This is a genomic window from Mesorhizobium ventifaucium (assembly GCF_935822925.1).
GTDB lineage: Bacteria > Pseudomonadota > Alphaproteobacteria > Rhizobiales > Rhizobiaceae > Mesorhizobium > Mesorhizobium ventifaucium.
In genome coordinates, this window is record NZ_CAKXZS010000044.1 from 1 (window position 1) to 50,780 (window position 50,780).

Below are 50,780 nucleotides of genomic sequence, written 5' to 3' on the forward strand. Positions count from 1 at the left end.
AAAACGTGAAACGCTCTAGAGCAATTCCCGGAAAAGTGCGTAGCGGTTTTCCGTCCGGAATTGCGTAAAAACAAATACTTAGAGCGGCTTGGCGGTTCTATCAAAAGCTGAACCGCTCTAGGCGGCGCGAGTTCGGCTTCCGGCGCTTTGATGTCGGCGCATTTGCCGGCGCCGTAGGTGTCGCCGGCGATCCTGACTTCCACGGCCTTCGCCATTGCCTGAAGGTCGACGTCCCTGCCGGCGACCTTTTCGATTGCGCCGACAACGAGATCGGGTGCTATCCAGTCCGGCTTGTGGCCGAGATTGCGGACCCAGACCAGTTCGGCCCCGGCGATATCGCGGACAAGGCCGACCGAATGGATCGTTGCATAGACCACCTTGTCGCGGTCGCCCGAGATGACCACAGTCGGCGCCTTGATATCGCGGTAGTGCGGTGCGGCATCGAGCGTGTAGCGATAAAGCCCGGCGACGTCGGTGGCGTTGGCACGAAAGGCGTTCGGCCGAAGCACCAGCGGGATCGCGACCTCGGCGACATAGAAGTCCGGCACCTTGTTGGGGGCAAAGACGCAGGCGGTGGCGGTATTCATCTGCAGCGTTCCCGACGGATAGGTCAGCGTTTCGGAAAAAAGCCGGCCGACGATCGGAATGGTCGTCAAATTGTAGTACCAGGCGGTCGCGCCGCCCGGCCAGGGATGGGTGGCAGGCGCCAGGAACACCAGGCCGAGCGTCTTGTCGGGATGCTCGCGGCCGAAGGCGGTGGTCACCGAGCCGCCGAAGGAATGGCCGGCAATGATAGCTTTCCTGATGCCGAGATGGTCCATCAGCGCTGCGATGGTGCTGGCCTGTGCCGATGGGGTCTCGTTGTTGCCGGGGCCGCGCCCCGACCAGCCTGCACCCGGGCGGTCGAAAAACAACATCTCGGCACGGCCTTCCAGCAACGGCCTCAACGGCAGCATCTGATCCCTGAGATTGGCGCTGGCGCCGTGGATAAAGACGATCGGCGGCAGTTCGGCGTTTTCCCGCGCCGGAACGTGAACGTAGTGGACGCGGGCACCGTTTATATCCGCGAAGTCGCCAATCGGTGGATTGCGGCGCTCGATCAGCCATGAACCGGCGCGGGTGACACCTGCAAGGGTGAACACAAGCGCCATGAGGAGGGCGAGCGCGGCGTAGATCAGGTTCATGCGGAGAGGTACGGACCGGAGCGAAATTAGTTCACAGTCTAACTAAAAAAACTTTCGCTCAAGTGGAATTGTCCGCAACCGGCAATTCAGATCCCTTCGCCGGCAAGTTCTTCCGAAATCGTGCCGACCTGATCCTGGGCACTGCGCATCATCGGATAGATGCTGAGCACGCGCTGCCAGGCTTCCAGCGCCGATTGCTTGTGGCCGGTTACCGCCATGATCCGCGCCAGGCCGGACAGTGCGCCAAAATGGCGCGGCTCGAGCTGCAGCGTGCGGTCGATGTCGGCCATCGATTTCCCAAAGTTATTCATCATGAAATGTACGGTGGCGCGCCGGTTCCAGCCTTCGGCATAGGCCGGTTGCAACGTCACCACCTGATCGAGGAAGTCGAGCGCCACGTCGAACTTCTTGTCTTCGGCCGCTTTTTGCGACCATTGCATCATCAGGTCGATCGAGGCGCTGCCGGATTGCGACCACTCGTGCGAGATGCGCGCGGCGATGCGCTCGGCGGCTTTTTCATTGCGCTCGCGCTTCAGGTCGACAAACAGCTGGTCGAGCCTTGCCTCCCTGGTCGTGGCAACCGGAGGGGCGACCGCATCGTCCGCTTGGGCCGGAAGCGAGGCGGAACCGAAAAGAAAAAGCGCCGCGAAGAATGCAAAAAGAATCCGCATGGCCGGGAATCTAACCCCGGACAGCGGATCGTCAAACTGAATTTAGCGTGAAAGGGCCGGCAGGCCGGTATTAGAGCGCCACGCGTCCTTTTGGACGCGTAAAGCACGCTCTAACATTTTGAATTCCTCGCATCGTACTTTCCGAAAATCGATTCCGATTTTTGGCTCGATGCAGTACATCATGCAGGCGCGGAGGCAGCCGCCCCAACGCGAAAAGACTCAGCCCTGGCGTGCCTTGTAGCGCGGAGCGGTCTTGTTGATGATGTACACGCGGCCCTTGCGGCGAACCAGCTGGTTGTCGCGGTGACGCGCCTTGAGCGCCTTGAGCGAATTCTTGATCTTCATGGTCTTGCCCGTCGGTCTGGGCCCGCTTGGGCCGAATTATTAAGGCGCGCTCGGAAAGCGCGCCTCTCAACTTGTGCGTGGCTCATAAACGAGGAGCCTTGCCCATGTCAACCGCAGCATGCTTCATGGATGAAGCTAGTGCGGCGGATTTTGAGTTCCTGCTCTACCAACGGCGTTAGAACGGTGCCGTCCAATAGCCTCAACGGTGGCGGCTCATTCGCGTAAAATGGCCCATCTTGCGGCCGGGGCGTGCCTCGGCCTTGCCATAGAGATGCAGCATCAGATCGGGCTCGGCGAGCAGAGCCGGGATGCGCAGGACGTCGTCGCCGATCAGGTTTTCCATGACGCAGTCAAAATGGCGGCCGGGATTTCCCAGCGGCAGGCCGGCGACGGCGCGAATGTGCTGCTCGAACTGCGAGACGATGCAGGCGGCTTCCGTCCAGTGGCCGGAATTGTGAACGCGCGGCGCGATCTCATTGGCCAGCAACGCGCCGTCAGCAAGGATAAAGAACTCGATGCCGATGACGCCGACATAGTCGAGCGCGGCAAGTATCTTTGCCGCCGCCGCCTGCGCTGCAGCGGCGGTTTCGGACCCTATCCTGGCCGGCAGGGTCGAGCTGTGCAGGATGCCGTTGCGGTGGACGTTTTCTGCCGGATCGTAGGCGGCGAGCGAACCGTCCATGCCGCGCACCGCGATCACCGAAATCTCGCGTTCGAAGGCGACGAAGGATTCGAGGATCAGCGGCACGTTGCCCATTGCCTCGCAGGTGCCGCCAAAGCCCCCTGTTTCCATGTTGCGGAACACGCGCTGGCCCTTGCCGTCATAGCCCATGCGCCGCGTCTTCAATATGCCGCTGCCGTCGAACTTTTTCAGCGCCGCCGTCAATTCGTCGTCATTGTCGACGGGGCAGAAATCTGCGGTGGGAATGCCGATGCCGTTGAGGAATTTCTTCTCCGCCACCCGGTCCTGCGCTACTTCCAGCGCGCTCGCCGGCGGATAGACCGGGACCGTGACGGCAAGCGCGCTGGCGGCCATGACCGGCACGTTCTCGAACTCGTAGGTGACGACGGCGCTGACTGCAGCCAGTTCGGCGAGCGCGGCCGTGTCGTCATAAGCGGCAGCGATCTGCCGGTTGGCGACTTGTGCCGCCGGACAATCCGGCTGTGGCTCCAGCACGACCGTGCGGTAGCCGAGACGGGCCGCGGCCATGGCCAGCATGCGGCCGAGCTGGCCGCCGCCGATGATGCCGATGGTCGATCCGGCAGGCAGGCTCATGGCGTGTCCGTGGGCTCTGCGGCGACCCTGGCGGTCTGGGCGGCGCGCCAGGCATCGAGCCGGGCGGCGAGCTTTTCGTCGGTCAGCGCCAGCACGGCCGCAGCCAGAAGGGCGGCATTGGTGGCGCCCGCCTTGCCGATGGCCAGCGTGCCGACCGGAATGCCGGCCGGCATCTGCACTATGGAAAGCAGCGAGTCCTTTCCGGAAAGCGCCTTCGATTCTACCGGCACGCCAAAAACCGGGATCGGCGTCATCGCCGCCGTCATGCCGGGCAGGTGCGCCGCACCGCCGGCGCCGGCGATGATCACCCGAAAACCGGCCGCTTTGGCGCCCTTGGCGAAGTCATACAGCCGGTCGGGGGTGCGATGAGCCGAGACGATCAGCCGCTTGTGCTCGATGCCTAGCGCCTCCAGCGTTTCCGCGGCGTGGCGCATCGTCGCCCAGTCGGACTGGCTGCCCATGATGATGGCGACGTCGGCGCGGTGATCGTCCAAGCTTCTGCTCCTGGCGGCAAAGGCGCGCCTTAAAGCGCGTCGCGTCTGAAGGGATTCATCCGACGCGCTTTAAGTTCTTGTTTTTATGCATGTCGTTGTCCCAAAACCGCTGCGCACTTTTGGGCGACATGCATTAGCGGAATTCGGGATCGACGGCAAGGATGCGATGCCCCTGCGCAGCATTCGGGCGCATGGCGCCATCGGTACCTAATCCGGCCAGCGCGAGGTGCTAGCGCTATCCTTGCGGGCCGACTTCATCGCATCCGCCGGACGCTCGGCCGCGCTCAGCACGGCACGCAGGCGTTCGGCGACGATCTCCGCCTCGCCAGGATGAAGATTGCACGGGTCGAGGAAGAAGTGACCACGCTCGACCTCGTGGTTGCGCACGATAATGGGAGGCGAACCAGCCGCCAGCGCCAACGCAAGGCCGGCGGCGGTGAACCTGCTTTCAGGTGTAACAAACACCTGCAGCCGGTCGAGCGGATTGCCGGTCGGATCGGGGATGAGATGCGCGGCGATGCCGGGCAGCCCTTGCAATGCGTCGTGCCACAGATGCAAAGCCGCTTCTTCCCGCTTGCGGATGCGGGCGTGATCGCGCCGCTCCCAGGCCTCCAGTGCGGCCATGGTGCCGGCGATGCTTTCCTTGCCAACCTTCATCGCCCGCGCAACGCCACGATTCTGCAGATAGGCGGCCCGCACCAGATCCTTGCGCCCGGTGACGATGCCGCTTGTCGGTCCTGAGAGAAATTTGTGTCCGCTGTAGACGACGATGTCGGCGCCGCGCGCGAGAAAGCTGCGCAAATCATATTCGGAGGCGGCGTCAACGATCACCGGGACGCCCTTGGCGTGGCAGATCTCGCAGAATTCCTCGAGCGAAAGCATGCCGTATTGCACCGTGTGATGCGCAACGACATAGAGACCTGCCGCAGTGCGGTCGCGGATCGCCTCGCGCACATGGTAGTCCTGCGTCACGCTGACAGTGCCGGCAGGTACGGTCCTCGCCCCGGCCAGCCGGATCGACTGGTCGATCGGCGCGCCATAATTGACGATGTGGCCGAGTTGGACGATGACCTCCGACTTGAGGCCCTCGGTGTCGTCCGGCAGCCGCTCGACCGCCAGAAGGTTGGTGCCGGTCATTGTGCCGGCAATGGCCATGGTGATGCCGCTGGCGCAGCAAGCGGTGATGAAGCCGGCCTCGCCGCCGGTGAGGCGCGCGACGACCGTGCTTGCGGCGCGCTGCAGGTCGTCCATCTCCACCCACTGCGAGGCGATTTCCGACATCGCGGCGATCGCTTCCGGGACGATGATCGAGGCGCCAAGCGCCGTCATCGTGCCAGAGACATTGATGATCGGGCGAAGGCCGAGCCGTTCGCGGATTGTCGTGTTGGAGCCGTTTGCGGAATAGGTTTTCATCTCTAGAGGTCCCATTGGTAGACTTCAGGCGGCGATCTCGACGACCGCCTCGATTTCCACGGTGATGTTGCCCGGCAGGGAGCCGACACCGATCGCCGAACGGGCGTGCCCGCCGATACTATCAAAGACAGCGGCGAAAAGATCGGAACAGCCATTCACCACCTTCGGATGGTCGCTGAAGGTCGGGATCGCGTTGACGAAGCCAAGCAGCTTGACGACGCGCACGATGCGGCCGAGGTCGCCTGCCGCAGCGTGCATGACGGCGAGCAGGTTCAGGCCGGTGAGACGGGCATGCTTATAAGCCTCTTCAACCGTGACGTCCTCGCCCACCTTGCCGGTGCAAAGCGTTCCGTCGGCGCGCAGCGGCCCTTGGCCGGAGAGGAAGATCAGCCGTCCGCTCTCGGCGTGGGTGACGAAATTGGCGATCGGCGTCGGCGGCTCGGGCAGCGTCAGACCCAATTCGGCGAGCCGGATGTAAGGCGTCATGAAAAAGGCTCCCTGCGACAGCTTTCGCCGTCCGATGTCAGAAATGCGAGGCTCGAAACCGCGCCAGGAAACTGCGGAGACGCTCATTATCGATCTCGGTGCCCAGAATCTCGGCAGGCGGGCCTGCGGCGCTGACGCCGCCATCCGCCATGAAGACGATGCGGCTCGAGGCGTCGCGCGCAAAGGCCATCTCGTGCGTGACCATCACCATCGTCATGCCGTCCTCGGCCAGGCTGCGCACGACCTCGAGCACCTCGCCGACGAGTTCCGGGTCGAGCGCGGATGTTATCTCGTCGAGAAGCAGGATTTTCGGCTCCATCGCCACCGCCCGGGCGATGCCGACACGCTGCTGCTGGCCGCCCGAAAGCTCGGCGGGCAGGCTGTCGGCCTTGTGAGCGAGGCCGACCCGGCCGAGCCAGTGCTCGGCAATGGCACGCGCTTCGGTACTGCTCTTGCCGCGCACCTTGCGCAGGCCAAGCATGATGTTGCCGGCCGCCGTCAGATGCGGAAACAGATTGAAACTCTGGAACACCATTCCGGTCTCGGCGCGCATCTTCGCCAGGTCGCGCTCGCTGCGGCGCTGGTGTGTTCCCATCTCGCGGAAGCCGACCTCCTTGCCGTCGATGCGGATGGAGCCGCTGTCGTAGCTCTCCAGGAAGTTGACGCAGCGTAGCAGCGTGGTCTTGCCGCTGCCCGAAGGTCCGATGACAGTCACCACCTCACCGCGTGTCACCTGCAGGCTGACGGCGCGCAGGACTTCGACGGATCCAAAGGATTTGGAAACGTCGGAGATGTCGAGAAGCGCCGGATTGGCGGGTGGGGAGATGGACATCTTGCTATTCCCGGATGAAGGAGAAACGCCGCTCCAACCGTCGGCTGGCCAGGGAGAGGGCGTAATTGACGACGAAGTAGATGACCGCACCGAGGATGTAGAGCGGCATCGCTTCGTAGGTGCGACCGATGACCTGGTTGATGGCGTGCATCAGGTCGGTGATGCCGAGCAGCGAGACCAGTGCGCTGCCCTTCACCGCATCGGTGACGCCATTGATCCAAGGCGGCAGGAAGCGCCTGAACGCTTGCGGGAAGATGACGTAAGCCAGTCGCTGGCGAAAGGTCAGCCCGATCGCCATCGCCGCTTCGGACTGCCCCTTCGGTATGGAACCGACCGCACCGCGCAGATACTCGATGACCTGCGCCGTCTTGAACAGGGTGAGCGCCAGCACGGCTGCCCAGAAGGATTCCAGATGGATGCCGACGGCAGGCAGGCCGTAATAGACGAAGAAGATGAGCACCAGGATCGGAATGCCGCGTATGGTATCGCTGAAAATGCGCACCGCCCAGCGCAGCGGAGCCGGGCCATAGACAAGGCCGACGCCCATCATCACCCCGGCGACGAGCGACAACACCACGACCAGCAGCGACACCCATAGCGTCACGGCAAAACCCTGGGCCAGGAAGGGCAAGGCGTAGGCGATCTGGCCAAGCATCCTAGTGCGCCGCCCTGAACCGGCGCTCGACAAGCCGAAGTGCATAAAGAAGCGCGTAGCCGGTCAAGAGGTACATCGCCGTCACCACAAGGTAGACCTCGACGATGCGGAAGGTGTTGAAGTTGATCCACTGGGCGCCGTAGGTGAGCTCGGGCACCGAAATGACCGAGGCAACGGACGTGTCCTTGAACAGCGATAGGAACGTGTTGGAAAGCGCGGGCAGCGTTATGCGCAGCATCGTTGGCAGGCGCACATGGACCAGCCTTTGCCATGGCGTCAGGCCGATCGCCTTGCCGGCGTCGAGCTGTCCGCGCGGAACCGCTTCGAGCCCCGAGCGGAACACCTCGACCAGATAAGCGCCGCTATAGAGCGACAGCGTGGCAATGAATGAGGTCTGCGCGCTGTAGGCGATGTCGACCACCGTCGGCAGGCCGTAAAAGACGAGATAGACGAGCAGGATCAGCGGCACGTTGCGGATGAACTCGACATAGGCGGCGATGACGGTCCGCACCGCACGTCCGGCCGACACGTACCAGACCGCCAGAAGCAGTCCGATGAGGATGCCGATCGCAATGGAGATCACGGCCAGCTCCAGGCTGAGCAGCAGCCCGCCCCAGAGCTTGTCGAAATGCCGCCAGATCAGGTTGAAGTTCAGGGTATAGCCCATGTGTCCCTGTCATATCGAGGGCTGCGACGATAAGCAGGCGGAAGGGCGCGGCCCTTCCGCCTGCTTGCATCAGATGACCGGGAAGCCGGGATGGCGCGCCGGCGGCTCCTGTCCGAAATAGTCCTTGAATGCAGCGTCGTAGAGCGCCGTCTCGTGGCCGAACATCGCGGTGGCGAAGGTCGTGTTGACGAAGGTCAGCCAGTCGAGGTCGCCTTGCCGAAGTGCGGCGCCGTAAAGCATCGAGAACCAGCTCTTGCCGGCATCGAAGTATTTGTCGGGATTGCGCGAGGCGAGCCAGCGAACCGTCGACAGATCGACGGCGGCGGCGTCGACGCGCTTCGATTCCAGTGCCTGCAGCACATTGGCCTGCGTGTCTATCTGCATCACCTGCGCCTGCGGCAGGACGATGTGCACATTTGCCTCGGCATCGACATTCTGCAGGATGGAAATCCGCGTCGCCGAACCGCCGGCAAGCAGCTTGTCGAAGGTCTTGTTTTCTGCGTTCGGAAGGGTCAGCAAGGCGATGCCTTCGACGTAATAGGGCCGGGAGAAGTGGATCAACTGCGAGCGCTGGGCGGTCATGGTCATGAACTGGATCGAAATGTCGACCTTGTTGGTGGTCACGTTCGGAATGCGCTGCGCCGGATCCTGCATGACGAACTCGACCTTGGTCGTATCGTCGAAAAGTCCCTTGGCAAGAATGCGCCCCATGGTGATGTCCATGCCGACCAGTTCGCCGGCATCGTTTTCGAAGTGCCAGGGCGCATTGGTGCTGCCGGTGCCGACGATCACCTTGCCGCGATCGAGAACGGTGCGCAGCAGGCTGTCCGGTGCCGCTTGCGCCGCCGCCTTCTGAACATCGACGGTTGCGGCTGCGCCCACCACGCCGGCCGTCGCAAGCCCGGCCAGTTTCAGAAATTCACGTCTTTTGGATGTGTCGTTCACGGCGACCTCCTTTTCGTTTGTGTTCCCCTTTGCCGATACATGCATCTGTAACCTGCTGGCATCAGTAATCTGCTAGATTGTCTCTTACACAAGACACATGTATCCTGTACAAGACAGATACTAACATCAGGAATCAGCAATGCAAGATGGCAATGCCTTGGCAGTTCGGCCGGAGGCCGGTCCGGACGAAGACAAGATTGCGGGCTCCCGCGAAAAGGGTCTCAACCGGGTGCTCCATATCCTGGAGTTTCTTCACGCGAACCAGCGAGCGATCGGGATTGGCGATCTCGCCAAGGGAGTGAATGCGCCGCGCTCGACGATCTACACGCTTGTGCGCTCGCTGGTGGATGCGGGCCTGCTGGAAATGGCCGGCGACGGCAATCGCGTCTATTTCGGGAAGAAGCTTTATCTCTACGGAATGGACTATGTGCGCGGCAACGACCTGCTCAGGCGAGGGCGTCAGGAAGTCGACAATCTTTCGCGCGAGACAGGCGAGACCTCCGAATTGTGCATGCTGCAAAGCGGCCGCTACACGATTGTCCATTCAAGCCCGGGCACCAGGCCGTTCCGGATCAGTTCGGCCACGGGTCTGCAGATCCCGCTTCCCTGGACCGCTTCCGGGCGCCTGCTTCTCGCCGGTTTCGAAAGGGCCGTGATCGAAGACATGGTGTCCGAAGACGATCTCGTCCTGCCGGACGGCCGCAGATTGTTGCTGGACGACTTCATAGAAGATATCGCGACGGCCGGGGCTGCCGGCTACTGTGTGACCTCCGGTCTTGTCGACGCCTATACGAAATGCCTTGCCGCGCCGGTCTTTTCAGCTGCCGGCAAGGTCGAGGCGACGATATGCCTGGTGGTTCCCATCGACACTTCCGAGGAGAAGACCGGCGATCTCATCGCCCTGCTGCGCGAACGCGCGGCGAGGCTTTCGATCACGGGATGAGCAGGATTTGTCGCGACCGCAAGCGGGATTCGCTCACGCGATGATGTCGGGGATGATCCGGTCTTCCAGCGCCATCAGCCGGTCTTTCAGGAAAAGTTTTTTCTTCTTCATGCGCTGGATCTGCAGAGGGTCGCAGTTCATGGCGATCATCGCGTTGATGGCCGCGTCGAAATCGGCGTGTTCCTGCTTCAGCCGAGAATATTCGAGGCGGATATCAGCCTGTTCCTGTTCGGACATTATCTACCGTCTGCACGTCTGCGGCGCCCAAAAATGGGCCTGATTGGGCGAGGCCGGAGGTATCTTGCACCGGCGCGCAGCCAATACCACATTTCGTATTGTCGTGGAATGCTACCACGCAGCATTCGACATCGATGCCCGATAGTGGCACACTGTCATTATGCCGTCACAGAAGCGAAATTGCGGTGGGACGCGCCTTGACGGCTGCAATCGAGGAAACCATGAAAGGGAGAACCAATCATGTCTCTTGCATCCCATCTTGATGAGCTGCAGCGGAAACACGGCGACATCGAACGCGAAATCGATGATGCGATGAACCATCCATCGGTCGACGACCTCGAAATCGTGAATCTCAAGCGGCGCAAGCTGGCACTCAAGGACGAGATTGAGAAACTGAAGGCGAAGCCGAAACCCACCACGCACTGACGCTCATCTACGGCGCTGCGCGTCCTTTGGACGCGCAAAGGGCGCTGTCGTGCTTCTGATTTTGGCGCATGATCCCAGCGAAAATCCTTCGGTTTCGGGGTCGTGCAGGGACAGTGTGCGCTGTGCGCGCGACCATCTTCTCCGGCGGCAACCAATGCCGCCGGAGCGGTTCCTTGTTTGTCCGGCGGTTCGATTTGACAGGTTTGCCTGCCTGTCGCCATTGACAAGCCATCTTTGCTCCTCCACCTCATGCCGGGACCTTCTATAGCGCCGCGTCTCCTTTCGGACGCGCGATGGACGCTATATTTTGATTTTTGCGCAGATTGTTTCCGGAAACCGATTCCGGAATTCGGCGCTAACAAAGGGCAGCCGGCCATGACCGGATATTTTTCTTCACCCTTGCCGCGCCGCACGTCTGTCGGTGTCGACGTCGGCGGCGTGATGGTCGGCGGGGGCGCTCCTGTCGTCGTTCAGTCGATGACCAACACCGACACCGCCGATGTCGACCAGACAGTCGCTCAAGTTGCGGCGCTGCATCGCGCCGGCTCCGAGATCGTGCGCATCACCGTCGACCGCGACGAGAGTGCCGCCGCCGTGCCCGCCATCCGCGAGCGGCTCGAACGGCTCGGCATCAATGTGCCGCTGGTCGGCGATTTCCACTATATCGGCCATAAGCTGCTCGCCGACCACCCGGCTTGCGCCGAGGCGCTGGCCAAATACCGCATCAATCCCGGCAATGTCGGCTTCAAGGACAAGAAGGACCGGCAGTTCGCGGCTATCGTCGAGATGGCGATCCGGTACGACAAGCCGGTGCGCATCGGCGTCAATTGGGGGTCGCTCGACCAGGAGCTTTTGACCAGGCTGATGGACGACAACCAGCGCCAGGGCTTTCCGCTGACCGCGCAGGAGGTAACGCGCGAGGCGATCGTGCAGTCTGCGATCCTTTCGGCCGAACTGGCCGAGCAGATCGGCCTTGGCCGCGAGAAGATCATCCTGTCGGCCAAGGTCAGCGGCGTGCAGGATCTGATCGCCGTCTACACCGAGCTTGCCACCCGCTCCAACCACGCGCTGCATCTCGGCCTTACCGAGGCCGGCATGGGTTCGAAAGGCATCGTCGCCTCGTCCGCGGCGATGGGCATTCTTCTCCAGCAAGGCATTGGCGACACGATCCGCATCTCGCTGACGCCGGAGCCGAACGGCGACCGCACCCGCGAGGTGCAAGTGTCGCAGGAACTCCTGCAGACCATGGGGTTTCGGCAGTTCGTGCCAATCGTCGCCGCCTGTCCCGGCTGCGGCCGCACCACCTCTACGGTGTTCCAGGAACTCGCCCAGAACATCCAGGCGGATCTGCGCAAGAACATGCCGGTGTGGCGTGAAAAATACCCCGGCGTCGAAAACCTCAAGGTCGCGGTGATGGGCTGCATCGTCAACGGTCCGGGTGAATCCAAGCATGCCGATATCGGCATTTCGCTGCCCGGCACCGGCGAGACGCCGACGGCGCCGGTGTTCGTCGACGGCAGGAAGGCGGCGACGCTGCGCGGTCCTTCGATCGCCGCCGACTTCGAGAAAATGGTCGACGACTATATCGAGCAGCGGTTTGGGCAATCCGGCAAGGCCGCGGCGGAGTAGGTCGATGCGGCGCTGGACGACGCCGGTCTTGCTACGTGGGGTAGTCTTGCTACGTGGGTTGCTCTTGCTTGGCGGGCTGGGCTGGGCGACAGCCGTCCAGGCCGATCCGCCGCGCCCTGCCAAACAGCGGCTGCTCGATCGGGTTTGCAATCTGATCGAGGCGCATGCCGACCAAAACGGCCTGCCCAAGGACTTTTTTGCCCGGCTGATCTGGAAGGAAAGCCGCTTCGATCCCAATGCGGTCAGTCCGGTCGGCGCCGAAGGCATAGCGCAATTCATGCCGGGCACCGCCAGGTTACGCGGCCTCGCCAATTCCTTCGATATCGAGCAGGCCATCCCGGCCTCGGCAAAATATCTCGCCGAGATGAAAACCGGCTTCGGCAATCTGGGCCTCGCCGCCGCTGCCTACAATGCCGGTGAAAACCGGGTATCGCGCTGGCTGAGTTCCGGTGGCTTCCTGCCGATGGAGACCGAAAACTACGTTCTGGACATCATGGGCGAGCCGGCCGACAGGTTCACCGACACCGCCTATGCCGGCACCATCCAGCCGCTCGACAAGAAGGCGACCTTTGCGGTCGCCTGCCGCAGGCTGCCGGTCATCAAGTCCCAAACCGTGGCGATGGCGTCGATCAACGTCAAGCCGTGGGGCGTGCAGGTGGCCGGCAACTTCCGCCGCGCCGCGGCGCTCAATCAATGGAACGGTGTGAAGCGCCGGTTTCCGGCCTTGCTTGGCGGGCATAATCCGGTCGTCAGCCGGGTGCGCTCGCCGATCGGCAGGCGCGGCATCTATGCAGTCCGGATCGGCGCCGACTCCAAAGCCAAGGCCGGCAACATCTGCCGGAAACTGCAAAGCGTCGGCGGTGCGTGCATTGTGGTGCGGAATCGGTGATGGGTGCCGCTGATTTTTCCCGACAAACTATCGAAGCTGCGCTTTTATTCCAGGAATTCTGCCGGTCCACGGCTTCAGCCATAGGCTTACCATGACCGACCGTCTCTACAGCGATCCCGAACTTGTCCAGTTCTACGATATCGAGAACGAAGGCGGCGTGGATTTCGACTATTGCGTCGGCTTCGCCAGGGAAGCCGGCTCGGTTCTCGATCTCGGCTGCGGCACCGGGCAATTGGCCGCCGCGCTCGCCGATCGGCGCAGCGTGACCGGCGTCGATCCCGCGCCGGCGATGCTCGATATTGCGCGCCGCAGAGCCGGCGGGCAGAGGGTCGACTGGGTCGAGGCCGATGCGCGCAACGTCCGGCTCGGACGACGCTTCGATCTGGTGCTTTTGACCGGGCACGCCTTCCAGGTGTTTCTCACGCCGGAAGATCAAGAGGCGGTGCTTGCCACGATCGCCGCTCATCTGGCTGCCGATGGGCGATTCATCTTCGACACGCGAAATCCAGCCGCGCAGGAGTGGCTCGAGTGGACGCCGGAACGGTCGCAACGGGAACTCAGTCATCCCGGATTGGGCGCGCTAAGAGCGTGGAACGATTTCCGCCACGATCCCGCTACCGGTGTCGTTACTTACTCGACCCATTACGAAATGCCCGACAGCGGACGGGTGCTCAGCGCCGAATCGAAAATAGCCTTTGCGGCAAAGGAAAGCCTCGCGCAGATGCTGGATCAGACCGGGCTGGTCGTCGAAGAATGGCTCGGCAGCTGGCGTGGCGAGCAATACGCTCCGACATCGCCAGAAATCATTCCGATCGGCCGGCTGCGCTAGCTTGCACGTTGCTTCGCCTCGAGCGTTTGATATTGGAACAGCGTCAGCTGTTGCGGGCCGCTACGAATTCCGCTGCCTGCTTCAGAAGCACGGCGTCTTCGCCATAGGGACAAAGCAAGGCGTGGGCCTGGTCGACGAGGCCTTGAAGCTGGTCCCGCGCCCAGTTGGCGCCGTGCAGCGCCACCAGCGTCGCCTTGCCGGCGGCGGCATCCTTGCCGGTCGCCTTGCCCATCTGGCGCGCATCCGCTGTCAGATCGAGCAGGTCGTCGGCAAGTTGAAAGGCGAGCCCGATCGCCGAGCCGAATTCCGCCAGTCGTTCACGGTCGGCCGCCGGCGCGCCGGCAAGGATTGCGCCCGCCTCGCAGGCGAAGCGGATCAGCGCGCCGGTCTTCATCGCCTGAAGCCGGATGATGCCGGCTTCTTCCGGCCGGATACGCTCGGCTTCGAGATCGAGCATCTGGCCGCCGACCATGCCGCCGGCTCCGGCGGCGCGGGCCAGCGCCAGCACCAGCGCCGCCCGCCGTTCGGCCGGCAGCATTGTCGCTTCGTCGGCAATGATGTCGAAGGCGAGCGCCAGCAAGGCGTCGCCGGCGAGGATGGCGGTCGCCTCGTCGAAGGCGTTGTGCACGGTCGGCTGGCCACGGCGCAGATCGTCGTCGTCCATGGCCGGCAGATCGTCATGGATCAGCGAATAGCAGTGCACGCATTCCAGCGCCGCCGCGACGCGCAGCGCCGTCTCGCCGTCGGCGGAAAACAGCGCGGCGCTTTCCATGACCAGGAACGGGCGCAGACGCTTGCCGCCGTTCAGCACGCCGTGGCGCATCGCCTCCATTAGGCGGCGCGGCCGCACGATCTCGCCAGAAAGCGGACGGTCGTCGAGCAGCCGCCTGAGCAGCGCCTCGATCGGGCCCGTGCGTGCGACAAGCGCTGCCTCGAACGATATTTGATCGTCTTTCGTCATGCCGGGACGGGTAGCCGACACTCAGACGTTGCGCAAGAAGCCAAGCGCCATTATGCCGGGGCAGGGAGCAGCATGGATTGAGCGGCTTGGCGGAACCGATCGTCGATCACGAAACCGAAGGGCTGGACATGGTGAGGCCGAAACGCGGCAACCGCATCGGTCTCAAACGTTGGCCCCGGCACTGGGTCCGGCGCGGTATCACGGTCGCCGTAGTGCTGGCGCTGATGCCGGTGGTGCTGACCTTTCTGTATCTGCCGCCGTTCGTGCATCCGGTATCGACACTGATGCTGAAGGATCTGGCGACGTTTTCCGGCTATGACCGGCGCTGGGTCTCGATCGACGATGTGGCGCCGACGCTGGCGCATTCGGTCATCATGTCGGAGGACGGGCAGTTCTGTTTCCATCGCGGCATCGACCTTGGCGAGTTGAGGGGCGTCGTCGACGACGCGCTGGCCGGCGAGATGACGCGTGGCGCCTCGACCATCACCATGCAGACCGTGAAGAACCTCTATCTGTGGTCGCGGCCGCTGGGCTCGGTCAGGAAAGTCGTCGAGCTGCCCCTGGCCGTCTATATCGACATGGTGATGCCGAAACGGCGCATCATGGAAATCTATCTCAACATCGCCGAATGGGGGCCGGGCATCTATGGCATCGAGGCTGCCGCCCAGCACCATTTCGGGGTTTCGGCAAAACGATTGTCGCGGCGACAGGCGGCGCTGCTTGCCGTTACCCTGCCGAACCCGATCGCCCGTAACCCGGCGAAGCCAGGGCCAGGACTGAGGCGGCTGGCCTCGCTGATCGAGCGGCGCGCCGGCCGGTCCGGCGCCTATGTCGGCTGCCTGCGATAGCTTAAAAAAATTCGCGGCGGCGCTGGCCAAAACGGCGCAGGGCGTGTATAGGCACCCGACTTTCTCAGATTCCGGCCCTGACGCGGCCCTTTCACCAGGGCAGCCGGGGCATTTTGACCATGTAGTGGAGCATATCCATGGCCGTACCGAAACGAAAAACCTCTCCGTCGAAGCGCGGCATGCGCCGTTCGGCCGATGCGCTGAAGGCCCCGACCTATGTCGAGGACAAGAATTCCGGCGAGATGCGCCGCCCGCACCATATCGACCTGAAGACCGGCATGTATCGCGGTCGCCAGGTTCTCGAGCCGAAGGACAGCTGAGAACGCTTTCGACGGTATGTGACTATCGAAGGACCGGCCATCGCGCCGGTCTTTCCGCGTTTTGTGCAGATGATCGCCCACCGGTCATTTCAGACATGCCAGCAGACATGCCGGATGGCAGCCGTACCGGCTGGTACTGTTATTTCGCACCGTCTTAGTCCGTGTTTGCAGTTGTGTGCGAAAATTCTTGACGGCGAACGCCGAGCGCATACTAGAGAAGGCTGTCCAACCGGAGCCTTCTGATGTTCGGTGCCATCCCGCTGCTGATCGTGCCCTTCGTCCTCTATAATCTTGGGCTTTTGGGAATATTCGGCGGCGGCGACGATCCCTGGGCAAGCCAAATGTTCTCGATCCGCATGATGTCGGGCGGGGTGTTCTCGATGACGCTCGGCGATCTGATCATGCTGATCGGGCTGCTTCTCTTCTTCGTCGAAATCGTGAAATCGACACGCACGACGAACGCCTCGATCATGGACCACCTGTTGTCGACCTTCGTCTTCGTGGCGTTCCTGGTCGAGTTCCTGCTGGTGAAGGGCGCGGCACACTCGGTTTTCTTCATTTTGATGGTCATCGCACTGGTCGACGTCCTCGCCGGCTTCTCAGTATCGATGCGAGCGGCCAGCCGCGACATAAACATGGGCTAATGCATGTCGCGCAAAAGCATTCCCTGGGCCTGATCGGAGGATGCGCAGCGGTTTTGCGATAACGACATGCATAAAAGGCGGTGAAGCAGCCGCCTCGATGTCAGCACCTGCCGACAACGGGCTGGACAGGGCCGCCCGACACGTCGGCCCGCTATTTTTTCTTGGCGCGCGCCGGCTTCTTCACCGGAGCAGCCGGCGCATTGGCGAGATCTTCCGCTTCCTTGGCAAGGCGGAGCGCCCTCAGCTTGTTGGTCTTTATCTGGCGGGCGTCGCTCTCGGCGACATATTCCGCCATCGCCTTCTGTCGAACCGTGGCGGCCTCTTCCTGCTTCTTGAAACGCAAATCGGCCCGCGCGCGGGCAGTATCCTTAGAATTCTCAACCAAGGGCTTTTCCAATCCCGTAAATTATAGTTTTCAATAGCTTCAATAGCAGAGCCGACCTGCGATGGGGAAAATAAGTTGGTCAGGCGCCGGCATCCCACCAGGGGCTCGGCGCCTTTCGGGCGACAACCGCCTCGTATCCGGCCTGCAACGTCGCACGCACCGTGGCATCCGGCGGCGTGTCGGAAGGCGTGCCCAGATGTTCATGGCGCAATTCGTTCATGAACTTTTCCCACATCGGCGGGCCGCCCCTTTCCAGAAGCTCGGCGCGGATCGAGAGTTCCCCGCTAACCGGCAGCCAGACGCGCCCCCAGGCGCCGAGATGCGCCAGGATCGGCACCAGCGTTATCGCCATTTCGGTCAGGCTGTAGATCGCCTTCTGCTTGTGGGTCGGATCGTCAGCCCTGGTCAGCATGCCGAGCGCCTTCAGCCGTTTCAGCCGATCGGCGAGGATGTTGGAAGCGATGCCTTCCAGAGACCCGTTGAGCAGGTCGCGAAAGTGGCGTTTACCGCCAAAAATCATGTCGCGAAGGATGATCAGGCTCCACCTGTCGCCAAACACTTCAAGCGACAGGTTGATCGGGCACCCAGACCGGCGATCGATGGTCATCCGATTCTCCGATTGAAACCGGTTGCATTATTATATCAGTTTTATTATTGTACAACCGATTGCAAAATGCAATTGGTTTGCGGAGAGGAGACGGCGACCATGACCAAGGCAGCGGAACCCGAAATCGCGTCGCAGACGTTTGGCGATCCCGCGCATCCGCCGATGCTGCTGATTATGGGCGCGATGGCCTCGATGCTCTGGTGGCCTGAGGCGTTCTGCCGGAAACTGGCCGGCAACGGCCGGTTCGTGATCCGCTATGACAATCGCGATACCGGCCGTTCGACCAAATATGCGCCGGGCAAACCGCCTTACACTTTCGACGATATGGTGGACGACGCCATCCGCGTCCTCGACAATTATGGCATTGCGAAAGCGCATGTCGTCGGCATGTCGATGGGCGGCATGATCGCACAGCTTGTGGCGTTGAAACATCCGTCGCGGATCCTCTCGCTAACGGCGATCAGCACTTCGCCAATCGGGATCGACACGTCGCATCTGCCAGGGACGACCGAAGCCTATATGAAGCATTCGGCCGAAGGCGCTGATGTCGACTGGTCGGACCGAGCCCAGGTGGTCGACTTCATCGTCAAGGACGCGCACGCAATCGCCGGCACCGCGCATCGATTCGACCACAAGCGGACGAGGGCGTTCGTCGAACAGGACTACGACCGGTCCGGCGGTTTTCTAAGCGCGACCAATCATTTCATGCTCAAGACCGGTGAAGATCGGGGCGGCGAAGATCGGGGCAACGAGGACTGGAAGGGTCGCCTGCACGACTTGAAGGTTCCGCTCCTCGTCATCCACGGCACCGCGGATCCGATCTTTCCGGTCGAGCATGGCGCCGCTCTTGCCGAAGCAGTTGCCGGCGCGAGGCTGGTCCGTATTGAAGGCGGCGGCCACGAACTCCATCCCGACGATTGGGCTGTGATTGTCGATGCCATCGCCGCTCATAGACAGGCCAGGTAAGCGCGAAGTCGGACCTTGACACACGGTCTCAGCGGCAATAGTTAAGTAAACGCTTTAGTGTCTGGCTCTCTGTAATCATGCAGTGGCGAACAATCCAAAGGAACGAGCAAGCAATGTCGTTGGCGATCCATCGCCATCCGCTGGCCTCCTTCTGCTGGAAGCCGCTGATCGCGGTCTATGAAAATGGAACGCCGTTCACATTTGTCGGCAATGAACAGTCGCGCGCTACCACGACCGGCTGCTGCTGCGGCCGTCTGTCGCCCGCGTGACCGAGGAAGCGCAGCCCTATTTCAAACTTTTCCCCTAAAACAACGGTTAAGCCCGATGCTGCACGATACCGCCCAGCTCGACGTGATGTTCCAGGCGCTCGCCGACCCGGCGCGGCGGCACATGGTGGAGCGACTGTCGCGCGGCCCCGCCTCGGTCAGCCAGTTGGCCGAGCCGCTGGCGATGTCGCTGTCGGCGGTCGTCCAACACCTGAACGTGCTCGAGACGAGCGGCCTCGTCCGCACCGAAAAGCTCGGCCGGGTGCGCACCTGCCAGCTCGAGCCGAAGGCGCTGAGGACCGCCGAACACTGGATCAACGAACGGCGCCTGAGTTGGGAACAGCGGCTCGACCGGCTCGGCGGCTTTCTTGCGGAAACCAAAGGCGAAACCGAAGGAAACTGAGGAGGCCAACATGAGCGAACGCTCCGTCGTCCATTCGACCATAGTGCTTGAACGCAGCTACGACGCTTCGCCGGCGCGGGTGTTCGCCGCCTGGTCCGATCCCACCGCATTGCAGCGCTGGGGCTCGCCCGGCGAGGGGTGGGAAAGCAGCATTGACCGCTTCGAGTTCCAGGTGGGCGGCATTGCGCTCAGCCGTTTCGGACCCAAAGGTGGCGAGAGCTATGTGAACGAGACGCGCTACCTCGACATCGTGCGCGACCAGCGCATCGTCTCGGCTGGCGGCATGACAAGCAGCGGCCAGCGATTGTTTGTCGGCCTGCTGACGGTTGAATTCAGTCCAGAAGGCACAGGCTGCCGGCTGGTGATGACCGAGCAAGGCGCCTTTCTTGACGGCCATGATCAGCCCGAAAACCATCGGGCTGGCTGGAGTCAGATGCTCGACAACCTGCGGGTGGAATGCGCGTGAGCGCCACAGCCTGAGCCAAAGATCAGCAGAATCGGGAGGATATGATGAAACTCTACTGCGGCATTGGTCCGAATTCCTACCGCGTCCGCATCTTCATGGCTGAGAAAGGCATCGACGTTCCGCGGGTTGATGTCGATCTGACAAAAGGCGAGCACAAAACCCCGCAATTCCTTGAGCTCAACTCACTCGGCCAGATTCCCGTGCTCGTGCTCGACGACGGCACGGTGATCACCGAAAGCATCGCCATCTGCCGCTATCTGGAGGCGGTTCATCCGACGCCGGCACTGTTCGGCTCGGACGCGGTCAGCCAAGGCAAGGTCGAGATGTGGAACCGCCGCGCCGAGATCGAGATCTTCGGAACGATCGGCAGCATTGCCCTGCATTCCGATCCCATGTTTGCGGAGCGGCTTGTGCAGTTCCCGGCTTTCGCCGAAACCCAGCGCGAAGCCGTTCCGGCAAAGTGGGCGTGGCTTGACCGCGAGATTGCCGATGGCCCCCCGTTCATCGCCGGCGACCAGTACTCCGTCGCCGACATCACCGCTGCCGTGGCAGCCTGGCTTGGCGCCTTCTTCGGAGCCGACATCCCGGACTCGCTCGTCAATGTCCATCATTGGCTCGACCGTGTTCAGGAACGTCCAAGCTGGAACGCTTAGTCCGATGCCGACACTGTTTCAATGGGACGATGTGCGGCACAACGCCAAGCACCTGAATCCTAAGGAGCTTTCGCCATGCGAGCTGCTCGACGCGCCTGGTGCGCTACTGGCAAAAGATGCGACGGCGCACCTCAGCTTCCGGGCGAGCCAAGCTGCTCGACCTCCCAGAACTGGTCGAGCCAGATGTTGAGCTTCAGGAAGCCGGCACTGCTGACCGTATAGACGCGCCTTGTCCCTTCCGGCTTGGCGTTGACCAGACCGGCGTCGAGCAGCACTTTCAGATGCTGCGAAACAGCCGGGCGCGAGACCGGCAACCCGGCGGCCAGTTCGTTGACGGTCTTCGGGCCGCGCCGAAGCTCTTCCAAGAGATAGCGCCGGTTGGGATCGGCAATCGCCATGAAGGCGTCGGAAAACATCATGCCTTATTTGTGAGGCAAAGTTTTCCAAATCTCAACCATTGGTTTCAGGCTTTCTGCGCGGATCGAGCCGCAAGGCTTCCGGCGTGATCGAGCGCTCGGCCGGTTGCGTCTTGAAGGCGTCGCGATCTTCTATCGGCACCGGTGCGCGCCGGCTGATGCGCAGCAGTGTATAGCCTGCCAGGCAAAGATGCGCGAGGGCCGTTGCAAGGAACAGGCTTTCCGGACGCATCCAGCCCATCAGGCCGGCGGCCAGCAGCGGCCCGATCATCGTGCCGAAACCATAGAGCAGCAGCAGGCCGCCGGACACTTTGACAAAATCCTCCGCCCGGGCGTGGTCGTTGGCATGAGCTACGGCGATCGAATAGAGCGTGTAGGCAAAGGCGCCGTAGGCGGCGGTGCAGACAATGACGAAGACGCCGGAGCGCGGCTCGAACAGGAACAGCGCGACGGCGAACAGTGCCGCGCCGAAGGCCAGGCCTGCCAGCACAAAACGGCGGTCGGTCTTGTCGGAGAGACGCCCGGCCGGAAGCTGCATGGCGGCGCCGGCGACGACCACCAGGCTCATCATCAGCGCGATCTCGGCCGTGGAAATGCCGATGCGGGCGCCATAGACGGCGCCAAGCGTGCCCCAGGCGCCGTTGGCGACGCCGATCAAAACGCAGGCGATCGCCGACACCGGCGAATTGACATAGAGCCCCTTGACGTCGAGCGAGACGTCCTGCAGCGGCTTGGGATGCGAAGCCGTCGACACCGCGGTCGGAATGAGCGACAGGCAGAACAGGATACCGGTGATCATGAACAGCGAGGCCGACTTCACATCACCGCCGGCAACGATCATCTGGCCGCCCATGATCGAGGCATAGGTGACCATCATGTAAAGCCCGAAGACGGCGCCGCGGTTCTCGTTGGTGGACTTCTCGTTTAGCCAGCTTTCGATGATCATGAAGGCGCCGGCCATGGTGAAGCCGGTGAAGGCGCGCAGCAGGATCCAGATATATTCGTCGATGATCAGGCCGGTGAGCAGTGCGACGATGGCTCCCGATGCCGCAAAGGCGCCAAAAGCCCGTACGTGACCGGCGCGGCGCACGAGGCGCGGCGCAAAGAAGCAGCCGGTGACGAAACCGCCGGCCCAGGCCGTGCCCATCAGGCCGAGCGATGCGGTCGAGAAACCCTCCAGCTGGCCGCGCAGCGGCAACAACAGCCCGTGCAGTCCGGTTGCCGCCAGCAGGAAAGCGGTGCCGCGAAGCAGCGAAAGGATAGGTCGGTAGCTTGCAAACATTTAGCTGATCCGGCTGGAATTTGGGGAGGGTCTGAAGATTCGAGCTTTTCGGCGGCGGGCGCTTCGGTCTTGGGAACTATCCGCGGCGAAACAGCGCCTCGGCCGCTGATTTGGTGGTGCTCTTGGTCTTGAGCTCGGCTTCGAGCCGGGCGATCTCGTCGCGCAAGATGCCGATCCGCTCGGACAGTTCATCGACGGAAAGCAGCGACAGATCCTGCCCGATCTCATGCGGGCGGGCTTTCTTTTTGGGTTCGTCGTCGAAGATCGCCATCGTCGCTCCTCGCTCATGCGCAAAAATTGAACTGCTACAGGTCCTTTGCGCGTCCAATCGCACGCTTAGCGCTGCAGTGGCCATTTGCCTGATTTGCCAATCAGCATACAAAGGACAGGGCAGCATACATAGGGCAGGGGCATGGATGCAAACAGTCGGCAAGAAAACTGGCAGTCGGCACGAAAACCGGCAACTGGCAAGAAACTGGCGAAGCGAGACGGGAAAATTCATGGCGAGCGAACAGAACAAAATTCCGGCGAAGATGACGGCCATCGCGATCTCGGAACCCGGCGGACCGCGGGTGCTGAGACCGGAAACGCGCGACGTGCCCGTGCCCGGTCCCGGCGAAATCCTGATCCGGGTGCGCGCCGCCGGTATCAACCGGCCGGATGTGCAGCAACGCAAGGGCGCCTATCCACCGCCGCCTGGTGCGTCTGACCTGCCGGGTCTCGAAGTGTCCGGCGAAGTCGCCGCTGTTGGCGACGAGATATCGCGCTGGCGCGTCGGCGACCGGGTCTGCGCGCTGACACCCGGCGGCGGCTATGCCGAATACGTCAAGGTCCATGCCGGCAGCGTGCTGCCGCTGCCCGCCGGCTTCACCCACACCGAGGCGGCGGCGGTACCGGAAAACTACTTCACCGTCTGGCACAATGTCTTCGAGCGCGGCGCCTTAAAGAGCGGCGAGACGCTGCTCGTGCATGGCGGCTCGTCCGGGATCGGCACCACGGCAATCCAGCTCGCCTCGGCCTTCGGCGCCTATGTCATCACCACCGCCGGCAGCCAGGAGAAGTGCGACGCCTGTCTGAAGCTTGGCGCCGACCGGGCGATCAACTACCGCGAGGAGGATTTTGTCGCGGCGGTCAAAGACGCGACCGGCGGCAAGGGCGCCAACGTCATCCTCGACATGGTCGGCGGCGACTATGTGGCGCGAAACTACCAGGCCGCGGCGGTGGAAGGCCGCATCGTCCAGATCGCGACGCAGAGCGGGGCGGTGGCAAGCGCCGATTTCTCGAAGATCATGGTCAAGCGGCTCACCCACACCGGCTCGACGCTGCGGCCGCGCACCGTCGAATTCAAGGCGGCAATCGCCGCAGCGCTGGAGGCGCAGGTGTGGCCGCTGCTCGGCACCCGCAAGGTAGCACCCGTAATGGACATGATCTTCCCGCTCAAGGAGGCGTGGCGGGCGCATGAGCGGATGGAGGACGGCGACCACATCGGCAAGATCGTGCTCGACGTCGGCTGACGGTCGGTAAACAAGCTGAACAAAATCTCAATTGCGCAATGCAACAAACGCATTGCCGCCATGCAAAAGCGTCTGTTCAACTTTTCATCAACGGTGCCTATTTGAGCGGCATCGAAACGATGGAGGACTACCATGAACCCGATCCGTGCTTTCCGCAACTGGCGCATGTACAATGAAACCGTGCGCGAACTGAACCGCCTGAACGCCCGTGAGCTCAACGACCTCGGCATCAACCGTGGTGACATCGAGAGGATCGCCCGCAAGGTGCGTTGATCCGCTAAGCAAGAGCCGAGGCAGGCGGGTTTCCCGCCGCCGGTTCCGAGCCCGCTGGACCCAGTCTGGCGGGTTTGTCGTGTTGAAGTCTATGCAGCGGCTGCGATAATCGCCACAATCCAGAACCGAATACAACTCGATCGCAATCTATGGTTGCCTCCAGTTTCAGCGTGGGGCATTTTGATCGCGCGGGACTAGGTCAGCGGCTGGGAGCGCCGATCCGGGGCCAGTAGCGTGCTGACTCTGAAACAGGCTTGCGCCCACGTTCGACGATCTGACGGACAAGATCTACGAGGCGGCTTTCGTGCCGGAACTTTGGGGTGATACGCTCGAAGCTGCCGGCAGTCTTTCTGGTTCGGCCACCGGCGCCATCTTCCTGTTGAGTGCCGATTCTCTGGTCCGCGGCAGATTGAGTGACGTTTCTCCGGTTCACGGCAACTCCATCCGATCCTTGTTTGATGAATTTGTCGCTAGTGACGCCTGGAAATTGTCTGACGCCGTACAGCGTATGTGCAGCATGCAGCCGGCGAGCTTCGTTCAGGTCGAAGATTTCCTGACAGCCGAAGAGGTCGAAAATGATCCTGTGCGGATACAGCTGAGAGCGGCCGGTATCGGCGCCCACGTTTGTTCGGCAGTTGCCATGCTGAGTGGCGAGCTCGTCACTTTCGCTTTCAACGGTGGATGAAGGATGGCACCTACGGGATCGGGCGTCGGTCGATCGGCTGGACCAGCTTCGCCCGCATTTCGCGCGTGCCGGCATGGTCTCGGCGCAATTGGGGTTGGAACAGGCCAGGGCGACCGTCTCGGCACTCGAGACCATCGGGCTGCCCGCCGCGGTCATGACTGCATCGGGACGCGTGCTGACGGCCAACGGCCTGCTGGAAGAAATGACCGAGATGTTTCTGCCAACAGCCTATGGCGGCATGGCGATCGCCAATGCCTCCGCCAACGCGCTTTTTCAGCAGGCCATTCTCGAGAATCGCAACGATTTCGCGGTCCGATCGACTCCTGTTGCCGCCAACGAAAGCCGGCCGGCTGTGGTCATCCACCTTTTGCCGCTGCGCCGCGCCGCACATGACATTTTCGCCGGCGCGGACATCCTGGTTGCTGCAACGGAGGTAAGGGCCAGTGCCGTCGTGCCTTCTCCAGCCCTCCTCGCGGGCCTGTTCGACCTGACGCCCTCCGAGGCACGTTTGGCGGCCGCGCTTTCGCAGGGACGACCCTTGAAAGCTGCGGCATCCGACTTGAAGATCACCGTAAAAACCGGCCGGACCTATCTCGAACGGATTTTCGCCAAGACCGGGGACCCGGTAGCAAAGCCAACTCGTCGCTTTGCTCAAGAGCACAGAACCGCTCAATCGCAGATGACGATCGGGGAATGCCGTCAATTGGTCGCTTCACTGGCTAAGCGCGGCAAAACCAATCGCTATCAAGGCCCCTCCCAGCACGATGTCCACGTGCTTGCGGAAACGGTTATGAAATTCGCGCATGGCTGGCTGGGAAATAGCCAGGCCGACAAGGCCAAACCAGGCGATTGCAATGGCAAAAACTAGCGCTGCCAGGGATATGTGAATTGCCCCGCGCGTATTTAGGCTCAGCGTAGAGGATGCAAAAAACAACGCGGTGGCCGGATTTGCCGCCGCCGTGATAAACCCCAGCCGGAAGTACCGAACGATTGGAAGCGGCTTCGGCTCGTTGGCGCCGATCGTGATCGACAGCGCCCGCCGCATCGAATTCCAGCCGATGAAGACCAGCATTGCGCCATAAAGGCTGGCGGCCATCTGGTGCGCGATGCTTCCGGGCGGCAGCGCGGCGGCGCCCGTCACGACGACCACCGCCAACGAACTCGCGCCCACGGCAATACCGGCGGCAGCTGAAAGTGCTGTGGCACGCGAAGCGGTTAGCCCAGCCTGCGCGACGACAGCAAAATTGGCGCCCGGCAGCATTGCCAGAAGCGCATAGGAAATCGCGAACGGCAACAACCCCGCCGCGACAGCGTGCCCGGATCCCAACATCGATCAGCCCACATCGGCGGCGGCTGCTCTGCCAAAGCAGCTCGCCGCTACCGCAGGCAAAATGTGGACGAAACGGGTCTTCTCTAACAGTCGGCAAATGCCGACATCAGGGCGTTTTGTTGCCGGGCTAGCGGCCGCGGCCGCTGAGCGGTTCCGTGCTCTTGAGCAGCGCGACCAATTCGCTCTGCTGACGGGTGCGGGTCTTGGAAAAAATCCGTTCCAGATAAGTGCGGCAGGTCTTCACGGTTATGTTCGAACGCGCCGCGGCTTCTTTCAGAGTGCTCCCGGATGCCAAACCGGCTGCCAGCCGGGCTTCGGCCGATGTCAAATCGAACAGGCCGCGGACATGCGTCTCGAAGCCATCGGGAATGCGGCGGGCGACCTCGGTGACCATGATCACCGCGCAACGTTCCGAGGCCAGTCCATAGGCGCGGGCATCGACGAATGGCGCTACCGACAGCACCAGTCGGGTCAGGTCAGAGCGCTTGTGATCCGACGGCACCAGCAGCGTTCCTCCGGTTCCGGGCATCGCGCCGTCGCGCAAGCAACAGGCGTCCTCGACCAGCTGCTGAAGCGCCTGTGTGTCCTTGGGATTGGAGGCGACGATTGCGCCGCCATTCAGCTTCATCGGGCTGTCGGGTCGCGCCAGCATTGCCTCGGCGGCTTCGTTCATCTGCGCGATGTGCTGATGTCCGTTTACCAGAAACACGCCGAAGGGCAGGTGCGAGAAGGCCGATGCCAGCGCCGAGGTGTTCTCCAGCTGTCGACCGATCTGCCCGGCGCGCAGCATATGCGGCACGATCTTCTGCAAAAGGTCGATATCGGCGTTATCGAATGCCCCGCGCCTTGAACCGCGATCTATACTAAGCAGCCAGTTTGCGCTGTTGGTGGAGAGCAGGTTGCAGGCCAGTCCGTGATACATGTCGCGCGGCCTCAGCCAGTCCTGCCAGAGCTCGCGGCGGCGGAACGCCGCCACGTCGAGGCCCATTGGCCAGTGAGTGACCGCGCCGACAGGTATGGCGGCTGCCGCCGCAGCCAGGGGATCGCGCAGAACAGCCTCGATGCCCTTTTGCGAAATGAATTCCGGGTCCAGGTCGGATGCAACCGCATCGAACGTTTCCGGACTGAGGCGCACAATGCAGGAGCGCGAGCCGCCGAATAGGTCGCGCAGACCGGTTACCGCATCGGGCCATCGTTCCTGATCATAGGCAGCTTCGTAAATCTGGCCGACAACGGCGGATACCGCTTCGATGGTGACGTCAGCCATGGGCCGCCCTTGATCCTGCTGATGTCACGAGGCTAAACGCACCAAAGCTCTCGCGCAAGTTGCAACACCGACGAGCTAGGCGACGGTACCTTCCAAAAACGTTGCGGAACGGCAACGGAGCGGTTATATAAACCGCGATTTTCCCATTTTGGTGGCTCTAAACCACCGCCCGCGCGGGAACGCGGGCGAACGAGAAGGATATTTTGCAATGGCCAATACGCTGCTGATGCCCAAGGCGACCGCCGTCTGGCTGGTCGACAACACCGCGCTGTCCTTCGAGCAGATCGCGCAGTTCTGCGGGCTGCATCCGCTCGAGGTCAAGGCGATCGCCGACGGCGAATCGGCACAAGGCATCAAGGGTATGGACCCGATCATGACCGGCCAGCTGACCCGCGACGAGATCGCACGCGCCGAGAAGGATCCGAACCATCGGCTGAGGCTGTCCGACCCCAAGGTGCGGGTGCCGGAATCCAAGCGCAAAGGGCCGCGCTACACGCCGCTGTCGAAGCGCCAGGACCGGCCCAACGCCATCCTGTGGCTGGTGCGCAACCATCCCGAGTTGAAGGACGCGCAGATCGCGCGCCTCGTCGGCACAACCAAGTCGACGATCGACCAGATCCGCGACAGGAAGCACTGGAACTCCGCCAATCTGCAGCCGATGGATCCGGTGACGCTGGGCCTCACCTCGCAGATCGACCTCGACATGGAAGTCAACCGCGCCTCGCGCGGCCGCGAGCAGGCACAGCCGGCCGGCGACACGCTGCTGCCGGCGGCATTGACCGAGCGCCTCGTGCCGGCGCCGGAGAAGCCAAAGGACGAGGATGCGGAACTCGACGCCAACGCCGTCTTCGCCAAGCTCTCGGCGCTGAAGTCGAAGGACGAGGACAAGGACGACGAGGAGGGCTGAGGCGCCTCTTCCTTCCCCCCTTGTGGGAGAAAGTGGATTGGCGCGCAGCGCCAAGTCGGAAGAGGGGTGTTGGAAGAAATGAGGCGTCGGCGTTCCCTGGAACACCCCTCATCCGGCCGCTTCGCGGCCACCTTCTCCCACAAGGGGAGAAGGAAAGGGCGCCGCGCTTAGGTTCGCGCGGCGCGGTCCGGCGCCATGCCGTAGTCCTCGCTGCGCTCCACCGCACGGTAAAAATCGGCGAGCTGCTTGCCGCGCTCCGGCTTGAAGACGCGACCGGCTATGACCACCGATGCGATGCGGTCGATGCGGAAAGCGCGAAAGTCGTCGCGCATCTCGCACCAGGCGACCAGCGTCCACACCTTGCCCCAGAACCACAGGCCCAATGGCCTGATATCGCGCGCGGTGCTGCGGCCTGCTTCGTCGGAGTAATCGATGGTCAGCACCTGGCGTTTTTCCACCGCGCGCTCGATCAGGTCGATTGCTTCGCGGGCGGCATCGCTCACCACCCACATCGGCGTGTGGATCTCGGTGCGGGCGATGCGGTCCTTTTCGGGATCGGGCAGCACGGCGCCGATCTTGACCAGTGCCTCGTCGGCGGCCCGCGCCATGGCGGCGCCGCCAAACGCGCGCACCATGCGGGCGCCGGCAACCAGCGCGACGATCTCGTCACGCGTGAACATCAGCGGCGGAAGGTCGAAGCCCTCCCTCATCATGTAGCCGACGCCGGCCTCGCCGTCGATCGGCACACCCGTCGACTGCAGGTCGGCGATGTCGCGGTAGATGGTTCGCTCGGAAACCTCGAGCCACGTGCCCAGCTTCTGGGCGGTGACCAGGCGGCCACCACGCAGATGCTGCACGATCTGGAAGAGCCTGTCGGCGCGGCGCATCGTATGGTCCCTCGATGTTGTTTTTAGCATGTCGTTGGCCCAAAATCGGTTCCCACTTTTGGGCGACATGCATTATGGCTCAAGCCCTTCGCGCTTGCGCTGCGCGGCGACGAATGCCGCGCCGAAGGACAATTTCCCTGTTGTCGGCGTCTTTGCATCCAGCACCCGCCAGAATGGCGCGATGTCGCTCAGCGTCATGCCGCGCTCCAGATCCTCGTTGGCAGCCTCGGCGACAGTGCGCAGATGATAGCCGATGGTGACCGGACATGTCACTTCGGCGCCGTGCTCGATGGCGAGCGCGGTGCGCAACGCGCGGACATCCATGGCCACGCCGTTTGGGATGGAGCGGATGAAATCATCAACCTGCCGTGCCGTCGGCACCAGCATCGGCTGGCCCTCGACGACGTCGCCAACGGTCCGCGGCGTCGGCCTGATACCGTTGATGCCTGGCGCGTTCAGCCTGTCGTTCCAGCTTTTCACCATTTCGGGTTGCTTCCACCTCTAAACGAAAAGCCCAAAGCTGTTGCCGTCGGGGTCCAGGCAATAGGCGAATGTGCCGGCCGGGATGGAGGTTGCCGGCGAGACGACCTGTCCGCCGTTCTGCCTCACCCGTTCCATGGCGTCCTCGATCGGTGCGGCAACCGACAGATGGATGGTCGGGCCGGTTCCCGGTGCCGCGGGTTTCCCGGGGTAGATGTGCCCGGAGGCCGTTCGGTCCTGCGCGGCGAACATCGCAATCGGGTTCGGGCCGCTCTCCTCCAGAATGAGATCGTTTTGGAGCACCGACCCATAAAAGGCGCGCGCCCGATCCATGTCGGTGACGGGAATCTCGAACCATGCCGAAGCTTTTGCAGGGATGAACGCCATGTCTGTCTCCTGATACTGTCGCACTATTGCATGCCGCTCCTGACACCATACTGTCAGGAGGCTTCAGCATATTCCCCTTCAGCATACTCCTTGGCGAACAGCCTTCGCATCTCCGCGAAATCTCTGCTTCTCTGAGGATAGAGCGTCTTCAAATAGGCAAGGGCGAAGGTGCCGGGAGCCGAACCCGGCGCGGACACGATGCGACAGTCGGCGATGGCATAGGGCACATCCAGATAGTTCTGAGCCCCCGGATAACCCGGTTCCTTTTCGTTGATCCAGTCACGACCATTGCTGGTGTGTTTGGCCTTGTCGAACAGGCCGGCACCCGCCAGTGCCAAGGTGCCGGCGCAAATGCCGCCGACCACGCCGCCACGCACCGCAATCGCTGTCAGCAGTGCGGAGACGTCAGGCGGGGCATGCACCCACTGGTCGGAGCCGATAACCGCGACAGCGTCGAGATCGGTGTTTTCATCAACCGCGGTTGAGCGGTCGGGCGTCAGCATAAATCCGCTGGCCGAGATCACCGGCTTGCCGTTCGGCGTCAGCGACACCGCGCGTGCGCCGAACCATTCGACCGCCGAAGCCGCCAGCAGCCCGTATTCCCAGTCGGCGAAGCGATCGATGAAAAGAACGCCGATAGTTTTCTGTTCGGACATTTCCTGCTCCGTCTTTCGGTCCGCCGGACCTATTTATCTGGGCGCCGAGGCGTCCGCATCCAACTGCTGCTGCGAAAAAATCGCCTCAATGGCCGCGGCCGTGGCGGCCATCATAATTATCGGGCCAACCGATGTCCTTGCGGATGCTCTGCGGCAACTCGTTCATGAGACGCCGGGTGCGGATCTCGTTGCGCATCGTCCGGATCTTGCCGACATAGTGCTGCACGCTGCGCAGAATGGTAAAACCGTTCATAGCTGGTCTCCTCTCTTTCGATGGAGACACTATCGCACACCCCTCCTGACAGCAGTCTGTCAGGAGGCTGAGCGGTCTTTGGCGAGCGTGCCAGGTTTTACCGGTTCCGATCCGTCTACCCGAGAGAAGCAGGCTTTTTCGTCGCCGGGGTTAAGTCCTTCATCTGCCAACGACGGACTGTCGGAATCCGCAGCAGCGATAGGGCCGGGGTTCTGATATGAGGGAGAAAAGTTCCTCGGAGATCAGGGAGATGACAATGAGCCTGCAACTGACAGGAATTCACCATCTGACCGCAATCACGGCCAATGCACCCGGAAACCTTCGCTTCTACACCAGGACCTTGGGGCTGCGACTGGTCAAGAAGACGGTCAATCAGGACGACACGTCAGCCTATCACCTTTTCTATGCCGACGCCGAGGCGACGCCTGGCACCGATCTTACCTTCTTCGATTGGCCGGTCGGACGCGAACGGCGCGGCACCAACAGCATCGTGCGGACCAGCCTGAGGGTCGCCAGCCCTGAAAGCCTTGCCTGGTGGAAGCAGAACTTGTCCGGCGAGACCGTCGCGACGGGAGAGATCGGCGATATCGCCGGCTATCCGTCGCTGGACTTCGAAGACCCGGAAGGCCAGCGCCTGCGTCTCGTCAGCGATGGCGGCAAGGGCGACAGTCATCCCTGGGCTCAAAGCCCGATCCCAATCGAGCACCAGATACGCGGGCTCGGGCCAATCGTCATCAGCGTTCCCGACATCACCAATACTGAAACCGTGCTGACCAGGGTGATGAACATGCGCAAGGCGCGGGACTATGCCTCGCCGGATGGTCAGGGCCAGGTTCATGTCTTCGAGATGGGGAAGGCGGCCCGGCGGCGGAGCTTCATGTCGCGGTGCAGCCGGGCCTTGCGCCGGCACGGCAGGGCGCCGGTGCGGTCCACCACGTCGCATTCAGGGCGCCGGACCAGGAGACCTTGCATCAATGGACGGCGCGGCTGGCCGAGTTCCGCCTGCCGTCAAGCGGTGAGGTCGAACGATACTACTTTCGCTCGCTCTACTTCCGTGAGCCGAACGGCATATTGTTCGAGATCGCCACCGACGGCCCAGGATTCACGGCCGACGAGCCGCTGGAAACGCTGGGCCAAAGGCTGGCCCTGCCGCCGTTCCTCGAACCGGAACGGGCTGCGATCGAGGCCGGCCTCAAGCCGCTGGCATAGTGCTCTCGTGAGCCAGAAAGAAGCACTTCGACAGCCGACCGTGATGCTGGAGCGCCGCGCGCCCTTTGGAGGCGCAAAGGATGCTCCAGCAGCAGACTCTACGCATTGTCCTTTCCGAAAATCGATTTCGATTTGCCGGCCGATGCGCTAGTCAAAAGCGGCATGTCGAAACTCCTCGCGCTCGTTATCATTGCCATGATGGTCATCCAGTTGATCAAGCCGCTCGGCTGGCCGGGGCTGAAGCGGCGCAGCGACTTCTGGAAACTGGCGGTGCTGGCGATGGCGGCAATGTCGATAACAGCCGCGCTGGGCCATTGGACCTAATGCGCGTCGGCGTTCGACCGACCTCACGCGACGCGCTTTAGGTTGTTGTTTTATGCATGTCGCTATCACAAAACCGCTGCACACCCTCGGGTCAGGGCCCGAGGGCATGCTTTTGCGCGACATGCATTAGGGCTGGCGGCCCGCTACGCGAGGCGTGGTTCGTTGGCCAGCACCAAATCGACCAGATGTTCGGCCCAGGCCCGGTAGCCGGCTTCCGAGGCGTGAAATCCGTCGGATGCAAAACCGGCTTCGGCATCGGTGATCGGCAGGCGCGGCGCCGGCACAGCGCCGCGTTCGAGGCAAAGGCGCTCGCCCATCCGGTTCATCTCGGCGGCGCGGATTTCCAGGATCTTTCCGAGCAGCGGCGGCATTGCCGGTGCGCGGGTGAATTCCAGCACCGGCGACCACACCACGCGCGCCTCCGGCCATTTGGCGCGCAGCGCGTAGAGCAGGCCGCCAAAATCGCTTTTGAAGCGTGGCACCGAGTGAAAGTTCTTGGTGTCGTTGGTGCCGATGGCGAGCACGATATGCGTCCAGGGATCGGCCGACAGGTTGGGCAGCACATGATCGCGGACCTGGCCTGAGGTCGCCGAGTTGAAGCCGGCTGCCCGCCAGCGCACCGCACGGCCAGTGCGTTTCGAGATCAGCTCGGCCAGTTGCGCGGCCAGCCCGTACTCGGAATTGCCGATGCCGACCGAGGCCGCGGAAGAATCGCCAAGCATCAGAAGCGAAATCGCTGGCACCCGGCCCGAAATCTCATGCATGACAGGACCTTGCGCCGGCAGCATGCGGGTGGTGCGGCGGCGCACGCCAAGCCCCTGCCAGACATAGACCGGAAAGGCGAGCCAGGTGAGGAGGGCAAGAAAGCGCTGCATCGAAAACCGTTAATGGGGGCAAACCGTTAATGGGGGCAAACCGTTAATGGGGCAAGTCCGTTAAGGGCATAGCGAGCAGCATCAAAGCGCCTCGCGTTCGACCGATCTCACGCGACGCGCTTTAGGTTGTTTGTTTTATGCATGTCGTCATCGCAGAACCGCTGCACACTTTTGCGCGACATGCATTAGCGCATATCGGGCCAGAGGCGAAAGACCTTGCGTCGACGGCCCATCGTCAATGGCAACAGGCGTCCTGCATCTCGGGCATGTCTGCATATTCATCGTGCAGCCGCACCCAGTCCATCAGGCTGTGGTGGGGACCCGTCTCGTTGCGGCCCTTCGGCGTCAGGTCGAGATAGTGATAGGCGCCGATCAGCGGATCGCCGCCCCTGGAGCGCGACATGAAGGTCAGGAAGATGTCGCCGTTCTCATCCCTGTAGAACACGCTGATGCCGGGAAGGTCCTTCGATTTCAGCGCGCGCTGCTGGAAATTGTAGATCGTGTCGCCGGATGCGATCTGCTTGTCGGTGAAGGACACCTGCATGTCGAAGTTGAAGTCCGAAGCGTAGGACGACACCCAGTCGAATTTCCAGCCCATGCGCTGTTTGTAGGGCAGAAATTCGGCTAGCGGCGCCCGCGAGATCACGATCAGCGACACATCGTGGTGCTTGAGGTGCTGGTTGGCGCCGTCGATGTGGTCGGCAAGGAAGGAACAGCCTTCGCAACGGTAGTCGGCGCCCGGCCCGAACATGAAGTGGTAGACGATCAGCTGATTCGCGCCGGCGAATAGGTCAGCCAGGTTCTTCGGCCCTTGTTCGGTCTCGAAGACATAGTCCTTCCGGATCTTCAACCAAGGCAATTCCCGCCGTTCGGCGGCGATGCGGTCGCGAAATCGCGTCAATTCCTTCTCACGCGCCAGATGCGCCTTGTGCGCCTGGAACCAGTCTTCCCGTGAAACGATCTTGTTGTTTGGCATCCGACTGCTCCTCTTGAGTCCCAAGGACGTTTGGGTTCAACGCAAGTCGACACGGCCGGTCGCGTTTTTTGGGAGCATATGGAACCCGGGCAGATGGCCCGGGTTCGGCCGGGGTAGAAAAAATACGGTTAGGCGGCCTGTTCCAGTTCCGGCTGCCATTTGCCAAGCGCTGCCAGATGGTTCATCTGGGCGCGGTGGGCGAAGGCGGCCTGGGCAGCGGCGACGTTGGCCGCCTTACCGCTCCATGCCTTCTGCGGCGCCGCCTGCAAGGCGCGGCCATAGGAGAAGGTCAATTTCCACGGATGCGGGCCGATGGCGTTGATGGCGTTGAGGTTGGCGGTCGCCTCCTCATCCGATTGCCCACCCGAGAGAAAGGCGATGCCGCCAATCGCTGCCGGGACCGTTTCGCGGAACAGTTTTATGGTCTTTTCGGCGACTTCTTCGGGGCTGCTGGTGTTGCCAGACTTCTTGCCGGCGAGAACCATGTTCGGCTTCAGAATGGTGCCTTCAAGGACGACGCGGGCGGCGTAGAGCTCGGTGTAGAGTTTCGTTAGCGTTGCCTTGCTGATCTCGTAGCAGGTGCCGATGTCGTGGGCGCCGTCCATCAGCACCTCCGGCTCGACGATCGGCACGATGCCGGCCTCCTGGCAGAGCGCCGCATAGCGGGCGAGCGCATGGGCGTTCGAGCCGATCGACGTGGCGGAGGGCACGCCTTTGGCGACGTCGATGTCGATCACTGCACGCCATTTGGCGAAACGGGCGCCGAGCGTGTAATAGTCGGCGAGCCGCTCGCGCAGGCCGTCGAGGCCTTCGGTGATGGTGTCGCCGGGGTACCCGGCCAGAGGCTTGGCGCCGGCATCGACCTTGATGCCTGGAATGGCGCCGGTCGCCTTGATAATGTCGACCAGTGGCGTGCCGTCGGCGGCTTTCTGGCGAATGGTCTCGTCATAGAGGATGACGCCGGAGATGTATCTGGTCATCGCTTCCTTGGCGCGGAACATCATCTCGCGATAGTCGCGGCGGCTGTCGGCGGTCGATTCGACGCCGATGACGTCGAAACGCTTCTTAATGGTGCCGGAACTCTCGTCGGCGGCCAAAAGACCCTTGCCGTCGGCCACCATCGCAGCGGCAATGTCCTCGAGACGTTCGCTCATTGTGCATCCTCCTGAACAGGTTGTTCCAACAGTGTAAAACATCCGGGCTAGCAGACCACTAGAGCAAGGCAGGTTCAAGTCCAACCATTCCGAGTGGAAAACTCGAATCGATTGAAACGCGCAAACGCCCTCGTTCGCCTGTCGCCCAGGGCCTCAGCGCTTCAGCACATCGACACCGGGCAGCGGCTTGCCTTCCATCCATTCCAGGAAGGCACCGCCGGCGGTCGAGACATAGGTGAAGTCGTCGGCGACGCCGGCATGGTTGAGGGCGGCCACCGTGTCGCCGCCACCTGCCACCGAGATCAATTTGCCGGCCTTGGTGCGGCCCGCGGCGTGCCTGGCCGCCGCCACCGTCGCCCGGTCGAATGGCTCGATCTCGAAGGCGCCGAGCGGGCCGTTCCAGACCAGCGTCGCGGCGCGGTCGATCCAGTCTGCAACGGTCTTCACGGTCTTTTCGCCGACATCGAGGATCATGGCATCGGCCGGCACCTCCGATATGGCGACGGTTTCGCTGGCGGCGCCCGCCTTGAATTCCCTGGCGACGACACCGTCGACCGGCAGGATGACGGCGCAGCCGGCTTCGGCCGCCTCGATCATGATCTGCTTGGCGGTGTTGGCGAGATCATGCTCGCACAGCGATTTTCCGACGGCGGTGCCGCGCGCGGCGAGGAAGGTGTTGGCCATGCCGCCGCCGATGACCAGCGCGTCGACCTTTTTCACCAGATTCATCAGGAGGTCGATCTTGCTCGACACCTTGGCGCCGCCGACGATGGCGACGACGGGGCGGACGGGATTGCCGAGGCCCTTTTCCAGCGCGTCGAGCTCGGCCTGCATGGTACGACCGGCGAAAGCCGGCAACAACTGCGCAAGCCCTTCCGTCGACGAATGGGCGCGGTGGGCGGCGGAAAAGGCATCGTTGACGAAGATGTCGCCATTGGCGGCCAGCTTTTCGGTGAAGGCCGGGTCGTTCTTCTCCTCGGCCTTGTAGAAGCGGGTGTTTTCGAGCAGCAGCACGTCGCCGTTGTTCATGGCGGCGACGGCGCTCGCGGCCTTGTCGCCGATGCAATCCGCCGCGAAGCCGACCGGGCGGCCGAGCACCTCCGCGGCCGCCTTGGCGATCGGCTCAAGCGAGAATTCGGGCGAAGGTCCATCCTTGGGGCGGCCGAAATGGGCAAGCAGGATGACCTTGGCGCCCTTGCCGGAAAGCTCGGCGATGGTCGGCGCGATGCGCTCGATGCGGGTGGCGTCGGTGACCTTGCCGTCGGCGACGGGAACGTTGAGGTCGACGCGTACCAGCACACGCCTGCCGTCGATATTACCAATGTCGTCCAGTGTCTTGAAGCCGGCCATGCTGATCCCTTTCGTAAAAAACGCCGGGACCTTAACCCGCACCAACGACGATGCAAGACCTGCAGTGGTACTACGCAACAGATTTGAGCAGCGCCCGTGTCGGTGGCCGTCAGCCCTCGCCGGTTGCCTTTTCCACCACCGGCCGCCCACCGGGGTCCAAGTCCACCGGGGCCTCGGGATCCAGCTTTTTGGTCCGCTTGCGCCAATTGCGAACAAAGGCAGCGATGCGGTCGGCGATTTCGCCGGCACTCAGGAACACCGGCACCCGCGCCACCGGCGCGGTCGGCTCGAGGGAAAGACCGAGACCGGTGATCCTGCCCTTGTCGTCGACGTCGCGGACGATCAGCTCGATCGGACCAATCAGCACGCGGTCGGCATATTCGGCATGGCCGCCGAGCCGCGCCGTCACCAGGTCGCCGACGGTCAGCTTGCGTTCCTCCTCGGTCAGGCCCGGCGTGTAAGCGGCTTCCAGTTCCGCAGCGGAGCGCGCCGGATCGACGGCGAAGGCGCCGAAGAAGTCCGCATCCTCGGGATCGACCACGGCGCGGCTGGCGAACAGCTTGTCGAGCAGGGCCGGATAGCGATCCGGCACGAAGATGTAGACATGGTCGCCGGCGGCGAGCCTGCCCATGTCCTGGAAGCGCATCGAGCGGCCGTCGCGCAGCACCAGCGAAGGCCGCGCCCAGCGCGGAATGCGCTCGCCGCGCGCCACCGGGCTGCCTGGTGCTACGCGATAGGCGAGTAGTTCGTGATGGGCGGAGCCAGGCAATTCGAGTTCGACCTTGTCCAACGGACCCAGGCGGGCGGGCACGATCAGGCCGAGGCGGCGCGCCAGCGGTCCGACGGTCCATCCCTGGATGACCAGCGATACCAACACCACGATGAAGGCGGTGTTGAAGATGAGGCGGCCATTCTCAAGACCGCCAAGCAGCGGCGTGATGGCCAGCAGGATCGACACGGCGCCACGCAGGCCCACCCATGAGACGAAGGCGACTTCCGGGCGCGGCAGACGAAACGGCATCAGGCAAAGCCAGACGGCGATCGGCCGCGCCACGAATATCAGGAACAGGCCCAGCAGCACCGCCGGCAGCAGGATCGCCGGAAATTGCGAGGGCGTCGCGAACAGGCCGAGGATCAGGAACATGATGATCTGCGCCAGCCACGACATGCCGTCCTGGAAGCGCTTGAGGATTGTGACGGCGCGGATGTCGGAATTGCCGGCAACGAGGCCGGCGAGATAGACCGCCAGAAAGCCGGAGCCGCCAATGGCGCCGGCGGCGGCGAACACCATCAGCGACAGCGTCAGCACGAAGATCGGCAGCAGCCCGTGGTCGAGATTGAGCCGTTCGACGAGACGAACGATGGCGAGGCCGCCGAAAATGCCGACGATGGCGCCAAGCCCCATGTTGAGAAGGAAGCCGAGAACCAGGTCGGTAACCAGCACCCTGGCCTCGGGGCTGGCGTTGGCGGCGATGATCTCGACCAGGCTTATGGTCAGGAAGATGGCGATCGGGTCATTGGTGCCGGATTCCACCTCGAGCGTGGAACGCACGCGTTCGCGCAAATTGATCTCGCCGGCGCGCAACAGGAAGAACACCGCTGCGGCGTCGGTCGAGGCGACAGCGGCCCCGAGCAGGAAGGATTCCAGCCAGCTGAGATCGAGCAGATAATGGGCGACGCCGCCGAACAGTCCAGTGGTCAAAAGGACGCCGATGGTCGCCAGCGACAGCGCCGGTCCGGCCGCCTGGCGCAAGGCGTTGAGCGGCGTGCCGAAACCGGAATCGAACAGGATGACCGCCAGCGCCAGTGAGCCGGCAAAATAAGCCAGCCGCGCATTGTCGAACTGGATGCCGAGGCCGTCGGTTCCAGTGGCCAGGCCAATGCAGAGAAACAGCAGCAAGAGGGGCGCGCCGAAGCGGAAGGCGATCAGGCTCGAAAACGCGGCGGCGACGACGAGTGCGGCGCCGACCAGCGTCACGAGATAGATCGCATGCTCCATCCGCCAATTGCCCCTCGAAATTCGTGTTCCTCTCGCTTTACGGGAGAGTGAGGCGAAGACATGACCGGTGCAAGGCGTGAGGGTGGTTTTTTGCGCTATGCCGCTCCAACTTCGTCATCCTGGGGTCTGCGCCGCGTCGCTTCGCTCCTTGCTCCGCTCCCGGATGTCGAAGCGCGATGGTCGTTCAGGCCACTCTCCCAAGACATGCGATCTCACGATACAAGGCCGCGAGCGAACGGCTAGAGCGGTTCATCGTTCCACGGAAACGCCGAACCGCTCTATCTCCTTGTTTTTGCGCAATTCCGGACGGAAAACCGTTTCACACTTTTCCTGGAATTGCTCAAAAAAAACGCCCGGACAGGCCGGGCGTTTTCAAGTCGCAAGAAGATGGTTATGCGGTCAGGCGATGGTCTTGCCGAAGGCGACTGCGGTGTCGGCCATGCGGTTGGAAAAACCCCATTCATTGTCGTACCAGGACAGCACCGAAACGAAATTGCCGTCCATGACCTTGGTCTGGTCGAGCGCCATGATCGAGGAATGCGGATCGTGGTTGAAGTCGATCGATACGTTCGGATGACGGGTGACGGCGAGAACGCCCTTCAGCTTGCCGTTGGAGGCGGCGATCACCGCCTCGTTGATTTCCTGCACCGTGGTCGAACGCTTGGCGATGAACTTGAAATCGACGACCGAGACGTTCGGGGTCGGCACGCGGATGGAGATGCCGTCGAGCTTGCCCTTGAGGTCGGGCAGCACCAGGCCGATCGCCTTGGCCGCGCCGGTCGAGGTCGGGATCTGCGACAGCGCCGCGGCGCGGGCGCGGTAGAGATCCTTGTGCATGGTGTCGAGCGTCGGCTGGTCGCCGGTGTAGGAGTGGATCGTCGTCATCATGCCCTTCTCGATGCCGACGGCCTCATGCAGCACGGCTGCCAGCGGTGCCAGGCAGTTGGTGGTGCAGGAGGCATTCGAGATGACGATATGGTCCTTGGTCAGCTTGTCATGGTTGATGCCATAGACGACGGTGAGGTCAGCGCCCTCGGCCGGCGCCGAGACGAGGACGCGCTTGGCGCCGGCGGTCAGGTGCGCAGCCGCCTTGTCGCGGGCGGTGAAGATGCCGGTGCATTCGAGCGCGATATCGATGCCGAGATCCTTCCACGGCAGCTGCGTCGGGTCCTTGATCGCGGTGACCTTGAATTTTTCGGTGCCGACGGTGATCTGGTCACCGTCGACCGTCACTTCATGCGGGAAGCGGCCATGCACGCTGTCGTAGCGCAGCAGATGCGCATTGGTCTCGACCGGGCCGAGGTCGTTGACGGCGACGACATCGATGTCCTTGCGGCCGGATTCGTGGATGGCGCGCAGGATGTTGCGGCCGATGCGGCCGAATCCGTTGATGGCAACTCTGACGGTCATTTTTCTCTCCCTGGGAGTTGGAGGCCGAAGATCAAGTCCGCAGCTTCATAACGGCGGGCTGGCAAAGAATCCAGCCGTCGACGGGTTGGATTTAAGTCCACCAGACGAGGCTGCCCGCAAAACCGCTATGCGTCTTCGCGGGCGTCTGGCTTTACTCGCCGTGCAGGCGGGCTTCCGCCGCCTTCACCGTCGCTTCGGCGGTAATGCCAAAATGCGGATAGAGCTGTTCGATCGTGCCGGAGGCGCCGAAGCCGGTCATGCCGATGAAGATGCCGTCGGTGCCGATGAAATGATCCCAGCCCTGGCGGATGCCGGCTTCGATGGCGATCTTGATCGGCGCGTTGCCGATCGTCTTCTTGCGGTAATCGGCGCTCTGCTTGTCGAACAATTCGAAGCAGGGCACAGAGACAACGCGGGTGGGATGGCCGTGCTTTTCCAGCGCCTCGCGCGCCGCCAGTGCAATCTCGACCTCGGAGCCCGAAGCGAAGATCGTTACCGCCGCATCGCCACTGGCGGCGGCCAGCTGATAGGCGCCCTGGCGGCTGAGATTTTCCGCAACGAAGTCGTTGCGCACCGTCGGCAGGTTCTGCCGGGTCAGCGCCAGCGTCGAAGGCGTCTTTTCCTGCTCGAGGGCCAGTTGCCAGCATTCGGCGGTCTCGACCGCGTCCGCCGGGCGGAAGACATTGTGGTTCGGAATGGCGCGCAGTGCGGCCAGATGCTCGACCGGCTGATGGGTCGGGCCGTCTTCGCCGAGGCCGATGGAATCGTGCGTCATGACGAAGATCGAGCGGATGCCCATCAGCGAGGCGAGCCGCATCGACGGACGGGCGTAGTCGGAAAAGCACATGAAGGTGCCGCCATAGGCGATGAGGCCGCCATGCAGCGTCAGTCCGTTGAGTGCGGCGGCCATGCCGTGCTCGCGGACGCCGTAGTGAACGTAGCGCTGGCCGTAATCGTCTGATGTGATGTTCTTGGTCTGGCTGGTCTTGGTGTTGTTGGAGCCGGTCAGGTCGGCCGAGCCGCCGATGGTTTCCGGCACGGCGCCGTTGATGATTTCGAGCGCCATTTCCGACGATTTGCGGGTGGCGACCTTCGGTTTGTCTGCGGCGAGCTTCTTCTTGTAGTCGGTGATGACGGCGTCGAAATTAGCCGGCAGCGTGCCGCTGATGCGGCGCTCGAATTCGCTGCGCAATTGGGCGTCGGCCTTGGCAAGGCGTCCTTCCCAGTCGGCGCGTGCCTTGACGCCGGTCTTGCCGGCGTCGCGCCACGCATCGAGGATGTCGGCAGGAACTTCGAAGGGCGGATAGTCCCAGCTGAAGAATTTTCTCGCGCCGGCGATTTCCGCGGCGCCGAGCGGCGAACCGTGCGCCTTGTTGGTGCCGGCCTTGGTCGGCGCTCCGAAGCCGATCGTCGTCTTGCAGGCGATCATCGTCGGTTTGTCGGAATGGCGGGCCGCCTCGATGGCATAGGCGATCGCTTCCGGATCCTGGCCGTCGATGTGGCTGGCGTTCCAGCCGGACGCCTGGAAGCGGGCGACCTGATCGGTGTTGTCGGCCAGCGAAACCGGGCCGTCGATCGAGATGTTGTTGTTGTCCCAAAACACGATCAGCTTGTTCAGCTTGAGATGTCCGGCAAGCGCGATGGCTTCCTGGGAAACGCCCTCCATCAGGCAGCCGTCACCGGCCAGAACATAGGTGTAGTGGTCGACGAGGTCGTTGCCGAAGGCGGCATTCATGATGCGCTCGCCGAGCGCGAAACCGACCGAATTGGCAAGGCCCTGGCCGAGCGGGCCGGTGGTCGTCTCGATGCCGGCGGCATGGCCATATTCGGGATGGCCCGCCGTCCTCGATCCGACCTGGCGGAAATGCTTGATCTGGTCGAGGGTGATGTCCTCATAGCCGGTCAGATAGAGCAGCGAATAGAGCAGCATCGAACCGTGGCCGGCCGACAGGATGAAGCGGTCGCGATCGGGCCAATGCGGGTTCTTCGCGTCGTATTTCAGGAAACGCGTGAACAGCACCGTGGCAATGTCGGCGCAGCCCATGGGCAGGCCGGGGTGGCCGGACTGGGCCTTCTCGACGGCGTCCATGGAAAGAAAACGGATCGCATTGGCCATCCGGTCATGTTGTTCGCGCGAGGTCATGCTTCCTCCAGTGTCGGGGTTCGGGGCCTTGGGAGAGCCTGGAAAGGGGTGCGCGACACATAGCAGGCGCGGCTTTTTAGTCAACAAACCGGCGCGCTTTTGCCGATCTTGTTAGTCAGTAAACCGGCGCCTTTGAAGGGCTTTGGTGGCCTAAATTAGCGTTAGCAGGGGACAGTCGCGAGAGCTTTATTGACGTTGGCTTCACACGGCGCGTAATGTTTCAGACATAACGCGTTCTGAACGTGGATGATTCGGTGATGGGCAGGGCGCAGGACGAAAGCCATGACCGGGGAAACGACACTCAAGGAAGTCATCGCCAGGCTGGGTAAGGCCATCGAGGGGCTGGAAAATGCCGTCGCGGCCAAGCTCGAGCACGAGCGCGACTATACGGAAGCCGAGGCGGAGGTGCAGCGCATGAACGCCGACCGCTCGCGGCTGGCGCAGGAACTCGACAATTCCGAGGCGCGCGCCGAACGGCTGGAAGACGCCAACAAGGAAGTGTCGCGTCGGCTGGTGACCGCCATGGAAACCATCCGCGCCGTGTTGGACAGATAGGGGCTGGCCCAATGGCACAAGTCACGGTTTCCATCGATGGCAAGCAGTATCGCATGGCTTGCGACGAGGGCCAGGAAGAGCATCTGATCGACCTTGCCGAGCGCTTCGACCGCTATGTCTCGCATCTGAAAGACTCATTCGGCGAAATCGGCGATCAGCGGCTGACCGTAATGGCCGGCATCATGGTCATGGACGAGCTTTCGGAACTGCAAAAACGCGTCAAGGGCATGGAAAGCGAAGTGCTGACGCTGCGCAAGACGCGTGACGACGCGCTGACCAAGGCCGACAAGAACGATACCGTGCTGACCCATGCGCTTGGCGCGCTCGCCCAGCGCATGGAAGATCTGGCGACGACGCTGACGGTAAACAAGGCCTAGACTTCCACTGCTGTCGTGCGCAAACGCCCCATCGCGCCGACATCAATGGGCGGGAATGCTGCTTTTCACGACAAAAGGCGAAAAAGTTTTCGCCGCCGGCCCCGGTGCCGGTGCAACAGGCATTTGAAGGATGACGCCGCAGTGGTAAAAGGCAGAAGCAGGGCCGGCGGATGGTCAATGCCGGCTGCAACCACAGGGTAGGGACGCGTCATGAGCCTTCGTATCAATGACACCGCGCCGGATTTCACGGCCGAGACCACGCAAGGGACGATCAACTTCCACGAATGGATCGGTGACGGCTGGGCTGTGCTTTTCAGCCATCCGAAGAATTTCACGCCGGTCTGCACGACCGAGCTCGGCACAATGGCCGGGCTGGAAGGCGAGTTCAAGAAGCGCAACGTCAAGATCATCGGCATTTCCGTCGATCCGGTCGAAAGCCATGGCAAATGGCAGGATGATATCAAGAAGGCGACCGGCCAATCGGTGAACTACCCACTGATCGGCGACAAGGACCTCAAGGTCGCGAAGCTTTACGAGATGCTGCCGGCGGGCGCCGGCGAAACCTCTGAAGGGCGCACACCCGCCGACAACGCGACGGTGCGTTCAGTTTACGTCATCGGCCCCGACAAGAAGATCAAGCTGGTTCTCACCTATCCGATGACGACCGGGCGTAACTTCGATGAGATCCTGCGTGCGATCGATTCCATACAGTTGACAGCCAAGCACCAGGTGGCGACGCCGGCGAACTGGAAGCAGGGCGAGGACGTCATCATCACCGCCGCCGTTTCCAACGAGGATGCGGTCAAGCGGTTCGGCGCCTACGAGACGATCCTGCCGTATCTGCGGAAGACCAAGCAGCCCTCCGCCTGAGCGGCCAGGGCGGCACGGAAGGATTTTCGGCCTTTTGCCTTGGTGAAGCATGCGGTGCTTGACGGCGTGGCGCTGGCGAACGACCATGCTCTTCTTTTGCCCCGGCAGGGAAAAACATTCCTGCCGGGTGGGAGTTGAGGGAGCCGGGATTGGACGCATCATCGGCCAAGCTGCAGGTGGCAGGCTTTTACGACAAGCCGAGCGGGTCCATCCAGTATGTCGTTGCCGACCCGCAGACGCGACGATGCGCAATCATCGATCCGGTCCTGGATTTCGACGAGAAGTCCGGCGCCACTGCGACGAAAAATGCCGACGCCCTGCTCGACTTCATTAGGGATCAACGGCTGGTTGTCGAATGGATCCTCGACACCCACCCGCACGCCGACCATTTCTCCGCGGCGCACTACCTCCGCGCGAAGACCGGGGCGCCGACGGCGATTGGCGATAAGATTATCGATGTCCAGAAACTGTGGAAGGCAATCTACAACTGGCCGGGTTTTCCTGCCGACGGATCCCAGTGGAACAGGCTGTTTGCCGACGGCGAGACCTTTTCGGTCGGCGGCATTCCGGCAAAGGTGCTTTTTTCGCCGGGCCATACGCTGGCCTCGATCACCTATGTGATCGGCGACGCCGCTTTCATCCACGATACGCTGTTCATGCCGGACAGCGGCACGGCGAGAGCGGACTTTCCCGGCGGCAGTGCCGCGCAACTCTGGCGATCGATCCAAAATATCCTCGCGCTACCGGAGGAGACACGTCTGTTCGTCGGTCATGACTACCAGACAGAGGGGCGCGAGCCCTTGTGGGAGAGCACTGTCGCGGAACAAAAATCCAGGAACACACATATTGCCGCCTGTAGGACGGAGGCCGATTTCGTAGCGTTGCGCGAGGCGCGCGACAGAACGCTGCCGATGCCGAGGCTGATCCTGCACGCGCTGCAGGTCAACATGAATGGCGGGCGCTTGCCGGAACCGGAATCCAACGGCCGCCGCTATTTGAAATTTCCGCTGGATTGCCTTTGAAGGGTCGTTGGCAATTCCAGGAAGTCAGCGCCGCCCCTCTTTGTCCTGTCACGATACGGGGACAAGGTGGCGGCAGCGGATGAGGGGCAGCGCAGACGCCAGCTAGTCTGGCTTCAGGGTTTTGTTCGGCGGGCTAGATGTTCATACTTGATTTGCCAAGGGTCGCTCTCGGATGGTCTTTCCTCGCCGATCCAATGGAAGCTGTTGGCAGTGATCTCGGTGAAACGCCATCGAGTTTTCAGGCCGCGCGAGTCAGTGCCGAGCTGGACAATGTCCTTACCCTCGGCCCGCCCGATCTGGCGCGAGTGATCTCGGTTGAGCGGGTCGTTCCATATGAGGTGCCAGCCATCGATCCCAGGATCGAAGATGCGCAAAGTCGTGCCATACATCGTGGACGGCGCAGGGCGCTTGGGCCTGATCCAGACGTCCTGAATCGCGCGGCCTTCGAGCACCCAGCCAAAATGGCATTCTCCATTCCACTTCTGGATTGTGCCGTCGTCGAGATAGTGGACCGTGTCCATTTCCCAGCTTCCAATTAGCCATCCATACAGGTCCATGTCTTTCGCTCGGTCGGCCGGAGGACCCTCGGATCCGAGAGCGGTGAGAAACGGAGAAATCGTCATCGTCAGACTGCCTCTGGTTTCCAAATAGACGAGCTCAACTGCCCAGCGCAGCCGCGGCGGCCCATTGTCACGGCCGCATGCCGCAAGCGCCGCCTTGTGGAATTTCGCGACGGAAGCCCATGTCGGCGCCGGAACAATTTGCAGCGTTGCGGTTTCCAGGGCTTGGGGAAAATTGCTATAATGCCCCTAGAGCCGGCCAGGCTGATCACACCGATGGTTGAGCGATTTATGGCGACGGTTCGGGCGTTTTCGCGAAGGCGCGGCGGAACCGGCAACCCTAGCTAGAATATGGCACCAAGGGCCAGTTCTCCCGGCAGTCGGAGGACCTATAAAATTAAGGCGGCGCCAGTTACCTGACACCGCCGTTTTCATTATTTCCGTCGGAAGGCTTTACGCCGCCGGCTGCGCCTCGATGGTGCGCAACGCCTGCATCTGGCGCTTGGCTGCGGCCTTGACCGCGTCCTGCACCTTCTCGAAGGCGCGCACCTCGATCTGGCGCACGCGCTCGCGGCTGATGTCGAACTCGGCCGACAGCTCTTCCAGCGTCAGCGGCTCCTCGGCCAGGCGGCGCGCCTCGAAGATGCGCCGCTCGCGCTCGTTGAGCACGGCAAGAGCGCCGGACAGCATGCCGCGCCGGTTTTCCAGTTCGTCCTGCTCGATCAGCGCCTCTTCCTGGCTTTCGTGGTCGTCGACCAGCCAGTCCTGCCACTCACCGGACTCACCTTCGCTCGCCCGGATCGGCGCGTTGAGCGAGGCATCGCCCGACAGGCGGCGGTTCATCGACACCACTTCCGCTTCCGACACGTTGAGGCGGGTGGCGATCTCGGCGATCTGCTCGGGCTTCAAGTCGCCGTCGTCGAGCGCCTGGATCTTGCCCTTCACCTTGCGCAGGTTGAAGAACAGGCGCTTCTGGTTGGCGGTGGTGCCCATCTTGACCAGGCTCCACGAGCGCAGGATGTATTCCTGGATCGAGGCCTTGATCCACCACATGGCGTAGGTGGCGAGCCGGAAGCCGCGCTCCGGTTCGAATTTCTTCACGGCCTGCATCAGGCCGACATTGCCTTCCGAGATCACCTCGCCGATCGGCAGGCCGTAGCCGCGATAGCCCATGGCGATCTTGGCGACGAGCCGAAGGTGGCTGGTGACGAGCTTGTGCGCAGCCGTGGTGTCCTCATGCTCAGCGTAACGCTTGGCGAGCATGTACTCTTCCTGCGGCTGAAGCATCGGAAAGCGACGGATTTCTTCCAGGTAGCGGCTGAGGCCGCCTTCGCCGGAAACGATACTGGGTAGTGACTGGGCCATGATAGCGCCCCTCTCTCTTGGAGTGGTGCCCCCTAAACGCGGCGGGCATACATCACGAACGCCAAAGGCTCGTTCGCGACAGCGGATCTATACAGGAACAAAACCAGAAAGGACAGCATTTGGTTCAACACGAAACAGTGTGTCACGCCAAAGTGAACAACGAGGGTCAGGTTTTTGCCGATCTGGTTTTGAATGGATGAAGCCGGTTCAGAGTCTGCGGAAGCCGTCCACGAGTTCCTCCATGTCCCTCGGTAGCGGTGCCTCGAACCTCATCGGTAAATGGGTAGTCGGATGCCGAAATTCAAGCAGGCGGGCATGCAATGCCTGTCGCGGAAAAGCCTTCACCTGGCCTTTCAGCGGCTCGGGCAGCCGGTTCGCCTTGGTGCGAAAGGCGTGGCCGTAATCGGGATCGCCGACGACCGGATGGCCGATATGAGCCATGTGGACGCGGATCTGATGGGTGCGGCCGGTCTCGAGCCGGCATTCGACCAGGCTCGCCGTGGCAAACTCCTTTTGCTGCTCGCCAAAGCGCTCGACCACGGTGAAATGGGTGATGGCGTGGCGGGCATCGTCACGGCCCTCCGGCACCACGGCACGGCGCACGCGGTCGGCGGCGCGACCGAGCGGCTCGTCGACCGTGCCTGTCGGTCTCATCGGAATGCCCCAGACCAGCGCCAGATAGGCGCGTTTGAGATCGCCGGTCAGGCCATGGTCGGCAAAGGCCTCCGACAATGATTTGTGGGCGCGGTTGGTCTTGGCGACGACCATGACGCCGCTGGTCTCCTTGTCCAGGCGGTGGACGATGCCCGGCCGCCGCACACCGCCGATGCCGGAAAGACTGTCGCCGCAATGGTGGATCAGCGCATTGACCAGCGTGCCGGTCCAGTTGCCGGCGCCGGGATGGACGACCAGCCCCGGCGGCTTGTCGATGACGATCAAGTCATCGTCTTCATAGAGGACGTCGAGCGGGATGTTCTCGCCTTGCGGCTCCGCCGGCTCCGGCTCCGGCATGTCGACCGATACGCGTTCACCGGCCGTCATCTTGCGTTTGGTCTCGATGACCAACTGGCCGCCGATCTTGACGGCGCCCTGTCTGATCAGCATCTGCACCCGGCTGCGCGACATGTCCGGGCCGAGCTTGCCCGCCAGCCATTGGTCGAGCCGCTGGCCGGCCGCATCGGGGCCTGCTTCCAGTACTATTGATCCCCCGTCTGGCGATCCCTCCTCTGGCGATCCAGTGTCTGGCGATCGGCCCGTACTCGATCCATCCTCTATCAATATCGGGGTCTCTTCGTTATGAGCGCTCATCGAAAATCGTTCCGGAATGTTTTGCCATGGCTGCTGCCGATGAAGACGAGGAAAAGCCGCTCGACCCCGAAGTCGAAAAGGTGCGCAAGAAGCTCGTCCGCTTCGTCGCCATCAATCTCGGCCTGCTGTTCCTCGCCCTTATGGTGGTGATTGCAGCCCTTGTCTACAAAACGCGCACCGCGCCACCGGCAGCCCCATCCCTTGCCGGCAACATCCAGGTGCCATCAGGCGAGCCGCTGACCGGCGACATCGTGCTGCCTGTCGGCGCCAGGGTCATCAGCCAGTCGCTTTCCGGCAACCGCGTCGCCATCGATGCGGAGCTTGCCGACGGCAGCCGCGCAATTTTTGTCTACGACATCACTGAGCGCCGCATCATCGGCCGCTTTTCGATCCGCAACAAATGATTGGTTTCGCCGAAAATCGCCGCGTCGCCACCGTCGCGCTTGTCGTCGCCAATTACGACGAGGCGATCTCCTGGTATGTAGACAGGCTGGGCTTTTTGCTCATCGAGGACGTCGATCTCGGCGGCGGCAAACGCTGGGTCACGGTGGCGCCGGCGAATGGACAAGGCGCGCGGCTGCTGCTGGCCGAAGCGTCGGACGATATGCAAGCAAGCCGCATCGGCAACCAGACCGGCGGCCGCGTCTTTTTGTTCCTCGAAACCGACGATTTTGTCCGCGACCATGCGGCAATGCTCGCAAAGGGCGTCGAATTCCGTGAGGCGCCCCGCATTGAGCCCTATGGCACTGTGGCGGTTTTCGCCGATCTCCACGGAAATCTCTGGGACTTGATCGAGCCAAAGCGATAGGCCTGCAACGGAAATTTTCCCGGTGTGATCGACTGTCCGAAGGCCAGTTGCTTTTTCTCAGCCGTCAGCCTATATCGCCGGTTCTTGAACGCGCCCATCGTCTAGCGGTCAGGACACCGCCCTCTCACGGCGGGAACAGGGGTTCGATTCCCCTTGGGCGTACCAGCAAAATCAAGCACTTAAGCCTACCCGGCCTGATTTCATCGAATATTCACCGAATAAACCCCAGCGAATTTCAGCGAACAGATTCGGCGTGACCCGGAACCCGCCTTGTTGCTTTCCAAGGGTTTCCTGCGAGTATCGGCAGGTCCACGCGACATGGACGCATGGGGGGCGGAGGGGAAATGTTGGGGGGCGCGCGCCGGTTTATATTTGGGCTGATGTTCGTGGTGAACATCGGGCTGGCCCTTTGTCTGGCCTATCTCTTCATAGGGCGTGGGTATTTCGTCGTATCTGGCTTCACGTCGGTCGAAGTTGTGACGATCGTCCTGGTCGCGCTTGGCGTGCTCCTGACTGCGCGTCGAGGATGCTGGCGGTCACTGAGCGTCGGGTCCGCTGTCGACGGCTCCAAAAACGCGAACGTTGCGCAGCTGGACACTTCCGAGAGACAGCGGACTCAAACTCGGGCCAAGAGGGGACAAGGCCCTTTATGATCCCTATGCGGGGATCAGGATTATAACACTGGGCGGGTACAAAACGTTCCGTCGGCTGAAAAAATATTATCCGGCCGCTGATGATCTGCTTAAGCAGGGTGATTTTAGCCGCATCCGCCCGGACACAGCTTCGACCTGCTCTGACTGGGAGAGGCTCGGTTTGCCGCTCCCCGTCCGATTTGACTCGCTAATACGCTAACAAAGCGTACAGAAGGCATGTCGCTGACCAACTGAACGGGCGTTGGCGCTTGGAAGAGTCGATCACGCTTTCGCCCCACAAGGGATAAAGCGATGTCATTCGACGATCATCTAGACTCCGAGCAACTCGCAACGCTGGCAAGGGTTCTCAACGACTATTGCACAGAGGCAGGAATTCCCAAAGGCCATCCAGCCAGAGAGCACTTTGGGCGGAGCCTCATAAGCCTGTTTCGATCCGGGATAGATCAGCCAGATGATCTGAAATCCAAAATGAACGCTGGCTATGAGGATTGGCTGGGTGAGATCGGCGCTACCGGTCCTTTCATACCGCCCAAACTATCGTCCGAAGACCGTCTCGTAGGTGACAGTATCTTGCCAGGATCGGATCGCAGAGGCAGACCAGCGGTCGCGAAAACACAACGAGCTGTGAGTCCGCCTACGGCTGGGTAGCGCCCAAACCGGCGTCGATGATGATCTGGGAGCGGTAGCCGTCGAATTTGGCTTCATGCATCCAGTCATCGCCTTGGGGCGGCTTTGCTACCAAGGTGGGCATCATCGGAGGAATGAACTCTAGCCGTCCAGCGGCGCCGGCACATACTCGTTTACGCACCGATTCGACTCTAGGTCCGTGCAATCTGGCGGCTAGGGGAACGGATCATGATCGTTTTACTAAATTAGCAATGATGCATGAAATCGCCTATAATTCGCTCCAGCCGGCGAGTGCGAGCTCTCACGAGCCGGTTAGGCCTGGCGGCCGAAGGCTGTCGGGCCATTCACAGACCACTGTAAATTGGTAGCGAAAAGATAAATAACTCCGTGTTGGTCAAATATTGATACGACACGAGTA

59 protein-coding genes, 1 tRNA gene and 3 pseudogenes are annotated in these 50,780 nt (G+C 62.2%); 27 read left to right on the top strand and 36 right to left on the bottom strand.

Translation table 11 applies throughout. From position 1 onward, the window contains the following. Positions 1-122 precede the first annotated feature (122 nt). The 11 genes and pseudogenes from NMG70_RS28060 to NMG70_RS28110 form a co-directional block, all read right to left on the bottom strand. Positions 123-1,184 (bottom strand): annotated as a pseudogene (locus tag NMG70_RS28060) (alpha/beta fold hydrolase); the annotation flags it as partial. A gap of 86 nt (positions 1,185-1,270) precedes the next feature. Beyond that, on the bottom strand, positions 1,271-1,855 hold the full coding sequence (locus NMG70_RS28065; RefSeq protein ID WP_254027511.1) for a tetratricopeptide repeat protein: 585 nt from the start codon (positions 1,853-1,855) through the stop codon (positions 1,271-1,273). Between the two features lie 219 nt (positions 1,856-2,074). Beyond that, complete coding sequence (ykgO, locus tag NMG70_RS28070; protein ID WP_006327841.1) at positions 2,075-2,200, bottom strand: type B 50S ribosomal protein L36; 126 nt, start codon at positions 2,198-2,200, stop codon at positions 2,075-2,077. Between the two features lie 199 nt (positions 2,201-2,399). Then, the gene (locus NMG70_RS28075) at positions 2,400-3,476 is read right to left on the bottom strand and encodes a 5-(carboxyamino)imidazole ribonucleotide synthase (RefSeq protein WP_254027512.1); all 1,077 of its coding nucleotides are present in this window, start codon (positions 3,474-3,476) and stop codon (positions 2,400-2,402) included. Further along, on the bottom strand, positions 3,473-3,970 hold the full coding sequence (gene purE, locus NMG70_RS28080; RefSeq protein ID WP_254027513.1) for a 5-(carboxyamino)imidazole ribonucleotide mutase: 498 nt from the start codon (positions 3,968-3,970) through the stop codon (positions 3,473-3,475). Before purE ends, NMG70_RS28075 begins: the two co-directional genes overlap by 4 nt. Positions 3,971-4,177: 207 nt before the next feature. Next, positions 4,178-5,383, bottom strand: a complete 1,206-nt coding sequence (locus NMG70_RS28085; protein ID WP_254027514.1) for an aminotransferase class V-fold PLP-dependent enzyme — start codon at positions 5,381-5,383, stop codon at positions 4,178-4,180. Positions 5,384-5,407: 24 nt separating this feature from the next. After that, positions 5,408-5,869: a RidA family protein gene (locus NMG70_RS28090; RefSeq protein WP_027152960.1), complete on the bottom strand. Its 462-nt coding sequence runs from the start codon at positions 5,867-5,869 to the stop codon at positions 5,408-5,410. Between the two features lie 37 nt (positions 5,870-5,906). Beyond that, positions 5,907-6,701 carry an amino acid ABC transporter ATP-binding protein gene (locus NMG70_RS28095; RefSeq protein ID WP_254027515.1) on the bottom strand — a complete coding sequence of 265 codons (795 nt, stop codon included), beginning with the start codon at positions 6,699-6,701 and terminating at the stop codon, positions 5,907-5,909. Positions 6,702-6,705: 4 nt separating this feature from the next. Further along, on the bottom strand, positions 6,706-7,356 hold the full coding sequence (locus tag NMG70_RS28100; RefSeq protein ID WP_095517947.1) for an amino acid ABC transporter permease: 651 nt from the start codon (positions 7,354-7,356) through the stop codon (positions 6,706-6,708). 1 nt (position 7,357) lies between these two features. Beyond that, positions 7,358-8,023 carry an amino acid ABC transporter permease gene (locus tag NMG70_RS28105; RefSeq protein WP_254027516.1) on the bottom strand — a complete coding sequence of 222 codons (666 nt, stop codon included), beginning with the start codon at positions 8,021-8,023 and terminating at the stop codon, positions 7,358-7,360. 69 nt (positions 8,024-8,092) lie between these two features. Beyond that, entirely contained in the window at positions 8,093-8,968 is an 876-nt protein-coding gene (locus NMG70_RS28110; RefSeq protein WP_254027517.1) for a transporter substrate-binding protein, read from the bottom strand. 139 nt (positions 8,969-9,107) lie between these two features. Between NMG70_RS28110 and NMG70_RS28115 the strand changes: the two genes are divergently transcribed. After that, the gene (locus NMG70_RS28115; RefSeq protein ID WP_254027518.1) at positions 9,108-9,911 is read left to right on the top strand and encodes an IclR family transcriptional regulator; all 804 of its coding nucleotides are present in this window, start codon (positions 9,108-9,110) and stop codon (positions 9,909-9,911) included. A 33-nt stretch (positions 9,912-9,944) separates the two neighbouring features. Here NMG70_RS28115 and NMG70_RS28120 read toward each other — a convergent pair whose 3' ends face one another. Further along, the gene (locus NMG70_RS28120; RefSeq protein WP_077380473.1) at positions 9,945-10,148 is read right to left on the bottom strand and encodes a YdcH family protein; all 204 of its coding nucleotides are present in this window, start codon (positions 10,146-10,148) and stop codon (positions 9,945-9,947) included. Positions 10,149-10,388: 240 nt separating this feature from the next. On the opposite strand from NMG70_RS28120, the gene NMG70_RS28125 reads away from it, so the two are divergent. The 4 genes from NMG70_RS28125 to NMG70_RS28140 all read left to right on the top strand — a co-directional run bounded on the left by NMG70_RS28125 (position 10,389) and on the right by NMG70_RS28140 (position 13,921). Beyond that, positions 10,389-10,574 carry a YdcH family protein gene (locus tag NMG70_RS28125; protein ID WP_023797036.1) on the top strand — a complete coding sequence of 62 codons (186 nt, stop codon included), beginning with the start codon at positions 10,389-10,391 and terminating at the stop codon, positions 10,572-10,574. 375 nt (positions 10,575-10,949) lie between these two features. Further along, complete coding sequence (gene ispG / locus NMG70_RS28130) at positions 10,950-12,203, top strand: flavodoxin-dependent (E)-4-hydroxy-3-methylbut-2-enyl-diphosphate synthase (RefSeq protein WP_254027519.1); 1,254 nt, start codon at positions 10,950-10,952, stop codon at positions 12,201-12,203. 4 nt (positions 12,204-12,207) lie between these two features. After that, positions 12,208-13,092, top strand: a complete 885-nt coding sequence (locus tag NMG70_RS28135) for a lytic transglycosylase domain-containing protein (RefSeq protein WP_254027520.1) — start codon at positions 12,208-12,210, stop codon at positions 13,090-13,092. A 91-nt stretch (positions 13,093-13,183) separates the two neighbouring features. Further along, positions 13,184-13,921: a class I SAM-dependent methyltransferase gene (locus tag NMG70_RS28140; RefSeq protein WP_254027521.1), complete on the top strand. Its 738-nt coding sequence runs from the start codon at positions 13,184-13,186 to the stop codon at positions 13,919-13,921. A 43-nt stretch (positions 13,922-13,964) separates the two neighbouring features. On the opposite strand, the gene NMG70_RS28145 is transcribed toward NMG70_RS28140, so the two are convergent. Beyond that, entirely contained in the window at positions 13,965-14,882 is a 918-nt protein-coding gene (locus NMG70_RS28145; RefSeq protein WP_254027522.1) for a polyprenyl synthetase family protein, read from the bottom strand. A 77-nt stretch (positions 14,883-14,959) separates the two neighbouring features. Between NMG70_RS28145 and NMG70_RS28150 the strand changes: the two genes are divergently transcribed. The 3 genes from NMG70_RS28150 (at position 14,960) to NMG70_RS28160 (ending at position 16,694) form a co-directional block, all read left to right on the top strand. Beyond that, positions 14,960-15,730 (top strand): biosynthetic peptidoglycan transglycosylase, encoded by a 771-nt coding sequence (locus NMG70_RS28150; protein WP_254027523.1) that lies wholly within the window; start codon positions 14,960-14,962, stop codon positions 15,728-15,730. Between the two features lie 137 nt (positions 15,731-15,867). Beyond that, the gene (gene rpmF / locus NMG70_RS28155; RefSeq protein ID WP_254027524.1) at positions 15,868-16,050 is read left to right on the top strand and encodes a 50S ribosomal protein L32; all 183 of its coding nucleotides are present in this window, start codon (positions 15,868-15,870) and stop codon (positions 16,048-16,050) included. 242 nt (positions 16,051-16,292) lie between these two features. Next, on the top strand, positions 16,293-16,694 hold the full coding sequence (locus tag NMG70_RS28160; RefSeq protein ID WP_254027525.1) for a hypothetical protein: 402 nt from the start codon (positions 16,293-16,295) through the stop codon (positions 16,692-16,694). A gap of 151 nt (positions 16,695-16,845) precedes the next feature. Here NMG70_RS28160 and NMG70_RS28165 read toward each other — a convergent pair whose 3' ends face one another. Together NMG70_RS28165 and NMG70_RS28170 are read right to left on the bottom strand one after the other, a co-directional pair. Further along, positions 16,846-17,079 (bottom strand): hypothetical protein, encoded by a 234-nt coding sequence (locus tag NMG70_RS28165; RefSeq protein ID WP_029348749.1) that lies wholly within the window; start codon positions 17,077-17,079, stop codon positions 16,846-16,848. Positions 17,080-17,158: 79 nt separating this feature from the next. Further along, entirely contained in the window at positions 17,159-17,686 is a 528-nt protein-coding gene (locus NMG70_RS28170; protein WP_254027526.1) for a winged helix-turn-helix transcriptional regulator, read from the bottom strand. 99 nt (positions 17,687-17,785) lie between these two features. Between NMG70_RS28170 and NMG70_RS28175 the strand changes: the two genes are divergently transcribed. The 5 genes from NMG70_RS28175 (at position 17,786) to NMG70_RS28195 (ending at position 20,440) form a co-directional block, all read left to right on the top strand. Beyond that, complete coding sequence (locus tag NMG70_RS28175; protein WP_254027527.1) at positions 17,786-18,652, top strand: alpha/beta fold hydrolase; 867 nt, start codon at positions 17,786-17,788, stop codon at positions 18,650-18,652. 113 nt (positions 18,653-18,765) lie between these two features. Beyond that, entirely contained in the window at positions 18,766-18,921 is a 156-nt protein-coding gene (locus NMG70_RS33390; RefSeq protein WP_436798474.1) for a hypothetical protein, read from the top strand. A 55-nt stretch (positions 18,922-18,976) separates the two neighbouring features. Beyond that, positions 18,977-19,321, top strand: coding sequence for an ArsR/SmtB family transcription factor (locus tag NMG70_RS28185; RefSeq protein WP_254027528.1), 345 nt, complete (start codon positions 18,977-18,979; stop codon positions 19,319-19,321). Positions 19,322-19,331: 10 nt separating this feature from the next. Next, a complete protein-coding gene (locus NMG70_RS28190) occupies positions 19,332-19,787 on the top strand; it encodes an SRPBCC family protein (protein ID WP_254019482.1) in 456 nt (151 codons plus the stop codon). Positions 19,788-19,831: 44 nt separating this feature from the next. Then, the gene (locus NMG70_RS28195; protein WP_254027529.1) at positions 19,832-20,440 is read left to right on the top strand and encodes a glutathione S-transferase family protein; all 609 of its coding nucleotides are present in this window, start codon (positions 19,832-19,834) and stop codon (positions 20,438-20,440) included. A 131-nt stretch (positions 20,441-20,571) separates the two neighbouring features. Here the strand turns inward: NMG70_RS28195 and NMG70_RS28200 are convergent, their stop codons facing one another. The 3 genes from NMG70_RS28200 to NMG70_RS28210 all read right to left on the bottom strand — a co-directional run bounded on the left by NMG70_RS28200 (position 20,572) and on the right by NMG70_RS28210 (position 22,409). Continuing rightward, positions 20,572-20,859, bottom strand: a complete 288-nt coding sequence (locus NMG70_RS28200; RefSeq protein WP_254019480.1) for an ArsR/SmtB family transcription factor — start codon at positions 20,857-20,859, stop codon at positions 20,572-20,574. 31 nt (positions 20,860-20,890) lie between these two features. Continuing rightward, the gene (locus tag NMG70_RS28205) at positions 20,891-22,138 is read right to left on the bottom strand and encodes an MFS transporter (RefSeq protein WP_254027530.1); all 1,248 of its coding nucleotides are present in this window, start codon (positions 22,136-22,138) and stop codon (positions 20,891-20,893) included. Between the two features lie 76 nt (positions 22,139-22,214). Then, positions 22,215-22,409: a DUF1192 domain-containing protein gene (locus tag NMG70_RS28210; protein WP_023797052.1), complete on the bottom strand. Its 195-nt coding sequence runs from the start codon at positions 22,407-22,409 to the stop codon at positions 22,215-22,217. A 229-nt stretch (positions 22,410-22,638) separates the two neighbouring features. Between NMG70_RS28210 and NMG70_RS28215 the strand changes: the two genes are divergently transcribed. The 3 genes from NMG70_RS28215 to NMG70_RS28225 all read left to right on the top strand — a co-directional run bounded on the left by NMG70_RS28215 (position 22,639) and on the right by NMG70_RS28225 (position 24,610). Then, positions 22,639-23,652 (top strand): NAD(P)H-quinone oxidoreductase, encoded by a 1,014-nt coding sequence (locus tag NMG70_RS28215; RefSeq protein WP_254027531.1) that lies wholly within the window; start codon positions 22,639-22,641, stop codon positions 23,650-23,652. 132 nt (positions 23,653-23,784) lie between these two features. Then, positions 23,785-23,925, top strand: a complete 141-nt coding sequence (locus NMG70_RS28220) for a DUF1127 domain-containing protein (RefSeq protein WP_254027532.1) — start codon at positions 23,785-23,787, stop codon at positions 23,923-23,925. A gap of 304 nt (positions 23,926-24,229) precedes the next feature. Beyond that, positions 24,230-24,610, top strand: coding sequence for a hypothetical protein (locus tag NMG70_RS28225; protein WP_254027533.1), 381 nt, complete (start codon positions 24,230-24,232; stop codon positions 24,608-24,610). 712 nt (positions 24,611-25,322) lie between these two features. Here the strand turns inward: NMG70_RS28225 and NMG70_RS28230 are convergent. Next, on the bottom strand, positions 25,323-25,904 hold the full coding sequence (locus tag NMG70_RS28230) for a LysE family transporter (protein ID WP_254027534.1): 582 nt from the start codon (positions 25,902-25,904) through the stop codon (positions 25,323-25,325). A gap of 163 nt (positions 25,905-26,067) precedes the next feature. Next, entirely contained in the window at positions 26,068-27,207 is a 1,140-nt protein-coding gene (locus tag NMG70_RS28235; RefSeq protein ID WP_254027535.1) for a helix-turn-helix domain-containing protein, read from the bottom strand. 208 nt (positions 27,208-27,415) lie between these two features. Between NMG70_RS28235 and NMG70_RS28240 the strand changes: the two genes are divergently transcribed. Then, positions 27,416-28,114 (top strand): DUF1013 domain-containing protein, encoded by a 699-nt coding sequence (locus NMG70_RS28240; protein ID WP_254027536.1) that lies wholly within the window; start codon positions 27,416-27,418, stop codon positions 28,112-28,114. Positions 28,115-28,281: 167 nt separating this feature from the next. Here the strand turns inward: NMG70_RS28240 and NMG70_RS28245 are convergent, their stop codons facing one another. From NMG70_RS28245 to NMG70_RS28265, 5 genes are all read right to left on the bottom strand, one after another. Continuing rightward, complete coding sequence (locus NMG70_RS28245; RefSeq protein ID WP_254027537.1) at positions 28,282-29,001, bottom strand: helix-turn-helix transcriptional regulator; 720 nt, start codon at positions 28,999-29,001, stop codon at positions 28,282-28,284. Between the two features lie 72 nt (positions 29,002-29,073). Beyond that, complete coding sequence (locus NMG70_RS28250; RefSeq protein ID WP_254027538.1) at positions 29,074-29,484, bottom strand: hypothetical protein; 411 nt, start codon at positions 29,482-29,484, stop codon at positions 29,074-29,076. 18 nt (positions 29,485-29,502) lie between these two features. Then, complete coding sequence (locus NMG70_RS28255; protein ID WP_254027539.1) at positions 29,503-29,868, bottom strand: VOC family protein; 366 nt, start codon at positions 29,866-29,868, stop codon at positions 29,503-29,505. 53 nt (positions 29,869-29,921) lie between these two features. After that, positions 29,922-30,524 (bottom strand): DJ-1/PfpI family protein, encoded by a 603-nt coding sequence (locus tag NMG70_RS28260; RefSeq protein WP_254027540.1) that lies wholly within the window; start codon positions 30,522-30,524, stop codon positions 29,922-29,924. Between the two features lie 85 nt (positions 30,525-30,609). Further along, on the bottom strand, positions 30,610-30,777 hold the full coding sequence (locus tag NMG70_RS28265; protein WP_254027541.1) for a hypothetical protein: 168 nt from the start codon (positions 30,775-30,777) through the stop codon (positions 30,610-30,612). A gap of 256 nt (positions 30,778-31,033) precedes the next feature. On the opposite strand from NMG70_RS28265, the pseudogene NMG70_RS28270 reads away from it, so the two are divergent. Both NMG70_RS28270 and NMG70_RS28275 read left to right on the top strand, forming a co-directional pair. Continuing rightward, positions 31,034-31,986 (top strand): annotated as a pseudogene (locus tag NMG70_RS28270) (ring-cleaving dioxygenase). A 162-nt stretch (positions 31,987-32,148) separates the two neighbouring features. After that, positions 32,149-32,310, top strand: coding sequence for a hypothetical protein (locus NMG70_RS28275; protein ID WP_254027542.1), 162 nt, complete (start codon positions 32,149-32,151; stop codon positions 32,308-32,310). Between the two features lie 143 nt (positions 32,311-32,453). On the opposite strand, the gene NMG70_RS28280 is transcribed toward NMG70_RS28275, so the two are convergent. The 7 genes from NMG70_RS28280 to tkt form a co-directional block, all read right to left on the bottom strand. Then, complete coding sequence (locus tag NMG70_RS28280) at positions 32,454-33,185, bottom strand: SGNH/GDSL hydrolase family protein (protein ID WP_254027543.1); 732 nt, start codon at positions 33,183-33,185, stop codon at positions 32,454-32,456. A gap of 235 nt (positions 33,186-33,420) precedes the next feature. Then, on the bottom strand, positions 33,421-34,161 hold the full coding sequence (locus NMG70_RS28285) for a DUF899 domain-containing protein (RefSeq protein WP_254027544.1): 741 nt from the start codon (positions 34,159-34,161) through the stop codon (positions 33,421-33,423). A 128-nt stretch (positions 34,162-34,289) separates the two neighbouring features. Beyond that, positions 34,290-35,315 (bottom strand): class I fructose-bisphosphate aldolase, encoded by a 1,026-nt coding sequence (locus NMG70_RS28290; RefSeq protein ID WP_254027545.1) that lies wholly within the window; start codon positions 35,313-35,315, stop codon positions 34,290-34,292. A gap of 153 nt (positions 35,316-35,468) precedes the next feature. Beyond that, positions 35,469-36,665 (bottom strand): phosphoglycerate kinase, encoded by a 1,197-nt coding sequence (locus NMG70_RS28295; RefSeq protein ID WP_254027546.1) that lies wholly within the window; start codon positions 36,663-36,665, stop codon positions 35,469-35,471. A gap of 109 nt (positions 36,666-36,774) precedes the next feature. Next, entirely contained in the window at positions 36,775-38,664 is a 1,890-nt protein-coding gene (locus NMG70_RS28300; RefSeq protein WP_254027547.1) for a potassium/proton antiporter, read from the bottom strand. A gap of 399 nt (positions 38,665-39,063) precedes the next feature. Next, entirely contained in the window at positions 39,064-40,074 is a 1,011-nt protein-coding gene (gap, locus tag NMG70_RS28305; RefSeq protein WP_254019463.1) for a type I glyceraldehyde-3-phosphate dehydrogenase, read from the bottom strand. A 151-nt stretch (positions 40,075-40,225) separates the two neighbouring features. Next, on the bottom strand, positions 40,226-42,217 hold the full coding sequence (gene tkt, locus NMG70_RS28310) for a transketolase (protein ID WP_254027548.1): 1,992 nt from the start codon (positions 42,215-42,217) through the stop codon (positions 40,226-40,228). A 282-nt stretch (positions 42,218-42,499) separates the two neighbouring features. Here tkt and NMG70_RS28315 point away from each other — a divergent pair, with 282 nt between their 5' ends. The 4 genes from NMG70_RS28315 (at position 42,500) to NMG70_RS28330 (ending at position 45,041) form a co-directional block, all read left to right on the top strand. Further along, positions 42,500-42,772 carry a DUF4164 domain-containing protein gene (locus NMG70_RS28315; protein ID WP_023797069.1) on the top strand — a complete coding sequence of 91 codons (273 nt, stop codon included), beginning with the start codon at positions 42,500-42,502 and terminating at the stop codon, positions 42,770-42,772. 11 nt (positions 42,773-42,783) lie between these two features. Continuing rightward, positions 42,784-43,149, top strand: coding sequence for a cell division protein ZapA (locus tag NMG70_RS28320; RefSeq protein WP_254027549.1), 366 nt, complete (start codon positions 42,784-42,786; stop codon positions 43,147-43,149). A gap of 210 nt (positions 43,150-43,359) precedes the next feature. Then, positions 43,360-44,019: a peroxiredoxin gene (locus NMG70_RS28325; RefSeq protein WP_254019460.1), complete on the top strand. Its 660-nt coding sequence runs from the start codon at positions 43,360-43,362 to the stop codon at positions 44,017-44,019. A gap of 149 nt (positions 44,020-44,168) precedes the next feature. After that, entirely contained in the window at positions 44,169-45,041 is an 873-nt protein-coding gene (locus tag NMG70_RS28330) for an MBL fold metallo-hydrolase (RefSeq protein ID WP_254027550.1), read from the top strand. 113 nt (positions 45,042-45,154) lie between these two features. Here the strand turns inward: NMG70_RS28330 and NMG70_RS28335 are convergent, their stop codons facing one another. Beyond that, on the bottom strand, positions 45,155-45,598 hold the full coding sequence (locus NMG70_RS28335) for a hypothetical protein (protein WP_254027551.1): 444 nt from the start codon (positions 45,596-45,598) through the stop codon (positions 45,155-45,157). Positions 45,599-45,877: 279 nt separating this feature from the next. Here NMG70_RS28335 and NMG70_RS28340 point away from each other — a divergent pair, with 279 nt between their 5' ends. Next, positions 45,878-45,949, top strand: a complete 72-nt coding sequence (locus NMG70_RS28340; protein ID WP_254027558.1) for a DUF2274 domain-containing protein — start codon at positions 45,878-45,880, stop codon at positions 45,947-45,949. Positions 45,950-46,054: 105 nt separating this feature from the next. Here the strand turns inward: NMG70_RS28340 and rpoH are convergent, their stop codons facing one another. Further along, a complete protein-coding gene (gene rpoH, locus NMG70_RS28345) occupies positions 46,055-46,966 on the bottom strand; it encodes an RNA polymerase sigma factor RpoH (protein WP_023797074.1) in 912 nt (303 codons plus the stop codon). Between the two features lie 207 nt (positions 46,967-47,173). Beyond that, positions 47,174-48,274: an RluA family pseudouridine synthase gene (locus NMG70_RS28350; protein WP_254027552.1), complete on the bottom strand. Its 1,101-nt coding sequence runs from the start codon at positions 48,272-48,274 to the stop codon at positions 47,174-47,176. Positions 48,275-48,300: 26 nt separating this feature from the next. Between NMG70_RS28350 and NMG70_RS28355 the strand changes: the two genes are divergently transcribed. From NMG70_RS28355 to NMG70_RS28365, 3 genes are all read left to right on the top strand, one after another. Next, positions 48,301-48,678 carry a fimbrial protein gene (locus tag NMG70_RS28355; RefSeq protein ID WP_254027553.1) on the top strand — a complete coding sequence of 126 codons (378 nt, stop codon included), beginning with the start codon at positions 48,301-48,303 and terminating at the stop codon, positions 48,676-48,678. After that, positions 48,675-49,082 (top strand): VOC family protein, encoded by a 408-nt coding sequence (locus NMG70_RS28360; RefSeq protein ID WP_254027554.1) that lies wholly within the window; start codon positions 48,675-48,677, stop codon positions 49,080-49,082. The genes NMG70_RS28355 and NMG70_RS28360 overlap by 4 nt, the downstream gene beginning before the upstream one ends. A gap of 90 nt (positions 49,083-49,172) precedes the next feature. Beyond that, positions 49,173-49,247: transfer RNA gene (locus NMG70_RS28365), tRNA-Glu, on the top strand. Between the two features lie 1,149 nt (positions 49,248-50,396). On the opposite strand, the pseudogene NMG70_RS28370 reads toward NMG70_RS28365, so the two are convergent. Continuing rightward, positions 50,397-50,489: pseudogene (locus NMG70_RS28370) on the bottom strand (ATP-dependent DNA ligase); the annotation flags it as partial. Positions 50,490-50,780 lie beyond the last annotated feature (291 nt).

Bases quoted from the DNA above. Each gene is read 5' to 3' on its own strand.
- NMG70_RS28065 (WP_254027511.1), bottom strand. From the start codon at position 1,855: ATGCGGATTCTTTTTGCATTCTTCGCGGCGCTTTTTCTTTTCGGTTCC.
- ykgO (WP_006327841.1), bottom strand. From the start codon at position 2,200: ATGAAGATCAAGAATTCGCTCAAGGCGCTCAAGGCGCGTCACCGCGAC.
- NMG70_RS28075 (WP_254027512.1), bottom strand. From the start codon at position 3,476: ATGAGCCTGCCTGCCGGATCGACCATCGGCATCATCGGCGGCGGCCAG.
- NMG70_RS28085 (WP_254027514.1), bottom strand. From the start codon at position 5,383: ATGAAAACCTATTCCGCAAACGGCTCCAACACGACAATCCGCGAACGG.
- NMG70_RS28090 (WP_027152960.1), bottom strand. From the start codon at position 5,869: ATGACGCCTTACATCCGGCTCGCCGAATTGGGTCTGACGCTGCCCGAG.
- NMG70_RS28095 (WP_254027515.1), bottom strand. From the start codon at position 6,701: ATGTCCATCTCCCCACCCGCCAATCCGGCGCTTCTCGACATCTCCGAC.
- NMG70_RS28100 (WP_095517947.1), bottom strand. From the start codon at position 7,356: ATGCTTGGCCAGATCGCCTACGCCTTGCCCTTCCTGGCCCAGGGTTTT.
- NMG70_RS28105 (WP_254027516.1), bottom strand. From the start codon at position 8,023: ATGGGCTATACCCTGAACTTCAACCTGATCTGGCGGCATTTCGACAAG.
- NMG70_RS28115 (WP_254027518.1), top strand. From the start codon at position 9,108: ATGCAAGATGGCAATGCCTTGGCAGTTCGGCCGGAGGCCGGTCCGGAC.
- NMG70_RS28120 (WP_077380473.1), bottom strand. From the start codon at position 10,148: ATGTCCGAACAGGAACAGGCTGATATCCGCCTCGAATATTCTCGGCTG.
- NMG70_RS28125 (WP_023797036.1), top strand. From the start codon at position 10,389: ATGTCTCTTGCATCCCATCTTGATGAGCTGCAGCGGAAACACGGCGAC.
- ispG (WP_254027519.1), top strand. From the start codon at position 10,950: ATGACCGGATATTTTTCTTCACCCTTGCCGCGCCGCACGTCTGTCGGT.
- NMG70_RS28135 (WP_254027520.1), top strand. From the start codon at position 12,208: ATGCGGCGCTGGACGACGCCGGTCTTGCTACGTGGGGTAGTCTTGCTA.
- NMG70_RS28140 (WP_254027521.1), top strand. From the start codon at position 13,184: ATGACCGACCGTCTCTACAGCGATCCCGAACTTGTCCAGTTCTACGAT.
- NMG70_RS28145 (WP_254027522.1), bottom strand. From the start codon at position 14,882: ATGACGAAAGACGATCAAATATCGTTCGAGGCAGCGCTTGTCGCACGC.
- rpmF (WP_254027524.1), top strand. From the start codon at position 15,868: ATGGCCGTACCGAAACGAAAAACCTCTCCGTCGAAGCGCGGCATGCGC.
- NMG70_RS28160 (WP_254027525.1), top strand. From the start codon at position 16,293: ATGTTCGGTGCCATCCCGCTGCTGATCGTGCCCTTCGTCCTCTATAAT.
- NMG70_RS28170 (WP_254027526.1), bottom strand. From the start codon at position 17,686: ATGACCATCGATCGCCGGTCTGGGTGCCCGATCAACCTGTCGCTTGAA.
- NMG70_RS28175 (WP_254027527.1), top strand. From the start codon at position 17,786: ATGACCAAGGCAGCGGAACCCGAAATCGCGTCGCAGACGTTTGGCGAT.
- NMG70_RS33390 (WP_436798474.1), top strand. From the start codon at position 18,766: ATGTCGTTGGCGATCCATCGCCATCCGCTGGCCTCCTTCTGCTGGAAG.
- NMG70_RS28185 (WP_254027528.1), top strand. From the start codon at position 18,977: ATGCTGCACGATACCGCCCAGCTCGACGTGATGTTCCAGGCGCTCGCC.
- NMG70_RS28190 (WP_254019482.1), top strand. From the start codon at position 19,332: ATGAGCGAACGCTCCGTCGTCCATTCGACCATAGTGCTTGAACGCAGC.
- NMG70_RS28195 (WP_254027529.1), top strand. From the start codon at position 19,832: ATGAAACTCTACTGCGGCATTGGTCCGAATTCCTACCGCGTCCGCATC.
- NMG70_RS28200 (WP_254019480.1), bottom strand. From the start codon at position 20,859: ATGATGTTTTCCGACGCCTTCATGGCGATTGCCGATCCCAACCGGCGC.
- NMG70_RS28205 (WP_254027530.1), bottom strand. From the start codon at position 22,138: ATGTTTGCAAGCTACCGACCTATCCTTTCGCTGCTTCGCGGCACCGCT.
- NMG70_RS28210 (WP_023797052.1), bottom strand. From the start codon at position 22,409: ATGGCGATCTTCGACGACGAACCCAAAAAGAAAGCCCGCCCGCATGAG.
- NMG70_RS28215 (WP_254027531.1), top strand. From the start codon at position 22,639: ATGGCGAGCGAACAGAACAAAATTCCGGCGAAGATGACGGCCATCGCG.
- NMG70_RS28220 (WP_254027532.1), top strand. From the start codon at position 23,785: ATGAACCCGATCCGTGCTTTCCGCAACTGGCGCATGTACAATGAAACC.
- NMG70_RS28235 (WP_254027535.1), bottom strand. From the start codon at position 27,207: ATGGCTGACGTCACCATCGAAGCGGTATCCGCCGTTGTCGGCCAGATT.
- NMG70_RS28240 (WP_254027536.1), top strand. From the start codon at position 27,416: ATGGCCAATACGCTGCTGATGCCCAAGGCGACCGCCGTCTGGCTGGTC.
- NMG70_RS28245 (WP_254027537.1), bottom strand. From the start codon at position 29,001: ATGCGCCGCGCCGACAGGCTCTTCCAGATCGTGCAGCATCTGCGTGGT.
- NMG70_RS28250 (WP_254027538.1), bottom strand. From the start codon at position 29,484: ATGGTGAAAAGCTGGAACGACAGGCTGAACGCGCCAGGCATCAACGGT.
- NMG70_RS28255 (WP_254027539.1), bottom strand. From the start codon at position 29,868: ATGGCGTTCATCCCTGCAAAAGCTTCGGCATGGTTCGAGATTCCCGTC.
- NMG70_RS28260 (WP_254027540.1), bottom strand. From the start codon at position 30,524: ATGTCCGAACAGAAAACTATCGGCGTTCTTTTCATCGATCGCTTCGCC.
- NMG70_RS28265 (WP_254027541.1), bottom strand. From the start codon at position 30,777: ATGAACGGTTTTACCATTCTGCGCAGCGTGCAGCACTATGTCGGCAAG.
- NMG70_RS28275 (WP_254027542.1), top strand. From the start codon at position 32,149: ATGTCGAAACTCCTCGCGCTCGTTATCATTGCCATGATGGTCATCCAG.
- NMG70_RS28280 (WP_254027543.1), bottom strand. From the start codon at position 33,185: ATGCAGCGCTTTCTTGCCCTCCTCACCTGGCTCGCCTTTCCGGTCTAT.
- NMG70_RS28285 (WP_254027544.1), bottom strand. From the start codon at position 34,161: ATGCCAAACAACAAGATCGTTTCACGGGAAGACTGGTTCCAGGCGCAC.
- NMG70_RS28290 (WP_254027545.1), bottom strand. From the start codon at position 35,315: ATGAGCGAACGTCTCGAGGACATTGCCGCTGCGATGGTGGCCGACGGC.
- NMG70_RS28295 (WP_254027546.1), bottom strand. From the start codon at position 36,665: ATGGCCGGCTTCAAGACACTGGACGACATTGGTAATATCGACGGCAGG.
- NMG70_RS28300 (WP_254027547.1), bottom strand. From the start codon at position 38,664: ATGGAGCATGCGATCTATCTCGTGACGCTGGTCGGCGCCGCACTCGTC.
- gap (WP_254019463.1), bottom strand. From the start codon at position 40,074: ATGACCGTCAGAGTTGCCATCAACGGATTCGGCCGCATCGGCCGCAAC.
- tkt (WP_254027548.1), bottom strand. From the start codon at position 42,217: ATGACCTCGCGCGAACAACATGACCGGATGGCCAATGCGATCCGTTTT.
- NMG70_RS28315 (WP_023797069.1), top strand. From the start codon at position 42,500: ATGACCGGGGAAACGACACTCAAGGAAGTCATCGCCAGGCTGGGTAAG.
- NMG70_RS28320 (WP_254027549.1), top strand. From the start codon at position 42,784: ATGGCACAAGTCACGGTTTCCATCGATGGCAAGCAGTATCGCATGGCT.
- NMG70_RS28325 (WP_254019460.1), top strand. From the start codon at position 43,360: ATGAGCCTTCGTATCAATGACACCGCGCCGGATTTCACGGCCGAGACC.
- NMG70_RS28335 (WP_254027551.1), bottom strand. From the start codon at position 45,598: ATGGACCTGTATGGATGGCTAATTGGAAGCTGGGAAATGGACACGGTC.
- rpoH (WP_023797074.1), bottom strand. From the start codon at position 46,966: ATGGCCCAGTCACTACCCAGTATCGTTTCCGGCGAAGGCGGCCTCAGC.
- NMG70_RS28350 (WP_254027552.1), bottom strand. From the start codon at position 48,274: ATGAGCGCTCATAACGAAGAGACCCCGATATTGATAGAGGATGGATCG.
- NMG70_RS28355 (WP_254027553.1), top strand. From the start codon at position 48,301: ATGGCTGCTGCCGATGAAGACGAGGAAAAGCCGCTCGACCCCGAAGTC.
- NMG70_RS28360 (WP_254027554.1), top strand. From the start codon at position 48,675: ATGATTGGTTTCGCCGAAAATCGCCGCGTCGCCACCGTCGCGCTTGTC.